Here is a 56,348-nt window from a genome sequence, read left to right on the forward strand (position 1 = left end):
GGTAGCTGGACTCATCGCAACCTGTTCCCGCCCGAAGGTGCGCTGACCTTCCGCGGGGTATTGGGCACGCAGGAGCAGGGGATCGGGGCAACGCTTCGCCGTTCGAACGCGGGCCGCCGAGATCGTACCATGGAGCTCGTCACCGAGGTCACGCGCAGCAACTATGATGCGTTCAACGCAATCACGGGCCGCGTCGGCGTGCGCGTCAGCTATGATTCGACGCCGATCTGGCAGAAGAAATTTACCTATGCCTATGGTGCCGAACTGATCGCAACACGCGAGGATGATTATGATTTCAACCAGGGTGCGCGGTCGTATGATTTCTACACGATCCTCGGCCTGACCGGGCAAGTCGGGATGGACCGGACCGACAGCCTGCTAAACCCGACCAAGGGCTTTCGTATTACATCGCTGATCCAGCCCGAAGGCTCGCTTGCGGGTCGCTTCTCGCCTTATGCGCGGCTGCGGACCGACGTCAGCGGCTATTATCCCGTGACCGACAGCATCGTCGTGGCCGGGCGCGTGCGCGTTGGCTCGATCCTCGGGGCTGCGCGCGAGCGGTTGGCGCCGTCGCGGCGCTTCTATGCCGGCGGCGGCGGGTCGGTGCGCGGATTCGGCTATCAGGAACTTGGGCCGAAGGATCCGAACAACGATCCGATCGGCGGCCGCAGCGTCGCCGAGGCGGCGTTCGAGACGCGCTATCGCTTTGGCAATTTCGGCGTTGTCGGCTTCGTCGACGCCGGGCAAGTTTATCGCTCGTCGGCGCCGACTTTCCAAAATCTGCGCTTCGGTGCCGGGATCGGTGCGCGCTATTACACGAACTTCGGTCCGATGCGCTTCGACGTCGCGACCCCGATCGGGCGCAAGCCCGGTGAAGCGCGGGTCAGCGTCTATGTTTCGATAGGGCAGGCCTTTTGATGGCTGACGACGCCGCCTTCGCCGAAGACGAAACCGTGCCCGCAAAGGCATCGCGTTCGTGGCCGCTCACTATATTGCGTTGGATCGGCCTGAGCCTGCTCGGGCTGGTGCTGCTGTCCGCGTTATTCCTTGTCGGGCTCAATAGCGATGCGGGGCGGCGTTTCGTTGTCACCCAGATCGAGAAATATGAATTCGAAAACGGGATGAAGATCGGCATCGGCCGGCTCGACGGGTCGCTTTATGGCCAGATGGTCATCCGCAATCTTACGCTGTCCGATCCGAAGGGCGTTTTCCTTGCGTCGCCCGAGGTCAAGGTCGACTGGCGGCCGATCCGCTATCTCGCGAACCATGTCGACATTCGCTCGGCAACCGCGGCGACGATGACGATGCGCAAGCTGCCCGAGTTCAAAGTCGTTCCCGACACCGGCGAACCGTTGCTGCCCGACCTCGACATCGACGTCGGGCTGTTGCGCGTCGACCGCTTCATCTTTGAGCCCCTCGTTGCGGGTGAGCGGCAGGTTGCCAAATTGAACGGCAAGATCGCGATCGCCGACCGCCGCGCGCAGGTCACGGCCAATGCCGAGACGATTGCCGGTGGGGGCGGGGAGGGCGATGCGTTGAAACTTGTACTCGACGCGGTGCCCGAGGCGAACCGGCTTGCGGTGACGCTCGACATGACGGCGCCCAAGGGCGGCGTGCTCGCGGCAATGGGTGGGTTCAAGGAAACGCTCACCGCGAAGCTCGACGGCCGCGGTGATTGGAAAGCCTGGAACGGCAATCTGACCGCGAACCTCGGCGCTGCGCCGCTCGCGCGCGTCGCGCTGACGGGGCGCGATGGCACTTTTACGGCAAAGGGGAAGGCGCAAGCATCGCGCCTGATGGCCGCAGGGCCGGTCGTTGAGTTGCTGGGGAGCGAAACGGCGATCGATCTTACGGCACGCCTCAACGACCGTAAGGCCGCGATAGACGGGCGGCTGTCGTCCGACGCGGCACAACTCGGCATCAGCGGCGGAATCGACCTTGGCACCAGTCGCTACGAGGGTCTGAAACTCGCCGCCAATATTCTCCGCCCGAGCGCGATTGCGCCAGCGGTGCGAGCCAATGGACTACGGGCTACAGCGACGCTCGATGGCGCCTTCGCGCATCCGACGGTCGATTATCAGGCGAATGCCAACAGTCTCGCGGTGAATGACATCATCGTCGAGGGGATCGTGCTTGCTGGCAAGGCGCGCGTCGATGCCGACCAGATCGTCATTCCGGTAGCGGGACGCGCCGCGCGCATCCGCGGCCTCGATACGGTTGCGGGCGGGACGTTGGTCCAGGTGCGGCTCGACGGCGACCTCGCGTACAGCAATGGCCGCATCCTCAGCGACAATCTGCGTCTGCGCTCGCCGCGCATCGACGCCAAGGCAATCATCATCGCCGATCTCAACAAAGGCTTTTACACCGGCGCGATCGACGGGCGGATTAACGATTATCGGATCGAAAGCGTCGGCATCTTCGACATCGATACCGACGCTGATCTTAAGACCGCGCCGCGCGGCGGGTTCGAGATCGTCGGAAACGTTCGCGCCCGCTCGACCCGGCTGTTCAATTCGGGCGTGCGCGATTTCCTCGGCGGCAGTGCGACGGCTTCTAGCGCGGTGCGTTATGGCACCGACGGCATTATCCGCTTCTCGGGCCTCCGCCTGTCGGCGCCGCGGCTGCGGGTAACGGGCGGGCAGGGGAGTTATGCGCCGAACGGCCAGATACGCCTGACCGCACAGGCCCATTCAACCGACTATGGTCCTGTCGGGGTTCAGCTTGCGGGGACGATCACCGACCCGCGCGCGGTTGTAACGGCTGCACGTCCCGGCCTTGGGATCGGGCTCGCCAATCTGGTGGCCAAGATCAACGGCGCACCGAACGGCTACCGGCTCGCGGCGACCGGTGAAACCGATTATGGCCCACTGTCCGCTGACGTCGTGCTGCTGACAGCCAAGGGGCCGCTGACGATCGATGTCGAGCGCGGCGACCTGTCGGGGATCGGCTTCAACGGCAGACTGGTAAAAAGCGATGCGGGGCCCTTCGTCGGTCAGCTCAACGCTTCGGGGCAGGGGCTTGGCGGCCTCGTCCGGCTGACCGCCGCCGGAAAATATCAGGCGGCTGCGATCAACGTCCGCGCGAACGACGTCGTGCTCCCCGGCGCAGCGAAGCTCGCGGTCGGGTCGGCGATCGTCGATGCCGACGTTACCCTTTACGACACGCCGCATGTGGTCGCCGACATCCAGATCGCCGACACGCAGATTCGCGAATATGACATTGCCGTCGGGCGCGTGAAGATCGACTATCGCGACGGCGCGGGGCGCGCGCAGGCGCTGGTCGAAGGAACGAGCGGTGTCCCGTTCCGCATCGCAGCGAACGCCGACCTTCAACCCAAACTCTGGCGCGCGTCCGTGCAGGGCCGGGCGACAGGGATCAATTTCCGGACCACGTCGCCCGCACGCATTATTCCGGGCCCCGACGGTTATGAATTGCTACCAACGAACGTCAGTCTGGGGCGCGGCAGCAGCGCGCGTGTCGCCGGCCGCTTCGGCGATGGGATCATGATTCAGAGCCGCCTCGAACGCGTCAATATGGCCATCCTCAATGCCGTCTATCCCGACATGGGGCTGGGCGGCCGCGCAACGGGCAGCCTCGATTTCGAACAGGCGAATTCCGACAGCTTCCCGCGTGCCGACGCGCGACTGACGATCACCGATTTCACGCGTACGACCGCGGCGTCGGTCAGCCAGCCGGTCGATGTCAATTTCGCAGGCAAGCTCCTCGTCGACGGTGGCGAAGCGCGCGCGGTGATGCGCAAGCGCGGCAGCGTGATCGGGCGTCTGCAGGCGTCGCTGCGTCCACTGGGTGCCGGTGCGGGGACCTGGACCGAACGTTTGATGGCAGCGCCGCTCGGCGGGGGCATCCGCTACAACGGACCCGCCGACACGCTCTATTCCTTCTTTGGCCCGGCGACGCAGCATGTGTCGGGACCGATTGCGGTCGCCGCTGATTTTAGCTGTAGCGTTTCCGATCCATGCCTGGAGGGCGTCGTTCGCGGCAAGGATATGGTCTATGAAAACCAGACCTATGGCACACGGTTGACCAATATGGTCGTGAACGGCCGCTTCACGGGCAACCGGCTCGAGATCGAGCAGCTTACCGCGACGGCTGGCGACGGCACGGTGCAGGCGAAAGGCTTTATCAGCCTCGCGTCGGCCGACGGCTATCCGATGAATATTTCGGCGACGCTCGATAATGCGCGGTTGGCCAAGAGCGAGAATATCGCCGCACGTGCGACGGGTAATCTGACGCTTGAGAAGGTCGCGGGACAGACAGCGCTGCTGTCGGGCAGCCTGCGCCTTCCTGAAACACGCTATCGCATCATTCGTGAGGGCGCGGCGCAGGTTCCAGTGCTCACCGGGGTTCGGCGCAAGCCGCCTGCGGGCCGCCAGCGGATCAGCGGCGATGGGCTCGCGGCGGTCGGCGGCAGCCTGTTCGACCTCATCCGCCTCGATATTGCATTGAAAGCCCCTGACGAAATTTATGTCAGCGGCATGGGGCTCGAATCCGAGTGGAAGGCCGATGTGGTGCTGCGCGGTACGACGCAGGATCCACGCGTTACGGGTGAGATCGAACTGGTGCGCGGTACGCTGGGTTTCGCGGGCCGCTCGTTCGAATTGCAGGAAGGTCGGGTGACCTTCCCGACGGGCGAAGCCTTCGATCCCGCGATCCGCCTGCTCGCCAGCGACACGATTGAAACCGTGACGATCAGCATCAGCGTCACTGGGCGCGCGAGCAATCCGCAGATCGCCTTCTCGAGCGTCCCGGGCTTGCCGCAGGACGAGATCGTCTCGCGCATCCTGTTTGGCGATTCGATCACCACCCTGTCGCCGCTGCAGGCGGTGCAACTCGCATCGTCGCTCAACACGCTCAGCGGCACGGGTGGCGGATTGAGCCCGCTTGGATCGCTTCAATCGGCCACGGGGATCGATCGACTGCGCGTGCTCGGCCCCGACGATACCGTCGGGCGCGGTGCGGCGTTGGCCGCCGGCCAATATATCACCAAAGATATCTATCTGGAGGTGATCACCGACGCGCGCGGCTATACCGCGACGCAGCTCGAGGTTAGCCTGACTCCGGCGCTGTCGCTGCTCAGCCAAGCGGGCGGATCGGGCCAGTCGAACCTCAGCATCCGTTATCGCAAGGATTATTGATGCGCGCCGCCGCCCTGCTTGTTCCGCTGTTGCTGCTCGCGGCATGCAAGGACGAGCCGCGTTTCGAGGAACGATACGACAAGGCGGCGAAAGAGATTGAGGCGCGCGCAAAGGCGATGGATGCCGACATCGCCAAGTCCGACACTGCCGCACGGGCCGCATCGGAAAACTTGCAACCAGCGGCCAAGCCGTCTAACGCGCCCACGTCATCTGGGGAGTAGCCAGCCGTCCTTCGGGGCGGGCCACCGTGTCAACATACTCGGCCGAGAGGTCGTGGTGCGGTGGAAGCGGGAGACCGCTTGGGCGAGACCAATGGCATCGACCTTCGTCCGGGCCGGGCGGCGGGTTTGATGTCTATTGGAATCGCGAAGCCGCTCGGCCCCGGAGTTTGTTCATGGAAGCCCTGTTAACCTCGACCGCTGTCGTCGCGCTCGCCGAAATCGGCGACAAGACGCAGTTGCTTGCGATCCTGCTCGCGACGCGGTTCAACCGCCCGGTGCCGATCATCTTCGGCATATTGGTCGCGACGCTCGCCAATCATGCGCTCGCGGCGCTGCTGGGCGCATCGGCCGCGGCCTTCCTCGACAGTCCGGTCTTCCGCTACGCCATCGGGCTTTCCTTTGTCGCGATGGCGGCGTGGACGCTGATCCCCGACAAGTTCGAGGACGATGAGGCACCGAAGCCGCGCTTCGGGGCGTTCCTGACGACGCTCGTCGCCTTCTTCCTCGTCGAGATGGGCGACAAGACGCAGGTCGCGACGATCGCGCTCGGCGCGCAATATCACAACGTTCTTCTGGTTACCGCGGGCACCACGCTCGGCATGATGATCGCCAACGTCCCCGCAATCTTCCTCGGCCACGAACTGCTCAAGCGCGTCGATTTGGCCAAGGTTCGCATGGTCGCCGCGACGCTGTTCCTCGTTATCGGCCTTTGGGTGCTGGTGCAGACTGCGGGTTTGCTCGGTTAGCCGGCATTTCGCGTCGCGAGCATTCGCTCGAAACGCCAGCTCGATGAACACATTGCGTCGAGGTCGCGGTTCGCGCTCCAGCCCAGTTCGCGCGCGGCGCGATCGGGGCTGGCAAAGCAGCTCGCGACATCGCCGTCGCGGCGCGGCGCGATGCGATAGGGGATGCTGACCCCGTTCACGCGCTCGAACGCTTCGACCATGTCGAGCACCGAATAGCCCTGTCCGGTGCCGAGGTTCCAGATCGACAGCGGCTGGTCGACCTTGCCGATCGCATCGAGCGCGGCGACGTGTCCGTCGGCGAGGTCCACGACATGGATATAGTCGCGTACGCCGGTGCCGTCGGGCGTGTCGTAATCATTGCCGAACACCGACAGTTCGGCGAGCCGCCCGGCCGCGACGCGGCTGACGAATGGCATCAGATTGTTGGGGGTGCCGTTCGGATTCTCGCCGATCAGCCCGCTGTCGTGCGCGCCGACCGGATTGAAATAGCGCAGGATCGCGATCCGCCACTCGGGATCGGCGGCGGCGACATCGGCCAGCATTTCCTCGATCATCAGCTTGGTGCGGCCATAAGGATTGGTCGCAGAGGTCGGATGATTTTCGTCGAGCGGCAGATATTGCGGCTGGCCGTAGACAGTGGCGCTCGATGAGAAGACGAGCGTCTTCGTGCCGCCGTCGGCCATCGCTTCCAGCAGCGACAATGTGCCGCGAACATTGTTGTCGTAATATTTCATCGGCTCGGTGACCGATTCGCCGACCGCTTTGAGCCCGGCGAAATGGATCACCGCCTCGATCGCGTGATCGCGGATGACCTTGCGCAGCGCGTCGCCGTCGCGAATGTCGCCGGTAACGAGCGGGACCGTCTGGCCGGTGATCGCTTCGAGCCGCTCCATGACCGAGGGATCGCTGTTCGACAGATTGTCAAAGCATACCACATGATGGCCGGCCGCCACGAGCGGCGCCGCAACATGGCTGCCGATATATCCCGCGCCACCGGTCAGTAGAATATTCATCGCTCGATCATCTCCATTCGCGGTTGGGGCCGTCGCCGCCGGATATTCTATCCGGGGCATCCTGCCAAATCATTGCCTGTCGGTCCTGTGCCGCTTTTCGTGTAACCTTCGCGGCGATATCGGCGAACAGGTCTTCAAACGCCGTCATCCGCGTCCGGATAGGGTCGTTGTTGCAATAGCTTCACGCCCGTTCCGCCGTTTTGGTCAGGACAAATGCAATGAGCATCGACGAACCTTCGCTGGCGCGCCTTATGGCGGCATCGCAGCGGGGGGATCGTGCGGCCTATCGGGCGTTGCTCGGCGATAGCCGCAAATGGCTCACCCGCTATTTCGCGCGACGGATCGCGCCGCATCACATCGACGACCTGGTCCAGGAGACGCTGGTTTCGATGCACCACAAGCTTGCGACATGGGACAGCGGACGAGCCTTCCTGCCGTGGCTTGCGGCAATCGCGCGTTATCGCTGGATCGACATGCTGCGCCGCCAACGCGACGAGGCCGAACTGGGTGACAACGATGCGGCGGTCAGCGCCGAGGACGAGGCGGTACATGCCAAGCTGAGTATCGACCACCTGTTGACCTTGCTGCCGCCGGGACAGGCGCAGGCAATCACCCTGGTAAAGATCGAAGGCGCCTCGATCGCCGAGGCGTCGCAAATTTCCGGCCAGAGCGAGTCGCTGGTCAAGGTGAACATCCATCGCGGGCTAAAGAAGCTCGCCGAATTGATTGAAAGCGAATGACGATGAAGGACGCATCGATCGACGATCTGATCGACGGGCTGGCTGACGATCTGACTCCCGTGCGGCCGCGGCGCGTGATGGGCGGATCGCTATGGGTCGCGGCGGGCTGGCTTGGTGCGGGAGCTGTGCTCGTCTGGCTGTTCGGGATGCGGCCCGACCTCGCAGGGGGCGTGATGCCGCCGTTGTCGATGCTTGCGTTCTGGCTCGTCGCAGCGACCGGGGTGGCTGCGGCGTGGAGTGCGCTGCGCATGGGGCTGCCGGGCGTCGGGCGCGACTATGGCGGCTGGCGCTGGGCCGTCGGCGCGTTGTTGGCACTACCGCTCGCCGCGCTCTTCGTATTCTTTGGTGATGCCCATGCGCATACGGAAGCGGCACGGCGCGGCTTCGATGTGCACTGCCTATTGCAGGGTATCGTATCGGGGCTGGGCGTCGGTGCCGCACTATTCCTTTGGCTTCGGGCCGGCGCGCCGACCTCGCCGACGCGTGCTGGGTGGGTCATCGGAGTTGCGGCGGGCGCTGCAGGTGCGTCGATCATCGCCTTGCTATGTTCGAGCGACGATCTCGTTCATATCACGCTGTGGCACGCGTCGGCGGTTCCGGTTTCGGCGATCGCCGGCCGGTTGATCCTGCCTCGCTTCCTACGCTGGTGAGCGGCACCGATTTTCAAACATCAGTCTCGCTGAGCGTCTTCAGATAAATTCCATAGTCGTTCTTGGCAAAATCTTGGGCACGCATCGCCAGCTTTTCCTGATCGATCCAACCCATATTATACGCGACTTCATCCGGTGAGCCGACCTGTTGACCCTGGCGCTCCGTCAGCGTGCGGACGAAATTTCCCGCGTCGAGCAGCGATGCATGGGTGCCGGTGTCGAGCCATGCATAGCCACGACCCATCCGCTTGATCGCGAGCGTTTCGTCGCGAAGATAGCTTTCGAGAAGTGTCGTGATTTCAAGCTCCCCCCGGGCAGACGGCGTAACCGAGCGCGCGCGTTCTGGCGCAGTTCCGTCGACGAAATACAGTCCGGCGATGGCATAGTTGGAAGGCGGCACAGCTGGTTTTTCTACAATTGCGCGAACGTTGCCCTGCTCGTCGAAATCGACCACGCCATAGCGTTGTGGGTCGGCCACATGATAACCGAAGATCGTTGCGCCAACCGGACTTGCGTCAGCTTCCTGCAGAAGGTCGGGTAAGCCGTGGCCGAAGAAGATGTTGTCGCCCAAGACCATCGCGGAAGGGGCGCCGTTCAGAAACTCTTCGGCTAGGATGAACGCCTGTGCAAGGCCGTCGGGGCTGGGCTGGGTCTTATAGCTGATTGCGATGCCCCATTGGCTTCCGTCGCCCAGGGTACGCTGAAACTGCTCCTGATCCTGCGGTGTGGTGATGATCAGGATATCCCGAATGCCCGCCAGCATCAGCGCGGTCAGTGGATAATAGATCATCGGCTTGTCGTAGATCGGGAGCAGCTGCTTGGAGACGCTGACCGTAATGGGATACAGCCGGGTCCCCGAACCGCCCGCGAGGATGATGCCTTTGCGCGCGGTCATGTTCTTTCTTCCAATTCTTCCAGTACCGATTCCAGCGCAACTCGCCAGTCGGGACGAGCCAGGCCGAAAGTGGCTTTGGTCGTACTGCAATCGAGGCGAGAGTTCGGCGGTCGTTCGGCGGTCGCCGAATAGGCGCTTGCGGGAATGGGCCTGAGTTCCGACGCGCTGCCCGCCATCGAAAGAATCTCTGACGCGAAATCATACCAGCTCACGTCCGGCGTGCCGCTGTAATGATAGGTTCCGGATTTCGCGGCGTCGGTCGCCAGTTGTCCTGCGATCGAGAGGCAAGCCGCCGCGATCCCCGACGCGGCGGTTGGTCCGCCTGTCTGATCCTCGACTACGCTTATTACGTCGCGGGTTTTGGATAATCGCAACATGGTTTTCAGGAAGTTCGAGCCATGCGCGGAAAAGACCCAGGAAGTACGAAGGATCGCGTAACGGCCTCCCGCCGTTCTTATCGCTTCCTCACCCCAAAGCTTCGTTCTCCCATAAGCGTTTATGGGGCGGGTCGCGTCTTCGGGGGCGGAGGCTTCCGTGCTGGCGCCGTCGAAGACATAGTCCGTCGAAATATGGACGAAGGGAATGTCCATCTCGGCGCATATGCGAGCCATTGCGGCGGGGGCATCCGCATTTATTACCCGGGCCAGCGCCTCTTCTTCTTCGGCTTGGTCAACCGACGTGTAAGCTGCGGCATTGATTACGGCTGCGGGTGCATGGCTGCGAATGGCGGCCGCGCAGGCCGCGGGGTCCGCAAGGTCCGCCTCGGCTCTCCCCAAAGCCGTGATGCCGGCATATTTTCGAAGCTCGGTGCCAACTTGGCCGGTTCGTCCGAAAACGAGGATATTCACGCCGCCCTCCGCCCGGTTCCGAGACGTTTACCCAGGCCTTGACGTTCGAGCATCGGACGCCACCAGCTCTCATTGTCGAGATACCAGCCTATCGTTGTCCTCAGCCCTTCTTCGACGGTGACTGACGGGCGCCAGCCAAGCTCGTCGCGCGCCCGCGATGCGTCGATCGCATAGCGGGCGTCGTGACCGGGGCGGTCGGCGACATAGGTAATGAGATCGGCATAGGGCTTCCCGTTCGCGCGCGGGCGAATATCGTCCAGGATCGCGCATATGGCTTGGACGATATCCAGATTCGAACGTTCATTGTCGCCGCCGATGTTATAGCTGCGCCCGACACGGCCCGCTTCGACCACCCGGAGCAAAGCCTCGGCGTGATCGAGAACAAACAGCCAGTCGCGGACGTTCGATCCATTGCCGTAGATCGGGATCGGACACTCCGAAACGGCGTTAAGGATCACGACCGGGATCAGCTTTTCGGGAAACTGATTGGGGCCATAGTTGTTCGAGCAATTTGTGAGAACGACCGGCAAGCCATAGGTTTCGTGCCACGCCCTTACCAAATGGTCGGAACTGGCTTTCGACGCGGAATAGGGGCTGCGCGGACTATAGGGGGTTTCTTCATGGAAACGGTCGGCGGGATCCGCTGACAGTGAGCCAAAGACTTCATCCGTGCTGATGTGATGAAAGCGGAATTTGTCGGGTTTGCCCGCATCCGACCAATATTTCCGGGCCGCCTCGAGAATATTGAAGGTCCCCACGATATTCGTCTGGATGAAATCGTCCGGACCATCGATGGAACGATCGACATGCGATTCCGCTGCCAGATGCATGACCGCATCCGGACGATGTCGGGTGAAAATTTCGGTGAGCGCCGCGCGATCACGGATGTCCGCATGCTCGAAACTATATAGCGGGCTGTCAGCGACCGTCGCAAGATTTTCGAGGCATGCCGCATAGGTTAGCGCATCGAGGTTCACCACCTCGTAGCCGCGCGATATCGCCAGCCGAACCACTGCTGAACCGATGAACCCCGCTCCGCCTGTGACGAGTATCTTCATGCGCGGCCCTGCCACAAAAAGGGGCTGTCCAGACTGGCGAGCGGACCGGCTTCTGCGTCACGGCCGCTAAGTATGGGAGTGCCGGACAGCGGCCACTCGATCCCAATCTCCGGGTCGTCCCAACGTATCGTTCCTTCGGCCTCTGGAGCGTAATAGTCCGAGCATTTGTATGAAATTTCCGTATCGGCCTCGCGGGTCATAAACCCATGAAGAAAGCCTGCCGGGACAAGGAGTTGTCTGGCGTTCTCGAAGCTGAGTTCGATCCCGAACCATTTGCCGAAAGTCGGGGAGCCTTTGCGGATATCCACCGCGACATCGAATAGTCGTCCGCGACCGCAGCGAACCAGTTTGGCCTGCGCGTGAGGGGGCGATTGATAATGGAGACCGCGCACCGTCCCGGCCTGCGCCGAGAATGAGATATTGTCCTGAACAAAGGCAATATCGACCCCGAGCTCGCTAAAGCCCCTTTGATTCCAGACCTCGCTAAAGAAACCCCGGTGATCGCCATGGCGATCCGGAGTGATGACCTTAAGTCCGGGGATGGGTTCGTGGATTTCCATTGTGGTCCATTTGATAATTGGGATTATTGGGTTCCGCGGCCGGAATGAGTTGTTCTTCGCAATTTTCTCACGTTGGCAAACAGGAGCGCGCGCACGCAGAGGAATGCTCGCCACGACGGCTATCGGTCGCGCTGCTGGATCGGGCGGACGGCGCAATTATAGTATGGCGATTACAAATCATGAAATGGCTCCGGTGCCAAATTCTACGCGAGCCATTGACACATTCCTACCGTCAAAAACTAGGCCGGTATCTGCCTCGATGATTTGCGGTCGTGATTCTTCACCAAGGGAGAAAGGGGGGATAAAAATCGACACGCAATCCGAGCGTCGCACTCCTCTGTAGTGGTCCAAATAGATGAAAGACACACGCTGGTTGACTGCACCGACAAGTGAAATGGACGGCGGCTTTCGCCATCCTGACATGACACCCTGATTTTCCTCCAACTGTGATTAGAGTCCGGCCTTGAAGGAAGGACTGGCAGATGAATCGTACGAGGTTTTCGGAAGAGCAGCTCATCGACGTGTTGAAGAATGCGGAGGCGGGCACGAAGCCGGGCGAGCTGGCGTGGCGTCACGGGGGTCGGAAACGATGATTTACAACTGGAAGACGAAGTCTGGTGGTGTTGAGGTGTCGGAGGCGAAGCGGCTGCGCTCGCTCGAGGACGAGGAGCTGAAGTGGTTGCTTGCGGACGCGATACTGGACAATGCGGCGCTGACGAATTTTCTTACAGAAAATGGTGTCGCCCGCCGTTGAGAGGGAAGCTCGCCCGGATCTAGGCTTGCCATGGGATGAGCGAGCCGCGAGCGTGCGCTACCAGTCGCAGCGTGGCGACAATAGCGATGTTCGGGAAAAGCTGTGCGGGCTGGAGCAGCAGCGTTGCCAGTTAGGTTATCGGCGCCTGCATATCCTGCAGCGTCGGGAGGGCGTGACAATCAATAGGAAGTATGCTCAGCGCCTGTATCGGGAGGAACAACTGACGGTCTGGCTAACACTTGACGGGCGTCGGGCGATCGGTGCGCGGGCGCCCGCGCTTGCGCTGCGAACCAGCGCTGGAGTCTCCACTTCGTGCATGATCAGATCGCTTCAGGCGGGCGGTTCCTAATGCTCAACATGACGGAAAACGAGAAGGCCGCGTTCCACTGGCGCAGCCTTTTTGCCGTCTACGGAAAGCGCTCATTGTGGGATTTGCGGCGATGCCGGCGGTGGCGCTCATCGCTCAGTTTCTGCGAATTGTAACGTAGATGTACGATGAGCGCGACGGCGCCGAAAGTGAGCAGCGCGATAATAACGTAGGCTGCAACTGTTCTGGGTTCGATGATGATTACTCCGGCTCGAATAAATCGAGACCCCGGCTTGATACGCGCACCTGCAGTATAGGTTCCGCTACAGTTGTCGTGCGAAATGCAGTGTCATCCGATCAACATGGGCTGCGAACCAAAATGTTGAAAGCGCGCTCGTCGGCGGATTGATGTTTTGCTGCGTCCGCTTGCCACTCCATATCCCACGTAGGTCCGCGAGCAGCGTGAACGTCCGCAAGGCGGAGGGACGGACTTACGCCGGTTTGAAGCTTAAACTGGGAATCGAAATCGACGAAATAGAGGCTTTTTTTCAAGATTAGGTGCTAGGTGTTCAGTCCCGGCATCTGGTGGATCGGATTGATGATGAATCGATCTGGTTCTGTAGTCCAGATTTTGCATATGTATTCGTAAGGGGTGAGGCCGCTGAGGGTCTTGAGTCTACGAGCGAAGTTATAGGCGTCCATGAAGTCGTTGAGGTGCGTGCGCAGCTGCTCGTGGCTGTCGTAATGGAAGCGTTTGACGGTGGCGTCTTTAATCGTACCGTTCATCCGTTCGACTGCCCGTTCGTCCAGGGATGGTTGGGCTTGGTGAGCCGATGCTCGATGGTGTTGGCCTCGCAGATCATGTCGAAGCGCATCTGGCGCGACCAGGCGGTGTTCCGGTTGCGAGGCTGATCGGCGAACTGGATGCCATTGTCGGTCAGGATCGTGTGGATACGATAAGGCACGGCTTTCAGCAGGTGTTCGAGGAACTCCCACGCTGTGCGCCTGTCCGCCTTTTCCACGAGCTGGGTGACGGCGAACTTGCTGGTGCGGTCGATAGCCACGAACAAATACAGCTTGCCTTCAGCGGTCTGCACTTCGGCGATATCGATGTGGAAGAAGCCGATCGGATAGCGCTTGAAGCTCTGTCGCTTCGGCTTGTCACCCTCGATGTCCGGCAGACGAGAGATGCCATGCCGCTGAAGGCATCGGTGTAGCGCTGAACGGCTCGGGTGTGGGATCGACGGCTGCAGCGCATAGAGGCAGTCATCAGTGGCAGCAACGTGTGGCGCCGGAACGCAACGATCGCTGCCTCTTCGGCTTCGGTGAGTTCGTAGAATGAGGGGCCTTCGGCCCGGTCTTCAGATCCTCGACCGTTGCTCTCTTGCGCCACTTCGCCACCGTCTTCGGGTTGATCCCCAGCTCCCGGCTCAGCGCCGTGAGCGAAGCTTGCGATCGCTGTATTGCTGCTCGGACGGCGTGCGTGGTCGTGGCGCTCCCGTGACGCATCTGGCGCATAATGCTTCCTTCCAATCCAACGAAAGGATCGCACCATCAAACCGTGGGATCAAACACCTAGGTTGGAGTGACCACTTCGAATATATCGCCGTCACCATCAAGAATGAGCAGCCGTCCATCCAACGTGACGAGAAAGCTGGTGATCGCATTGATGGTTCCGGCGTCGGGTGCGAAATCCAGGTTGCGCCCGGCAAGCGCCGTCGCATCCAACGTCACTATGGTGTCGAATATCCGGTTGGCGTCGATTGTCCATATGTCGCCCGTCTCGCCGTCGCCCATGATCAGCTGGCCGTTGAGCGAAGCGATCGGGCCGCTGTACACAGGCCCCAGGATCAGTTGGAGAGAATTTCTTGGCAATGCGGGATTGCGTGGTCCGTGAGGCATGAACAGCGCGGGCTCGACAAGGCCAGCCGGCGTGGTTCCGAAGATGTCCCTCGTACCTTCCCGATATGGAAAGCCGAAATTGCTTGTGGGTGTGTTGATATCAAGACGGTTGATTTCACCCGCGACCCTGCCTCCCTGATCGCCCACCAATAATCTATTTCCGACGAATGTCGCTGTGGCCGGTCTCGCTAAGCCCTTCGCGACGATCTCGAAGGAATAGTCGGGCGCTGTTCCGGCCGGCTTACGGCGAACCCGGAAGATCTTGCCAATGAAGGTAGCATCGGTACCCGCTTGCTCGTCCCTGCTCTCCGCTCCACTGCCCATGTAAAGGTCGCCGTCGGGGCCAAAACTCATCCATATGGTGTCACGGGCTCGGCCATCGAAAGCCGCAACGCGCGTCGTGTTGAAGGGCAACCCGGCCTCGACCTTGGTTCGTTCCACTACACTCAGTCTGAATGAGCTGGATGGATTGTCACCGATGGTCGTTACGTACAGCAACCCGTCGCTTGCATAGTTGGGCGACGCGGCGATGCCCATTGTACGCGTCACTATATCGGAGTTTGCCTCGCGTATTCTGGTGTAGAGCGTCCGCGCTCCGGTCGCTGGATCGAAATAATAGATAAAGCCGTCCTCGTGGGCGATAAAGATTCGCGTATCCCCCGGGATTACCGTCATTGCGATCGGTCGCGTCAATCCCGAAATGATCCGGCGCACCGCGATCCCTTCGCGGCTGTTGGTCACCGTGACGGTGAGCGGTAGCGACGCGGTCGTCCGGCCATCGCTCACTGACAGCGTAACCCGATAGACATTATCGCTGTCGGCATCAGTGGGCGCATCGAAATCTGCCGGGGCAACAAAGTTGAGAAGGCCTTTGGAGCTGATCGAAAAACGTGCCGTGTCTTCCCCGCCGCTGATAGAAAAAGTAAGCGGATTGCCTTCCGGATCGGTCGCTGTCGCCTGATACAGCAACGCGGCGTTTTCGACCACAGCCACCGAAGCCGACGACGTGAATTGCGGTGCATCATTCGGGGGGAGGGTGATTGGATCGCCTCCGCCGCATCCCGAAAGAAATAAAGCCGAGGGTGCAAGAAACGCCGAAAGGGCGGTTTTTCTATTCATTACGGAGGCTTATCTCGTGCCACGCCTTGGGTCAACTTATCGTATGATTAGCCTTATACTCGCTTGACAGGTGCCGAGACTTCGGCAGTGCGATCACGTCTCCCACGGGCGCGCTCACTTGTTGGATGCGCGCAGCAAGCATCCGCTTTCCATCTGTGCCGCCACCGTTGTTCCTGCGGGTCAATCGTTCAACGGCACGCCCATGGCCGTCTGGGATGGCGACGGTCCGATCTGGTGCGCAGAGGGCCCCCATGTTCGCCTGTCGGGCATCGCAGCTCGCGAGATGGATGGAACGTGCCGTCCAGGGCATCCGTGCCCGCCTGCCGATCCGAAGTCATCTCGTGACCATCTCGCCGGATTGGTAGGCACGCCGACCGGCAAGCTGCCCACGCCCGACAAGGCCCGCGAGAGGGCGGCCGAGCTGCGGCGCCTCGTCGACACCGGCGTCGATCCCTTCGAGGCCGACGAGGCGGCTCACAAGGGCAGGGAGCGCGAGCGGGTCGCTACCCTCGAACGGGCGTTCGATATCGTCGCCGACAAGTGGCTGAAGTCGTATAAGCTGGATCGTCATGGAAAGCCGCGGCGCCAGTCGAGCGTCAACATTGCGACGACGGTCGCGCGCCACCTGAAAGCGCAATTCGGGTCGCGACGGATCGACGAACTTGGCCGTGCGGATATCATTGCCGCACTCGACGCCATCGCGCCGGGCAAGGTCGCCATGCGGTCGAGTGTCTTTTCCTATGGCCGGATCCTGTGGAAGTGGGCTTTTGCCCGCGAACTGGTCGACGCCATTCCCTTCGCGGCCTTGAGCGCGCCAGCGAAGCCCGCGAGCCGCGACGTCATCCTGTCCGATGCCGAACTGGCGATCGTCTGGCGCGCGAGCCGCAAGGTCGAATATCCGTTCGGCCCCGCGTTCCGGCTGCTGCTGCTCACCGGGCAGCGCCGCAGTAAGGTTTTCGGGATGAAGTGGGAGGAACTGGACAAGAAGGCCGCGACGTGGACGGTCCCGGCCGATCGTGCGAAGAATAATCAGGCTCACGTCGTGCCGCTCACCGACATGGCGATCGTCGAGCTAACCGCCATGCTAGCGCAGCCGGGCCAGAAGGCGCCGACGGAGTGGCCAAAGCGCGGGCTCGTTTTCACGACGAACAACAAGACTGCGGCCAGCGGGATATCGAAGGCCAAGCTGCGCCTCGACGCTGCGGCGCAAGAAATTGCGGGCAAGGGCGGGGCGAGCGTTCCGGCTTGGCGCCTTCACGATCTCCGCCGCACGTTTGCGACCGGCCTGCAAAAGCTCGGCGTCCGCATGGAAGTGACCGAGGCAGTGCTGAACCATATCAGCGGGAGCAAGGCCGGCATCGTCGGCATTTACCAGCGGCACGATTGGGCGGACGAAAAGCGAGCGGCGCTGAATCTCTGGGCAGTGCATGTTGCCGAGTTGATCGCGCCAAAGGCTGTAGAAGCGCATACCGGCTGACGCTGGCCTTTCGCAACCCGCAAGCACGTCACGCGTTACGCCGATCGCGTCCTGACCCTCCTGTTCTCGATGGGCGCACGGCAACCACACTTACCCCGCCAGCTTCGGTTGGCGGGGTTTTTATATCCTCGACTCCCGCGCGGATAAGCCTCGGCTCTTTCGGCAAAGGCTCTCAACGGCGACCCTCGTGAGAGCCGATGGTCCTTCTCTTGCGTAGCCATACCAAGAGGACGGGAGGGCCGCGCTCCACCAGTGCGGCCCTTTTGACCTAATCCTTTCTTCACCCCGATCGATTATCCCAACCCCGCTTCTGACCCAGGAGCCGGAACCCCGTCACGCGGCCCTCGTGTGGCGGGGTTTTCGCGTGTGCGACTCGATAACGGGCGGGCGGGTAGTTCTCGAGCTCTCGCCCTATGGTCGTGGCGTCTCAATTCGCCCGGCCGACCAGCCGCAAGAGTTCTTGCGCGGTTTGATTGCGGGCGCAATTTGAGATTACCCCGATTTGGCTACGATTGTCAGTTGTCAATGAAGAGACGCACGAACGGCACCATTGCAGTGAGAAAGAGCAATGCGACCGGCGCTACATCGAATCCCCAAAACCAGCGGATTTCGCTTCGATATAGACCCTGATGAAACCGCATGAGTCGAGCAACCGAGCGGGTCATTTCGTTTTCTTCGTCGTGAGCCTGCACAACGCGCTTATCGGTGATTGCGACAATCCGGGCTGCCATGTCGTCTCTGGTGGCGTCAATCAGACTTTCGAGTTCTCCCAACTTTGCGTTGGCTTCAATCGACTTCTGTTCCCGAGCACCAATCAGACCGATCACATCATTGGCTACGCGACGAGCCACTTCCGTAGGCATGGTCCCCGCATTTGACACGTCAAAGCGATCAAGGATGGCTTTGATTTCCGTTCCTTTGCTTTCGACTTCAAGCAAAGTCCTAACACGGTCGATCGCCTCCCTAATCTTTTCAGGTTCCAGCGCCTCTGTCGCGACTGCGGGCAGGTTGTTGTTGATGTTCGTGACATGTTGCACGGTTGCTTTGGCGCTGAGACGAAGTTGCTGGAAAACGCGTTCGACGTCGGTTTCCCCCGCGAAGAGCTGATTGGCGTGCAGCTTGATGCGCTGAAATGCCTGATAGAATCCAATGGCCATGAAGATCGCGACAAGGCCGGCGACCCACACAATCACGCTCTTGCTGTACGTCAGAGAAAAGCCCAGATGCCCGAACGTGCTTTCACCCCCGACAACCGGCGGCGATCCCATCGCCGCAACCAGAGTGATGCCTGACCAGAGAAGGCTGTTGCGCTTCGCTTTTCGAAAATCATCTGTGTATGGGAAGGCCAGATTTTCATCGCTCATTTCGCACCCCGCCGACAACGCACCGCATTGTCATATAGCAAAGGGGCGTCGGATCGAAACCCGACGCCCCCAATCCGGATCTATTTGATAGCAGGCAGCTAAGGCCCGCCGTCGGCGACGGGACAGCCGGGGCCGTGTCCGCGAAGTCGATCCCGCGCAGGATCGCAATCATCCTCGCCGCCGCTATGATCCTGCTCATCGCCATTGGGCTCAAGATCGGTGTCACCGTCCAGCTCGTCGAGCCTGTCGATCATCCTTGCCACCATGCGCGCCAGAAGCGGGCGGGGCAGCGAGGGGATGATGTCCAGCGCAAGATCGAGGGGGAGGCTCGACGCGGCGCCCTTGGCCATGATCGGCCGCAGCACACTCACCGCAGCACTTGTTTCGCCAAGTCGGCCAGCGCGAAGCCGAAAGCAACGAAAGCGATGCAGGTGAAGGCGATTGCCACCTCCCACGCCCGCGCGGGGTTGCGGGGCGGGGTCACGTTGCCGCTTCCCGAGTAGGGTCGATAAGGCGCTCTGCATCGATTGCGAGCAAGGCAATGGCCTCTTTGGCGCACCACCAACCGTCCTCGATCTCGGCTTCGCGCATGACGTCGATCTTCAGCCGAATATCGGCCAGCGTCTCCGCGGGCGTGAACAAGATCGCATCAACCGATGCCGAGTAAGCCACCGTGGCATTTTCGGCCGATTGTTCGCTGGGGTAGATCCTCGTCGCATTGCGTCGACAGATAGGCCTTGCTCGGATTAAGGATGTCGTCGAGCGATGTCGAAGTGCGGCCTGCCCGATGATCTAAACCACTGATCGATGCCGGCCGATTGCATCCGCTCAAGGAGCGTCGGCTTTTTCGTCATTCTGCTTCCCCCCTTCGATCACCCCGAGCCGCGGCTTGCCGTCGGGATCGTCCAGATTGAGCGCAGCGAGCCGCAGAGCATGCGCCCATTCGTCCCATGCCTCATTGTCGGGATCGTCTTTCGCGCCCTCACGCTCGACCGCGCGGGCCGCATCGACCAGATCATCAGGCTGGATCGCACCCGACCGCATCAGGGCGCGCGCAAGGTGATATAGTGCGCTCTGGGCAGGGGCGGCGTCGTCGGACATGGACATCGGTGTAGGCAACCGTTCCCGAATTGGAAATAGTTCGCGACCGCGCTCACGGTCCTGACCATTTGCTTATTTTTAGAAATTCTGATCTTTTTGCGCCGCTCGCTTGGTGTCAAAAAACGGCGGAAAAGCTATGGTGAGCCCTGCTGGGTTCGAACCAGCGACCTACTGATTAAAAGTCAGTTGCTCTACCGACTGAGCTAAGGGCCCATCGCGCTGCCGCCGAAGCGGGCTTGCGAAGTGAGCCGCCGCCCTAGTGCGCCGATGCGGCCCGGTCAACCGGCTTTGGACGCGAAAGGCGCGCGGCAAGTTGACGGACGCTGCGACCGTGCAGGGGATGCTGCCATTTAGGGACGATCGCGCGCAGCGGGCCAAGGACGAAAGCACGCTGTTCGATCGCGGGATGGGGGATCGTCAGCCTTCCGTCAGCCCAGGCGCCGCCCGACCAGAGCAGGATATCGAGATCGAGCGTTCGCGCGCCCCAGCGCTGGCCCATACGGCGGCCGAAGCTCGCTTCGATCGTTTGTAGCCGCTCGAGCATTTCGGGCGGGCTCAGCGGCGAGGCGACGAGCGCGACGGCGTTGGCATAGCGGCGGCGCGACGGGCCGATGGGATCGCTTGCGATGATCGGGCTGGCGTCGACCGCCTCGATATCGTCGCTCTCCAGCGCCGCGAGAGCGGCCAGCAACACTGCGCGCGGGTCGCCGAACCGCACGTGGCGCCGGTTCGAGCCGAGACCGATTGCATAAAGGGGAAGCGGCATTGCGTTGCTCATAAACGTGCGCCTATCGCAGATATGTGGAGATTGACAGCCCATTGCCCGGAACCGAGCCGCCGCGCGATTGCCCGCGCTGCCCGCGCCTCGTCGCATTGCGGCGCGAATGCCAGGCTGAGTATCCCGATTGGTGGAACGCGCCAGTTTATGCATTCGGCGATCCTGACGCGTGGCTCGCGTTTGCGGGACTTGCACCGGGCAAGCATGGCGCGAACCGGACGGGCCGGCCATTCACGGGCGATTATGCTGGCGATCTGTTGTTTGCGACGCTCGCCGAATTCGGGTTGAGCAAGGGATGCTACGATGCGCGGATCGACGACGGGTTGATGCTCGACGGCGCAATTATCGTCAACAGCGTCAAATGCCTGCCGCCGCAAAACAAGCCAACGCCAGCGGAAATCGCAAGCTGTCGCCCCTTTTTCGAGACGCAACTGGCGGCCCTGCCGAAGGCTCGTGTAATTATCGCGCTGGGGCGCATCGCACATGATGCTACGCTACGGGCCGTGGGAGCACGGCTTTCAGCCTTTCCCTTCGACCATGGCGCGGTCCACGCGCTCCCCGATGGACGATATCTGGTCGATAGCTATCACTGCTCGCGCTACAACACGAACACCGGTCGGCTGACGCCAGAAATGTTCTCCGACGTCTTCCGTACCGCGCTGTTCCTCAAGGGTCAGACGAGGGGGCCGAATTCCTCCACCAGCCCCCGGTAAAGCGCGCGCTTGAACGGCACGATCAATTTTTCGATCTCGTTTAGTTGGGCCCATTTCCACGCACGAAATTCCTGATGCTTTGTATGGATATTTACGTCGCTGTCCTCGCCCATGAAGCGCATCAGGAACCAGTGCTGGCGCTGGCCGCGATATTTGCCGCCCCACATCTTGCCGATGAGATGATCAGGCAGGTCATAGAAATATTCCTCGCGGCTGCGCGAGATGATTTCGACCAATCCGCCATGAATGCCGGTTTCCTCGCCGAGTTCGCGGATCGCCGCTTGCTCGGCATCCTCGCCGTCGTCGATCCCGCCCTGCGGCATCTGCCAGGCTTCGCTCGACGTATCGAGCCGCTGACCCACGAAGACGCGGCCGTCGCGATTGGCGAGCATGACGCCCGCGCAGGGGCGGTAGGGGAGTTTGCTATGATCGATCATGCCGCCCCGGTAGCTTCGGCGACGATCGCTTTCAATACGGTCAATGCCCCGCGAATATCCTCCTTCGCGCTCGGAATGCCCTGCGACAGATTGATATAGCCGTGGATCGTGCCCTTCGCCTCGCGGTAGGTGGTGGGCACGCCGGCCTCGATCAGCTTTGCGGCATAGGCGCGGCCCTGATCGCGCAGCGGGTCGAGCCCGGCGGTGATCAGCAGCGTGGGCGGCAGGCCCTCGGCGGGGAAATCGAGCGGCGAGGCGCGATAATCGGCGGGGTCGGCGGCATAATGATTGCCGAACCAAGTCATGCTGCCCGTGGTCAGCAGATGGCCTTCGCCGAAATCGCGATAGCTCTGCCAGTCGTCATGCGTCGTGACTGCTGGATAGATCGGATGAATTGCGATCACGGGTTTCGACGCAGGCTTGTCGCGAAGCGCGAGCGCGGTGGCGATCGTCAGATTGCCCCCGGCGCTTTCGCCCGAAAGGACCAGTCCGGTGCAGGGGATGTTGTCGGCAACCCAGCGTGTCGCGGCCTCGCAGTCGACCGGCGCGGCAGGGAAGGGGTGTTCGGGCGCAAGGCGATAATCGACCGCGATTACCGGTATGTCGAGTAGCCGCGCCGCCTCGGCACAATAGGGATCGTGGGTGTCGAGATCGCCGATCACCCAGCCGCCGCCATGATAAAAGACCATGACGGGGCCAGCTTCGCGGTCGGGCCGACTATCATAAATGCGGATCGCGATGTCGCCAGCAGGCCCAGGAATGCTCTTGTCCTCGACCTTTGCGATGTCGCCGCGCGGCATGTCGGCAAGCTGCCCCATCATCCGGAACATTTCGCGAGCGCCCTCCGGCGGCATTTCTTCCATCTTCGGACCTTCCTGCGCGTTCAGGAAGGCGAGGAAGGCCGCCACATCGGGGCGCGTAAAATGGGTGGTGCCGTCGGTCATCTGCGTCTCTCCCTGATCGCCATTTTCGTCATGCTATTCGGTATCGGCGGGGCAAATTCAATCCCGAAATGAAACTCACCTATGCTTCACCCTTTGCGGCGCACAATTTTTTCTCAATTGCGGCTTGGCGCGCAGGGGCCTAGGCCAATGTCATAGGTTCGCAAGATTAAGGCAGAAGAGACGATGGCGACAGCGGTAGTGGACCAGGCCGACAAACGGCAGTCCCCCCTTTCGGATGCAGTGGTGGTACGATTTGCCGGCGATAGCGGCGACGGGATGCAGTTGACCGGTGGTCAGTTTACCTTGTCGTCAGCGCTCGCGGGCAACGACTTTGCGACCTTCCCGGATTTTCCCGCCGAAATCCGTGCGCCGCAGGGCACGCTGTTCGGCGTCTCCGCCTTCCAGATCAATTTCGGATCGTCGGCGATCGACACCGCGGGCGACGCACCCGACGTGCTCGTTGCGATGAACCCCGCGGCGCTCAAGACCAATGTCCCGCAACTGAAGCCGGGCGGCCTGATAATCGCAGACGAGGGCGAGTTCAACGATCGCAACCTCGCCAAAGCGAAATATGAGGCGAACCCGCTCGACGACGGCAGTCTCGCAAAGTGGCAGCTTCTCAAGCTCAATATCAGCCAGTTGACGATGGACGCCGTGAAGCCCTTTGGCCTTGGCAACAAGGAAGCCTTGCGCTGCAAGAATATGTGGACGTTGGGGCTTGCGCTCTGGATGTTCGATCGCGATCGGCAGCCGCTAATCGACTGGCTCAACGCGAAATTCGCGAAGGCACCCGATCTAGCTGCCGCTAACGTCGCCGCGCTTAACGCAGGCCACGCCTATGGTGAAACCGCCGAACTCGCAGGGCCGCTTAAGCAGCATCATGTCGACCCCGCGCCGGTCGCGCCCGGCCTCTACCGCACGCTGACCGGCGCCGAGGGCATCGCGCTCGGCCTTGTCGCGGGTGCGCAGCTTGCCGAACTGCCGATGTTTTTCGGCGGCTATCCTATCACGCCCGCCTCGGCGATCCTGCATCATCTGTCGCGGCTCAAGGAATATGACGTCACGACCTTTCAGGCCGAGGACGAAATCGCGGCCATCTGTTCGGCGATCGGCGCGAGCTATGCGGGTTCGCTTGGCGTCACCAGCTCTTCGGGACCCGGCATCGCACTGAAGGGCGAGGCGATGGGCCTGGCGATCATGACCGAGCTGCCGCTCGTCATCGTCAATTCGCAGCGCGGCGGCCCCTCGACGGGCCTACCGACCAAGACCGAGCAGTCGGATCTCTATCAAGCGGTCTATGGCCGCAACGGCGATGCGCCGATGCCCGTCATTGCTGCGCGGTCGCCTGGCGATGCGTTCGAATGCGCGATCGAAGCGGTGCGCATCGCGGTGAAATATATGACCCCGGTGATGCTGCTGACCGACGGCTATATTGCCAATGCGGCCGAGCCTTGGGCCGTTCCCGATCTCACGACTTATGAGGCCTTCCCAGTCGAATTCCTGACCGAGGCGCCCGAGGACGGTTTCAAGCCCTATGGGCGCGACGAAAATCTGAAGCGCCCGTGGGTGAAGCCCGGCACGCCGGGCCTCCTGCACCGTATCGGCGGGATCGAGAAGGAACTCGACACCGGGCACATCAACTATGCCCCCGAAAACCATCAGGCGATGACCGATATCCGCAAGGACAAGATCGACGGGATCAAGGTTCCCGACCAGATCGTCGAACTTGGTGCCGAGGGCGGCAAGCTCGCGGTCGTAGGCTGGGGCTCGACTTTCGGGCCGATCCATCAGGCGGTGCGCCGCAAGCGCGCCGAGGGGCTCGACGTCAGCCACGTCCATATCCGCCATATCTGGCCGCTGCCTGCCAATCTCGGCGAGCTGCTCAAGAGCTTTGACCGTGTGATCGTACCCGAAATGAACACCGGCCAGCTCAAGACGGTACTGCGCGACCAATATCTGGTCGACGCCAAGCCCGTGAACAAGGTGTCGGGCCAACCCTTCACCATCGCCGAAATCGAAGCCGCTATCGAAGGAGCGCTCGCATGAACGAGATGACCACCATCGCGCGCCCGACGACGCTCAAGGATTGGGAAACCGATCAGGAAGTCCGCTGGTGCCCCGGCTGCGGCGACTATGCGATTCTGAAGGCGGTGCAGCGCACGATGCCCGAAATCGGCACCGCGCCCGAAAATACCGTGTTCATCAGCGGCATCGGATGCTCGTCGCGCTTTCCCTATTATATGGAAACCTATGGCTTCCACACGATCCATGGGCGTGCGCCGGCGTTCGCGACGGGGCTGAAACTCGCCAATCCGAACCTCGACGTGTGGATCGTCACCGGCGACGGCGACGGTCTGTCGATCGGTGGCAATCACACGATGCACCTGATCCGCCGCAATCTCGATTGCCAGATCATGCTGTTCAACAACGAGATTTACGGCCTGACCAAGGGGCAGTATTCACCGACAAGCCGCGTTGGCACGACCAGCCCGTCGACGCCCTATGGCTCGGTCGACCGCCCGGCGCAGCCCGCAGCCTTCGCTCTCGGAGCTGGCGCGCGTTTCGTCGCGCGCGGTTTCGACGTGTCGAAGGAATTGCCGAATGTGCTAAAGGCGGCGCATGCGCACAAGGGCGCCGCTTTTATCGAGATTTTTCAGAATTGTATCGTCTATAACAAAGACGTGTTCGAGGATTTCGCGGCGCCAAAGGGTGCCGAGGACCGCCAACTTTGGCTCAAGCAGGGCGAACCGATGCTCTATGCCAAGGGCACCAAGGGTATCGCGCTAGACGCCGAGGCGCTGCACCTCAAGACCGTCGATGTCGTCGATGGCGACTGGCAGGCAGCGGGCGTGATCGTGCATGACGTCACCAACCGCAGCGTCGCGCATATGCTCGTCGAAATGCGCTTCGGCGAATTTCCGATGGCTTTGGGCGTCCTCTATGACGACCCGCGCCCGACCTTCGAGGCCGATGTCGTCCGTCAGAACAAGGCGGCTGCCGAGGGTAAGACTGCCGATCTCCAGAGCCTGCTGAAGAAGGGCCAGACCTGGACGGTGACCGAAGGTGGGCCCGAACTCTGATTTTCCGCCGTCATGGATAATCTGACGCATAGCCTCGTCGGCGCGGTTCTGGGCCAGATGGGGCTCAAGCGAAAAACCGGCCTGGCGATGCCGACGTTGATCATTGCGGCGAATCTGCCCGATATCGATGCGGGATGTGCCATTTATGGCATCGAATCGCTCTCGATGCGGCGCGGGGTCACGCACGGCCCGATCGCGCTCCTGCTGCTGCCGATCCTGCTTTGGGCGCTGATGATCGCGTTCGACCGCTGGCAGGAGCGACGCGGCAAGCGGCCGGCGGGGCGTCTGCCGATCGACAAGGGCTGGTTACTCGCGCTCGCCTATATCGGCTGCTTCAGCCATCCTGCGCTCGACTGGCTCAACAATTACGGTATCCGTCTGCTCGAACCGTTCAGCCACCGCTGGTTCTATGGCGACAGCATCTTCATCATCGATCTTTGGATATGGATTGCGCTCGGCGTCTCGGTCTGGCTGTCCCTGCGTGAAGAACGCCGTGGCGCGGCCAACTGGCAGCGCCCGGCTTGGATCGGCTTCACGGCCGTCTGCGCCTATATTCTCGCGAACGGCGCAATCACGGGTGCTGCCGAGCGCATGACCTCGCGCGCGCTGGAGGCTGGGGGACGGAAGGATGCGCTCGTCGTCGCGAGCCCGCCGCCGCTCGCCTTCTGGAAACGCGACATTTTCTGGCGGACCGCCGACCGCTACGGCACCGCGAGCTTTGTTCCCGGCGTCGGCGGTCACGTCGATCTGACCGGCGCGCCGACCGGAATGGACGATCCGCGTCTCGCGACGTGGGTCAAGGCCGATCCCGCGGCGCGCGCCTTTCTTTTCTGGTCGCGCATGCCGGTGGCGCAAAGGCAAGGCGATGCGATTTTACTTCGCGACCAGCGTTTCATGCATCCGCTTGCGCAGGACCGCTTTCAGGTCCGGCTGACTGCGCCCGACACCGCGAGTTATCCCGAATGACGGCTGCGCGTGACGTCATAGCGTCACGTGTTTCAACCGATTGTCAGCGGCATGCGTTTGAGGCAGGAAGGTGTCAATGAACACGCATGTCAGCCCGCGCCGCGGTAAGGAACTGCTCCGCGCCGACCGTGCCTATCGCTCAGGCGGCGGCATGGCGCGGCTGCTCGCGCTGGCCCCGGGGGCGCTTTTTCACCGAATGCTCGACCGGATCGACGCGGGCCTCGCGCTGGGCACGATCGAGGGCCATCTGCCCGACGGCAGCGTGCGCCTGCTCGGCGGCCGCGGCAAGGGGCCGACGGCGGTGGTCCATCTCCATAGCTGGGCGGCACTGGCGCGGCTCGCGCTTTCGGGTTCGGTGGGCTGGTACCGCGCGTGGGAAGCCGACGAATGGTCGTCGCCGGATCCGGTGCCGCTGTTCGACCTTTTCATGCGCAACGGCGAAACTCTGGGCAACGTAGGGCGAGCGCATGGGCCATGGCGTTGGCTCAACAAGACCATCCACGCTCTCCACCGCAACGACCGGCGCGGGGCAAAGCGGAATATCCATGCCCATTATGATTTGGGCAATGATTTCTACCGCTTGTGGCTCGACCCGAGTATGAACTATTCGAGTGCGCTGTTCACCGATCCCGCTCAGTCGCTGGAGGAAGCGCAGGCGGCGAAGGTCGACGCGATCCTCGACCGGCTCGACCTCAGATCGGGAAGCCGGCTGCTAGAGATTGGCTGCGGCTGGGGTGCGCTTGCCGAACGTGCGGTCGAACGTCACGATGTGCTCTACACCGGCATCACCCTTTCGCCAGCGCAAGCCGAAATCGCTGACGCGCGGCTTGCGATGGTCGACCTGTCGGATCGCTCGCGTATCGAGATCTGCGACTATCGCGACGTGCAGGGCCCCTATGACGCGATCGCCAGCGTCGAGATGGTCGAAGCCGTTGGCGAGGCCTATTGGCCCGCCTATCTCGACACGATCGCGCGACTGCTGCGTCCCGGCGGAAAGGCCGCGATCCAGTATATATTGATCAATGATGCGCTGTTCGAACGCTATGCGGCCAGCAGCGACTTTATTCAGGCCTATATCTTCCCGGGCGGTTGCTTGATTTCGGAAAGCCGCTTTCGGGCGCTCGCCGAGGCGCGTGGACTTGCCTGGCGCGATGTTCGCCGGTTCGGCGGCGATTATGCCGAGACGCTGCGCCAGTGGCGCGAGCGTTTCGACGCAGCGGTCGCGGCGGACCAGCTTCCGTCGGGTTTCGACGCCCGCTTTGTCCGGCTTTGGCGTTACTATTTGCAATATTGCGAAGGGGGCTTTCGCGGGGGCGGCATCGACGTCGCGCAAGTCACACTCGAAAAGACAGCCTGAAAAACAGGGGAGGAAACCACATGCGAAGATTTTTGGCGGCGGTGCTGCTGTGCACTGCGGCGGCCGGGTGCAGCGCGCCCACGGCACCTGAGAAAACCAATCAACTGCCAAAGGATCTGAATGTGCTGTTCTGGACCCAGGATCAACGCGACGCCGCTTTCCGTACGATGGAGACGGTTCCCAAGGTGGTGGTCAATACGGTCAAGGCGGGTGGCCCGGTCTATCCGCTACCGCAGGGCGCGCCGCTCGATCTCGGGACCGATGTCGACGCCTATATGGCGAAACAGCGCAATGCGGGCCTGATTATCGTGCAGGACGGCAAAGTCCGGTTCGAGAAATATGCCCTCGGCTATGGCGCCGCTGGGCGCTGGACGAGCTTCTCGGTCGCCAAAAGCTTTACGTCGACGCTCGTCGGCGCCGCGGTGAAGGACGGCTATATCAAGAGCCTCGACGACAAGGTCACCGCCTATATCCCCGGCCTCAAAGGGTCGGCCTATGACGATGTATCGGTGAAGCAGTTGCTCACCATGACCTCCGGGGTCAAATGGAATGAGGATTATACCGACCCCAAGTCGGATGTGGCGCTATTCAACTTGCAGAAGCCGGTTGCGGGGGAGGATATAACTGTCAGCTATATGAAGACCTTGCCGCGCGAAGCACCCGCGGGGTCGAAGTGGGTTTACAAGACCGGAGAGACCAATTTGATCGGCGTGCTCGTATCGAGCGCTACGGGCAAAACGCTGTCGGAATATCTTTCCGAAAAGGTCTGGAAGCCCTTCGGCATGGAGCAGGATGCAGTGTGGATGCTGGGCGCGACGGGGCATGAGATCAGCGGCTGCTGCATGTCGGCGAGCCTCAAGGATTATGCGCGCTTTGGTCAGTTCATACTGAATGGCGGCGTTGCGGGCGGAAAGAAGGTGCTACCCGACGACTGGCTGCCCGCCGCGACGACCAAGCAAGCCGGCATCGACCTGCCAGGACGCGGTTATGGCTATCAATGGTGGACCAACGACGACGGCAGCTTCGCCGCGCAGGGCATCTTCGGGCAGGGCATTTTCATCGATCCGAAGCGAAAGCTTGTGATTGCTTCGAATGGGAATTGGCCGACGGCGACCGATCCCGAGGGCGTCGGCGCAGCACGCGAGGCTTTTTACAAGAGCGTGCAGGCGGCTGTGGACAAAGAAACCAGATAGTCGTCGCCCCCGCGAAGGCGGGGGCTGTTATCGGCGTTGTGCAAGGTTGTCGTCGCCCCAGCGTCCGCGGGGGCGACGGACGTTAGTCGACGACAGTTGCCGTCGCGCGTTGGGCCAGCCACACCGCGACAAGCGGGACGGCGACGCCCAGCGCCATGATCCACCAGGTGTCTGCGAGCGTGACAGCGCGATAAAGCGCGGCGCCGATCACGGAGCCCGCGACAATCCAGCCTGGGCCGGTGCCCGCCGAAATGCGCATCGCGAACCAGCCGCCACCAAAAGTGCCGATAAACCAGCCGACGATCAGCGCGATCGTCGATCCGATCGGAATCAGCACTTCGCCGCTATTGGGGTCATAGACATCGGGCGAAATCTCGCTGCCGGCATATTGGGCGAGCCAGATCAGCCCGAACGCGACGACGATGCCGATCACCGCGGCAATCGCCGACCGCAAAATAGTCTTGGTCATTAATGCGCCCTCGCAAACCCTCTTATGCGAGTGTCTTAGCGCAGGAAAACGAAGATGGCGTTAAGCTTTTTCCATGACCTTGGGCAGCGCGTGGAAGGCGGTGCTTTCGAACCCTTCGACCATCATCCTGGCGACAAATTCGCCGACCGCTGCGGGATCCTTGATGCTTTGCGGATCTTCGCCAGGATAAGCGCGCGCGCGCATCTGCGTCCGCGTGCCGCCGGGATCGAGGATCGCGGTGCGCACGGTCGAGATGTTGCGCATTTCGGCACCATAGCTCGACACCAGGACCTCGAATGCCGCCTTGGACGCGGCATAGGCGCCCCAATAGGCGCGCGGTTCGCGTGCGACGCTGCTCGACAGCGCGATCAGGCGGCCGCTGGCCGCGCGGCGCAGCAGCGGATCGAAATTGGCGATCAGCGCCTGCTGCGCGATCAGGTTCAGCGTCAGCAGCTTGTTGAATTCCTTGCCGTCGATCGCGGCGACGGGGGTAAGCGTGCCGAGCATTGCCGCGTTGAGCACGAGCATGTCGAGCTGCTGCCAGCGCTCGGCGATCGCGCTCGCGAGGCGCGCGATGCTGTCGCCGTCGGTCAGGTCCAGCGGGGCGATCGTCGCGCTGCCGCCGGCTTCGTGGATGCGGTCTTCGAGTTCTTCGAGTCCGCCAGCGGTACGCGCGGTGATTACGACATGCGCCCCGCGCGCGGCGAGCGATTCCGCGATCGCTTCGCCGATGCCGCGGCTCGCCCCAGTGACGAGCGCAACTTGGCCCGCCAGTTCCTTAGACGTCGTATTCATTGTGTCAGACAACCCGTTCGGCAAGCAGGGAAAATTGATCTTCCAGCCCATGCTCATCGAAATCGGTCAGCGTGGTCGGATAGTCGCCGGTAAAGCAGGCGTCGCAATATTGCGGAGCGTCGTCGCTGCGCTTCACTTCGCCCAGCGCCCGGTAAAGGCCGTCGATCGAGATAAATGACAGGCTGTCGGCGTTAATGAAATTCGCCATCTGGCCGACACTCATCTGCGCTGCGAGCAATTTGGCGCGCTCAGGGGTGTCGACGCCATAGAAGCAGCTATGCTGCGTCGGCGGGCTTGCGATGCGCATATGCACTTCGGTCGCGCCCGCGTCGCGCATCATCTGCACGATCTTGAGGCTGGTCGTGCCGCGCACAATCGAATCGTCGATCAACACGATACGCTTCCCCGCGATCAGCGCGCGGTTGGCGTTGTGCTTCAACTTCACGCCCAAGTGGCGGACCTTGTCGCCCGGCTGGATGAAGGTGCGTCCGACATAGTGCGAGCGGATGATGCCGAGTTCGAACGGGATACCCGATTCCTGCGCATAACCGATCGCTGCGGGCGTGCCCGAATCGGGGACCGGGATGACGAGATCTGCTTCGACCGGGTTTTCGCGCGCCAGTTCGGCGCCGATTGCCTTGCGCACCGAATAGACGCTGGTGCCGTCGACGATCGAATCGGGGCGCGAGAAATAGACATATTCGAAGATGCAGGGCCGCGCCGGATGGTCGGCAAAGGGGCGATGCGAGGTTAACTGGCCATCGCGAATGATAACGAGTTCGCCAGGCTCGACCGAACGCACGAATTCGGCGCCGACGACGTCGAGCGCCACGGTTTCCGAGGCAAGGATATGCGCATCGCCAAGCTTTCCGATGACGAGCGGGCGGATGCCAAGCGGGTCGCGGCAGCCGATCATGCCCTCTGCGGTCAGGCAGATCAGCGAATAGGCGCCTTCGACCTGCTTCAGCGCATCGATGAACCGATCGAGCAAAGAGCGATAGTTGGACGTCGCGACGAGGTGGATGATGACCTCTGTATCGCTGGTCGACTGAAAGATCGAACCCCGGCGGACGAGTACTTTGCGTAGCGCTGCCGCGTTCGAAATGTTGCCATTGTGAGCCACCGCAAAGCCGCCCGTCGCGAGATCGGCGAACAGTGGCTGGACGTTCCGCAGCGCGGTTTCGCCAGTGGTCGAATAGCGGACATGGCCGACCGATGACCCGCCTTGCAACTGGCGCATGATGTCGTCGCGGTCGAAATTGCCCGCGACATGGCCCATCGCGCGGTGGGTGTGGAATTCCTTGCCGTCGAAGGCGGTTATGCCTGCGGCTTCCTGTCCGCGGTGTTGCAAGGCGTGGAGGCCCAGCGCGACTACCGCAGCGGCGCTATCGGCGCCATGAATACCAAATACGCCGCACTCCTCGCGGAGCTTGTCGTCGTCAAAAGGATGGGTCGTCAGCATGTCGTTCCAGGGGCAGGGGGGCAGTGACTGCGGCGCATATAGGGACGGCAATCGCAAATGTCGCCCCCCTAATCACGCATTTGTCACATGGCGGGCGAAGCATGGGGTGACAGCGCCGCCAAACCTGCTCTAAAGCGCCATTTATGGATGATCAGCGCGACACGACCGACCGATTTTCTCCGCGCTTCGACGCCGCTGGGCTGGTGACGGCGATCGTCACCGACGCCGATACGCATATTCTGCTGATGGTCGCGCACATGAATGCCGAAGCGATCGAGCAGACCCGCGCGACGGGGCAGGCGCATTTCTGGTCGCGGTCGCGGCAGGCTTTGTGGCGGAAGGGCGAAACGTCGGGTAACGGCCTGACCATGGTCGAGATGCGCGTCGATTGCGATCAGGATGCGTTGCTACTCCGCGTGAAGCCGGCGGGCCCCGCCTGTCACACCGGCCGTCGATCGTGCTTTTATCGCCGTGTCGAGGCCGATGGCGGCCTGACCTTTCTGTCCGACGATGCGCAGGGTTAGCGCTGCGCTCACGTTGGTGGCGCTGTTCCTCACAGGCTGCAATCGGCCAGCGCCGGAGGACGGCGCGAAAGGCGTCGATGCGAACAATCCGCTTGAAGTCGCGGCGCGCCAGCGCGGTGTCGTGCATTCGGACGCCGTCAGCCCGGTCGGAGTGTTCGAGCGCACCCACGATTTGGGCCGCGATGCGATGTGCGTCGTCGCCGACGGCGCGGGAAGCTGGCGCTTTGCGGTCACCGCGGCATTCGGTCCCAGCGTCTCGTGCACCGCGTCCGGAACGATGACGCGCGAGGGCGATGGCTGGCGGATGCGTTTTGCCGGTGTCGACGGCTGCGATGCGCTTGTCCATGAGGAAGAGGACGAATTGCGATTGCCGGGAAGCCTGCCGGCGCAATGCGCGCGCCTGTGCCCCGATCGCGCCTCGCTGTCGGGTTTGCGGCTGCCGCGGGCGAGCTGGTCGGCGGACGATGCGGGGGACTTGCGGATCGCCGACCGGCGCGGCAATATGCAGCGTCCTTGCGGAGGCGGAACTGCCTCGAAATGACCCGCGCTGCCGGTATTGACGTTCACGTCAACGGAAACTAGTTTCACCGGCATGACCGAACAATATGGCCACGCCCATATCGATACGCCCGACCATCTGGGGCGCGAACAATTCAGCATCACCGACTTGTCGACCGAGTTCGGGGTCACCGCCCGCGCGCTGCGTTTCTATGAGGACGAAGGGCTGATCAGCCCTTCGCGCAAAGGTTTGTCGCGCATCTATTCGAAGCGCGATCGCGCGCGGTTGGCGTGGATCCTGCGTGCGAAGCGCACGGGGTTCAGCCTTGCCGACATTCGCGAAATGATCGACCTTTACGACGTCGGCGACGGTCGCAAGACGCAGCGCCAGGTGACGATCGAGAAATGCGAACAGCGTATCGGCTTGCTGCAACGTCAGCGTGACGACATCGACAGCGCTGTCGAGGAATTGTCGCGGTTCATCGATATGGTGAAAAAAGTCGACGCCGGTCAAAAGGTCGACTGAAGCCTCTCCCCAGGCAAGTGTGACATCGCTACCTGCTTTTCAGAAGGATACCCCATGCCCGTCTATCGCGCTCCCGTGCAGGACACGCTCTTCCTCCTCAACGACGTGCTCGGGATCGAGCGCTATGCGAACCTGCCCGGTTTCGCCAATGCAACCCCCGACATGATCGAGGCAGTGCTAACCGAAGCAGGCAAATTCTGCGAGGAAGTGCTGTTCCCGATCAACCAGTCGGGCGACCTCGAAGGATGCACGCGCCACGACGATGGGTCGGTAACGACGCCCAAGGGTTTCAAGCAAGCCTATAAGGCCTATTCGGAAGCGGGCTGGGGATTGTTGACCGCGCCTGAGGAATTCGGCGGCCAGGGTCTGCCGCACGTCATCGGCTTTCCGGTCGAGGAATATCGCAACGCCGCCAACCAGGCCTTCGCCATGTATCCGGGGCTGACGCAGGGTGCGACCGCGGCGATCCTCGTCAAGGGTTCGGACGAGCAGAAGGCGACCTATGTCCCCAAGATGATCGCGGGCGAATGGGGCGGGACGATGAACCTGACCGAACCGCATTGCGGGACCGATCTCGGGCTCATCCGCACGCGCGCCGTCCCGAACGGTGACGGCAGCTATGCCGTCACGGGCACGAAAATCTTTATCTCGTCGGGCGAGCATGACCTCACCGACAATATCATTCACCTCGTCCTGGCGAAGACGCCCGACGCGCCCGACAGCGTTAAGGGTATCTCGCTGTTCATCGTACCGAAGTTCATCGTGAATGAAGACGGTTCGCTGGGCGATCGTAACACCCTGTCGTGCGGATCGATCGAGCATAAGATGGGTATCCATGCCAATTCGACCTGCGTCATGAATTATGACGGGGCAAAAGGCTGGATGGTCGGCGAGGAGAATAAGGGCCTGGCCGCGATGTTCGTGATGATGAACGCCGCGCGCCTCGGCGTCGGTATTCAGGGGCTCGGCCAGGCCGACGTCGCGTACCAGAATGCGGTCCAGTACGCGAAAGACCGCCGTCAGGGCCGTGCGCTCACTGGCCCGCAGGATCCGCAGGAAAAGGCCGACCCGCTGTTCGTTCATCCCGACGTCCGCCGCATGCTGATGGACGGCAAGGCGACGGTCGAGGGGCTGCGCGCGCTGTGCACCTGGGGTGCGCTGCAGGTCGATCTGGCGCATGTCGCCGAGAGCGAGGAAGAGCGCCAGCGCGCCGACGACCTCGTCAGCCTGCTGACGCCCGTGATCAAGGGCTTTGGCACCGACAAGGGCTATGAGGTCGCGACCAATGCGCAGCAGGTGTTCGGCGGCCACGGCTACATCGAAGAGCAGGGCATGAGCCAATATGTCCGCGATGCGCGCATCACGATGATCTACGAAGGCGCGAACGGCGTGCAGGCGATGGACCTTGTCGGTCGCAAGCTCGCGCAGAATGGCGGCCGTGCGATTCAGGCCTTCTTTGCCGTCGTCGACGAGGAATGCGGCCGCGCCAAGCGCAATGAAGCGCTCGCCGACTTCGCGACGCGCCTTGAAAAGGCCAATGGCGAACTCAAAGCCGCGACGATGTGGTTCATGCAGAACGGCATGACGAACCCGAACAATATCGGTGCTGGCGCCCATCATTATATGCACATCATGGGGATCGTCGCGCTGGGTTCGATGTGGCTGATGATGGCCGAGGCGGCGCAGAAGGCGCTGGCCGAAGGTCGCGGCAACAAGGATTTCCTTGAGGCCAAGCTCGTCACCGCGCGCTATTTCGGCGAACGTTTCCTGCCCGATGCCGGGTCGCTCCGCCGCAAGATCGAGGCGGGAAGCGAGGCGATGATGGCGCTCACTCCCGAACAGTTCGCCGCAGCCTGATATGCCGCGTTGCAACCATCGCTGCCGTCATGCGTGTCGGCGGCGATGAGCAACCGGGACCACCAGCCGATCGTCGTCGAAGGGCGTAATTGCTGGCGGATCGAACGCGCCGACAAGGCGCGGATGATCGTCGACGCCGCCGACTATTTTGCGCTGCTGGAACGGCTGATGGCCGATGCGCGGCAGCGTATCCTGCTTATCGGCTGGGACTTTGATCCGCGGATTGCGCTGAAGCCCGACAAGGACGGCAAGGGCGAACCGCTTGGCGATTATCTTTTGCGGCTCGCGCATGAAAAGCCCGATCGCGACATCGACATCCTGCGTTGGAATTTCGGCGGGCTGAAGCAATTCGCGATGCCGCGTATCCTGTCGATGGTGGCGCGCTGGAAACTGACGCGCTCGATAAGCTTCCGCCTCGACAGTGCGCATCCCGTCGGATGCAGCCATCACCAGAAGGTCGCGGTGTTCGACGATCATCTGGCGGTGTGCGGTGGCATCGACGTCGGATCGCGTCGCTGGGATACGCGCGAGCATAAGGACGGCGACCCTCACCGCACCGCGCCCGACGGCAAAGCCTATATGCCGTGGCATGACAGCACCATGATCCTCGCCGGACCCGTTGGCAACGCGCTCGCCGACCTGGGTAACGAGCGCTGGCAACGCGCGACCAAAAAGCCGCTGCGCGATCTAAAGGGGGAGGGCGAAAATTGGCCCGACGACCTGGAACCCGATTTCGAAGGCGTCGATGTTGCGATCTCGCGTACCCGCGCCGAATATGACGATGTCGAGGAAATCCGCGAGATCGAGCAGCTTTATCTGGACATGATCGCTGCGGCCGACCGCTTCATCTATTTCGAGAATCAATATTTTACCTCCGGCAAGATCGCCGCCGCGATCGCCGAGCGGTTGAACGAAGACGATCCGCCCGAATTCGTGATGGTGATGCCGAAAACCGCTGACGGCTGGCTGGAGCAGATGGCGATGGATGCCGCGCGCGTGCAACTGGTACGGGAGATTGCCAAGGCGAAGCATGGCGACCGGCTGAAAGTCTATTATCCGCGCACGAAGCGCGGCGAACCGATCTACGTCCACGCAAAGACCGCGATCGTCGACGACCGGATGATCCGCGTCGGATCGGCCAATATGAACAATCGCTCGATGGGTCTGGACAGCGAGTGCGACGTAACGATCGACGCGGCGCTCCCGGCGAACAAGGGCGTCGAGCCCACAATCGCGCGCCTGCGCACGTCGTTGATCGCCGAGCATCTCGATGTGTCGGAAGAGGAGGTGGCGGCGACCTTCAAGCGCGTCGGATCGCTGATCGACACGGTCGAGGCGCTGCGCGGCAAGGGGCGTTCGCTCGAACTTCTCGACCTTGTGCCCCCGGGGCCGATGGACGAATTCATCGCCGACAATGAACTGCTTGATCCGACGAGCCCCGACGCGATGTTCGAAGGCCTGGCCGAACGCGGCCTCAGGAAAAGCTGGCATCGCGGCCGGAACTGGATGAAGCACCACCGGCCATTTGGGCGGAAGAGCCGCTAGCCGATTTATTTTGGGAAAGAGCGGCGGCGCGTTAATCCGCCAGCGAAAGGATGTGCTTCGCCTGTTTCAGGTGGGGCGCGTCGACCATCTTGCCATCAACCTGCAACACGCCTGCGCCGGGATTGGCGGCGAAGGCGTCGACTATCGCTTGCGCGCGCGCCGCTTCGTCGGCTGAAGGCGTGAAAGCGGCGTTGATCGGTTCGACCTGCGACGGGTGGATCGCCATCATGCCTGTGAAACCGTCGCGGCGGGCACGCACGGCATAAGCGGTAAGGCCGGCCACGTCCTTGATAGCCGGAAATACCGTATCGATTGCCGCCGCCCCCGCGGCGTGCGCCGCGAACAGTGTCATCGCGCGCGCGACCTCATAGGGTGAGGTGTAGCTGCCATCGGCTTCGCGGCTCGTCGCCGCGCCGATTGCCGCGGGCAGATCCTCTGCGCCCCAGGTCAGACCAAGCAGGCGGTCCTTCACCTCACGGTAGCTGCCGAGCGTGAAGATCGCCGCAGGGGTTTCGGTCGCGATCGGCAGGATCGGCGGCAGCGAGGCGTTGCGTGCGGATTCGCTGCGCAGGATCGTGTCGAGCTGCGCAATGCTCGGCGCGCCTTCGGCCTTTGGCAGCATGATCGCGTCGGGACGCGCAGCGGCGATGGCTGCGACGTCGGCGGCGGTAATATGGCCGTCGAGCGGATTGACGCGAACGAGCGTCACGACCTCGCGCTCACCCGCCAGATAGTCGGCGATTGCAGCGCGGGCTGCCTCCTTGTTCGCGGGCGACACCGAATCCTCAAGGTCGAGGATGATTGCGTCGGCGCCCGACGCCGCCGCCTTGGCAAAGCGCTCGGGCCGGTCGCCGGGAACGAAAAGGAGGGAGCGGAGGCGCATCAGGCGGCTTTCTTCTTGAGCAGGGCGGAGCGTTCGCACTGGCAGACGATCTCATCGCGCTGGTTGATCGCGCGATGCAGGAAAGTCACGATACCCGCATTCGGCCGCGATTTGGACTCCTTGAGACCAACGACCTCGGATTCGGCGCGAAGCGTGTCGCCGATGAACACCGGTTTCGGCATCACCAGCTTGTCGTAACCGAGGTTCGCGACGAGCGTGCCGAGCGTCGTGTCGCCGACCGACAGCCCGACCATCAGGCTGAAGGTGAAGGTGCCGTTGACAAGGATCTGGCCGAATTCCGACGCCTTCGCGGCCTCGATATCGAGATGCAGCGGCTGCGGATTGTGGGTCATCGTGGTGAAGAGGAGATTGTCGGTCTCGGTCACCGTGCGGCGGATGTCATGGGTCAGCGTGTCGCCGATCGCCCATTCGTCGAAATATTTGCCTGCCATTATGCGTCGTCCTTTTCGATCCGCGCGAGCAATGCCTCGACCTGCACCTGCGCACCGGCGGTCGCGTTGAGTTCGGCCACGACGCCGTCGAACGGCGCGGTCAGGCTATGCTCCATCTTCATCGCTTCGAGCGTGAGCAGTTTCTGCCCCTTGGTTACCTTGTCGCCCGCAGCAACCTCGACCGCGATGACCTTGCCGGGCATCGGCGACAGGATCGCTCCGTCGCCGGCAGCACCGCCAGCGCTGCCTTCGGCCCGCCAAGGGGTCAGTTGCCACACCGATCCGCCCTCGGCGACGAGCATCGCGGGCGACGGCTCCTCCGCACCCGGCCCGTGGAGTTCGACCTCGACGCGCTTGCCGTCGAGCAGGAAGGGGGCGCTGCGGACGTCGGGCGCGTTGAGGCGGAAGCCCGATTGAAGCGCACGCGGTACCATCGCCATCGCGGCGTTGGTCAGCGCCTGTGCCGTCGGGACCGGCTCCTCGGTCATCGCGTCGCCGTCGCGGCCGATCAGCCCGGTATCGACCGTGCCCGCAACGAAATCGGGGTGATCGAGCGCGTTGATGAGGAAGGCCGAATTGGTCTTTACGGGCCAGATCGCGCTGTCCTCCAGCATCTCCGACAGCAATTCGCGAGCTTCCTCGCGGTCCTCGCCCCAGGCGATGACCTTGCCGATCATGGGGTCGTAGAAGGGCGAGACTTCGGCGCCTTCATAGACGCCGGTATCGACGCGGCCGATATGCTCGGGAAGCTGGAACAGTTCGAGCGTGCCGATCGACGGTAGGAAGCCCTTGGCGGGGTCTTCCGCGTAAAGCCGCGCTTCCATGGCCCAGCCGTTGATCGCGAGCTCGTTCTGCGCCAGCGGGATCGGCTCGCCCGATGCAACGCGAAGCTGCCATTCGACGAGATCGACGCCCGTAATTTCCTCGGTCACCGGATGCTCGACCTGCAGGCGCGTGTTCATTTCCATGAACCAGATGCGGTCGGCGCGCAGGCCCTCCGACGCGTCGGCGATAAACTCGATCGTCCCCGCGCCGACATAATCGACGGCCTTCGCCGCGCGCACGGCGGCGGCGCACAGCGCTTCGCGAGTTGTTTCGTCCATGCCGGGGGCGGGGGCTTCCTCGATCACCTTCTGGTGGCGGCGCTGCAGCGAGCAGTCGCGCTCGAACAGATGGACGACATTGCCGTGGCTGTCGCCGAACACCTGCACTTCGATATGGCGCGGGGTCAGGATATATTTCTCGATCAGCACATGGTCGTTGCCGAAAGATGCGGCGGCTTCGCGCTGGCACGAGGCGAGCGCGTCGAGGAAATCGGCTGCGGCATCGACCTTGCGCATCCCTTTGCCGCCGCCGCCCGCGACTGCCTTGATCAGTACCGGATAGCCGATCTGTGCCGCCTGTTCGGCGAGGAAGTCCGGGTCCTGATTCTCGCCCATATAGCCGGGCGTCACCGGCACGCCGGCATCGGCCATCAGCTTTTTGGCGGCATCCTTAAGGCCCATCGCGGTGATCGACGAAGGCTTCGGCCCCACCCAGATGAGCCCGGCATCGGCGACCGCCTGCGCAAATTCGGCGTTTTCGGAGAGGAAGCCGTATCCTGGATGGATCGCCTCGGCACCCGTGGCTTTTGCGGCGGCGATGATCTTGTCGCCGATCAGATAGGATTCACGTGCCGGGGACGGGCCGATATGCACGGCCTCGTCGGCCTCGCGCACATGCAGCGCGTTGGCGTCGGCGTCCGAATAGACGGCGACGGTGCGGATGCCCATCTCGCGCGCGGTGCGGATGATGCGGCAGGCGATTTCGCCGCGATTGGCGATAAGGAGGGACTGGATCATGGATGAGGTTCCGGAAAGCCGTGACGGGTATGGAGCGCTTCAAGCAGCGGCTTGATGTCGTTCACGAACCCGCCATCGGAAAAGACAAGGGCAGGGAGGTTCTGGTTCGCTTCGCCCATCGCCTCGACGACGAGCGGACGCGGGCGCGGCCATGGCACGCGGATGACCTCGAGATGGGTGGTACGCTCGGGAAACATCGCGAGCAGCCCTTCGACGAGGATGCAATCGCGGCAATAAAAGCTCGACCCCGGAAACGCGGGATCGTCGAACTCGCGATCGAGGATGAACAGGCGGTCGGGTGCGTCGCTCATCGTCGTCACATCCGGAACACGCCGAAGCCGCGGTCCTCGACCGGGGCGTTCAGCGTGGCGGCGAAGGCGAGGCCGAGTACGTCGCGCGTCTGCGCGGGGTCGATGATGCCATCGTCCCACAGGCGCGCGGTCGCGTGATAGGGGTTGCCCTCATCCTCATATTTCTGGCGGATCGGCGCCTTGAAGGCTTCGGCTTCCTCTGGCGTCCATTTGTCGGCGTCGCGGTGGACGGTCGCCAGCACCGACGCCGCCTGCTCGCCGCCCATCACGCTGATCCGGCTGTTGGGCCAGCTAAACAGGAAACGCGGGGAGTAGGCGCGTCCGCACATGCCGTAATTGCCGGCGCCAAAGCTGCCGCCGATCAACACGGTGATCTTGGGGACCGTCGCCGTGGCCACCGCCGTAACCAGCTTTGCGCCATGCTTGGCGATGCCTTCGGCCTCATATTTACCGCCGACCATGAAGCCGCTGATGTTCTGGAGGAAGAGCAGCGGGATGCGCCGTTGCTGCGCCAGTTCGATGAAATGCGCGCCCTTGACCGCGCTTTCGCTGAACAGCACGCCATTGTTCGCGAGGATCGCGACCGGGATGCCCCAGATATGCGCGAAGCCGCAGATGAGCGTGCTGCCGTAGTTCGCCTTGAACTCATGAAACTCGCTGCCGTCGACGATGCGCGCGATGACTTCGTGCACGTCATATGGCGCGCGCACGTCGTCGGGCACGACGCCATAGATCTCCTCGCCCGCATATTTGGGCGGGCGCGGGGCCTTCATCGGCACCTCGAACCCCTTGTCTTCGCCAAGATGGCTGACGATGTCACGGACGATGGTCAGCGCATGCTCGTCATTCTCGGCGAGATGGTCGACGACCCCGGATTTCTTGGCGTGCAGATCGCCGCCGCCCAGATCCTCGGCGCTGATTTCTTCGCCCGTTGCGGCCTTTACCAGCGGCGGGCCGGCGAGGAAGATCGTGCCCTGATTGCGCACGATGACGGTCTCGTCCGACATCGCTGGGACATAGGCACCGCCAGCGGTACAGCTTCCCATCACGCAGGCAATCTGCGGGATGCGCTTCGCCGACATATTCGCCTGATTGAAGAAGATGCGCCCGAAATGATCGCGATCAGGAAACACCTGATCCTGATGCGACAGGTTCGCGCCGCCGCTGTCGACGAGGTAGATGCAGGGCAGGCGGTTCGCCTCGGCAATCTCCTGCGCGCGCAGATGCTTCTTGACCGTCATCGGATAATAGGTGCCGCCTTTGACCGTCGCATCGTTGCAAACGATCATGCACTGCCGCCCCGACACGCGTCCGATGCCGCAGATCAGGCCCGCGCCCGGAACTTCGCCTTCATAAAGGTCGTTCGCCGCAAGCTGGCCGATTTCAAGGAAGGGCGAGCCGGGATCGAGCAGTCGCTCGACACGCTCGCGAGGGAGCAGCTTGCCGCGGCTCGTGTGGCGTTCGCGCGACTTTTCGTTGCCGCCGAGCGCGGCCTCCGCGACCGCGTCGCGCAACGCGTCGGCGAGCGCGCGATTGTGCGTGCTGCGGGTGCGATATTCTTCGCTGTCCGCATTGATGTTGGTGCCAAGAACCGGTGCGCTCACTGTAACATCTCTCCTGGAAGTCGGTTCGGAACTAACCCGTCGCTCGTCGATTGAAAAGCGCAGCAGGCCGAAAATGGTTGGTATTGAAACCGGATTTTCCCACGCCTTGGCCGCCTGCCTGTCCGTGACAAAATAAGGTCATTTCTATGAAAAAAGCTGTCTTTGCCGTTCTTCTGTCCTCCGCCGCGATTCTTGCCGGCCCCGTCGCCTGCAGCAGCGGCAAAGACAGTTCCGCCGCTTACACCGTCGGCACCGATATCGGGATCAGCAAGGCAGCGATGGATACGGGCGTGAAGCCCGGCGACGACTTCTACGCCTATGCCAACGGCAATTGGGACAAGGCGAACGAGATTCCCGCCGACCGCTCTTCCATCGGCGCCTTTTACGTCGCGCAGCTCGAAACCGAAAAGCGCAACCGCGAACTGGTCGATGCGATCGTCAAGGGCGATGCGGCGCCCGACACCAATGAGGGCCGGATCGCCGCCTTCTATAAGGCCTTTACCAATGTGAAGGCCATCGATGCCGCTGGCATGAAACCCGTCGCCGCCGACCTGGCGCGCTTCGCCGCGATCACCGACAAGGCTGCGCTGTCGAAGGTGCTGGGCGAACAGCTTCGCGCCGACGTCGATCCACTCAATGCGACCAACTTCCAGACCGAAAATCTCTTCGGCGTCTTTGTGACGCAAGGGCTCGCGACTCCGGGCGAGGTCATTCCCTATCTGCTGCAAGGCGGCCTCGGCATGCCCGAGCGTGAATATTATCTGTCGGCCGACCCCAAGATGGCGACCATCCGCACCGCCTACCAGGCCTATATCGCCAAGCTGCTCACCGCTGCCGGCCAGAGCGACGCCGCCGCCAAGGCGAAGCGCATCTATGACCTTGAGGTCAATATCGCGAAAGCGCATGCGACGCGCGAACAGAGTGAGGATTTCACCAAGTCCGCCGACGTCTGGGCCAAGGGCGATTTCGCGAAGAAGGCGCCGGGTATCGACTGGCCGGCTTTCTTTGCCGCCGCCAAGCTGGATGGTGCGGGCAAGTTCGGCGCCTATCATGCGGGTGCGATCACCGGACTGTCGGCGCTTGTCGCGTCCGAACCGCTCGATGCGTGGAAAGACTGGCTCGCCTTTCACCAGATCAACAGCCACAGCGACGTGCTGCCGAGCGCGATCGATAGCGCACATTTCGCCTTTTACGGCACGACGATGGCAGGCACGCCGCAGCAGCGCGGCCGCGAAAAGCGCGCGCTCGACGCGCTCGACTTCTATCTCGGCGATGCGGTGGGCAAGGCTTATGCCGACAAATATTTCCCCGCCTCGGCCAAGGCCGAAGTCGGCGACATGGTGAAGAACATCAAGGCCGCCTTTGCCACGCGGGTGAACACGATCGACTGGATGGCGCCCGAAACGAAGAAAGAAGCAATCAAGAAGGTTGAAACCATTGCCGTGGGCGTGGGCTATCCCGACACGTGGCGCGACTATGGCAGCTACACCGTCGGCGCCGACGCCTATGCGAACGAGGTCGCCGGGCAGAAAGCCGAATATGTGCACCAACTCGCCAAGATCGGCAAACCCATGGACAAGGGCGAATGGTGGATGGTCCCGCAGACCGTCAACGCAGTGAACCTGCCGGTGCAGAATGCGCTGAACTTCCCCGCCGCGATCCTGCAGCCGCCCTTCTTCAATGCCAAGGCCGACCCCGCGTATAATTATGGCGCGATCGGCGCGGTGATCGGGCATGAGATCAGCCACAGCTTCGACAACAACGGCGCTGCCTTCGATTCCACGGGCGCGCTGCGCAACTGGTGGACTGCGGCGGATCTGGCGAAGTTCAACGCTGCGGGCGACGCGCTGGCGGCGCAGTTCGACACCTATAAGCCGTTCCCCGACCTTGCGATCAACGGTAAGCTGACGCTGGGCGAAAATATCGCCGACGTCGCGGGGCTTCAGGCGGCCTATGACGCCTATCGCGCGTCGCTCGGCGGCAAGGAAGCGCCGGTGATCGACGGCTTCAGCGGCGATCAGCGCTTCTTCATCGCCTTTGCGCAGACCTGGGCGACCAAGATGCGTGCCGAGGCGCTGCGCGCGCGCGTCGCGACCGACGGCCATGCGCCGGGCATGTACCGCGCGCTGACGGTTCGCAACCTCGACGCATGGTACAAGGCGTTCGACGTCAAGGAAGGCGACAAGCTTTACCTCGCGCCCGACAAGCGCGTCCGCGTCTGGGGATAGAGCATTGGGGCGGGGCGTCATGCTCCGCCCTCATTCTTTGCGGCGGGCTTCTTGCGGATCAGATGGCTGTAGACGCCGACCAGATTGATGCCGAGCAGGGCGACATTCTGCCACCCGATGCCTTCGCGGTCGGGCTGGAGAAAGCCCCATGCGATCAGCGCCAGGCTGCTCGTCACGAAGATCACGAAGGCCCAGCCGTTCCACCGCTCGCCTAGGTTGAGCGACACGAGCAGCGCCGCGAGCGTCGCGGCGGCGGCGCCATAATATTGCAGGGCGGTGAGCAATGTGTCGCTCACGGTCCAGTCGCCCCGAACACAAACTCTAGCTTCAATCCATCGGGATCGGCAAAGAAGACGGCGTAATAGGTCGGTCCATAACGCGGATAATCCGCGGGCGGATCGAGGACCTCCGCACCGATGCTGCGCAACAAATCATGAAGCGCGTCGACGTCGTCGCGGCTGTCGGCGGTCCATGCGAGATGGTGGAGCCCCGGCGAATAACGATCGTGCGTGCGGTTTGCGCCATCGCCGCGCGCTTCGATAATGCCGATCGAGTGAAAGGGCTCGCCCGCGTGGTCCCAGTCGCTGCCATGATCATAATCGGCCGAACGGCGGTAGCCGAGGAAGCCGAGCACCGCGCCGTAGAAGACCCGCGAGCGGCTCTTGTCCGTGACGGTCAGGTCGATGTGATGGACAAGTCCGCGCATGTTCAGGCCAACGCGCCGATCAGCGCGAAGATGCCGGCGCCGCAGAGGGCCGGCCAGGCAATGTGCCGACCCCTGGTGTAAACGGCGTTGGCCAGCCCCGTCGCCAGCCAGCCGCTGCCGATGGCTATCAGCAAGCCGTTGGGTGTTCCCGGCCATGCGACCGCCGCCGCCGAAATCAGCATCAGCACGGACGTGGCATGCCAGGCAAAGCGGATGATGCGTCGCGTCAGCGGATCGGCAAGCGGCCCAGCGCGCAGCAACGGCACGATCAGGCGCCGATAGCCCAGCACCGAATGAACCCCGGCCGTCGTCACCATGAAGGCGGCCGACAGCCAGAGCCAGATCACGCGCCGGCGCCGATCAGTTCGCGGCCGATTAGCATACGGCGGATTTCGTTGGTGCCAGCGCCGATGTCGAGCAGCTTGGCGTCGCGCCAATAGCGTTCGACCGGCCAGTCCTTGGTATAGCCCGCGCCGCCCAGCGCCTGGATCGCTTCGCCCGCGACCTTCACCGCATTCTCGCTGGCGAGCAGGATCGCGCCCGCGGCGTCGAAGCGCGTCGTCTGCCCGGCGTCGCATGCCTTGGCGACGTTATAGACGTACGAACGCGCCGACTGGAGCATGACATACATGTCCGCGACCTTCGCCTGCATGAGCTGGAACGAACCGATGGGCTTCCCGAACTGCTTCCGCTCGCGGACATAGGGAATGACCGTGTCGAGGCACGCCTGCATGATGCCGAGCTGGAGCCCGGCGAGCACGACGCGTTCATAATCGAGCCCCGACATCAGCACGCCGACGCCGCCATTCTCTGGGCCCATCACCTGTTCCTCGGACACTTCGCAATCGGTGAAGACCAGTTCCGCCGTCGGCGATCCGCGCATGCCGACCTTGTCGATCTTTTGCCCGATGCTGAACCCCGGCATGTCCTTTTCGATCAGGAAAGCGGTAATCCCGCGCGACCCCGCCTCGGGGCTGGTCTTTGCATAGACGACCAGCGTGTCCGCGTGCGTTGCGTTGGTGATCCAGAATTTGGTGCCATTGAGAATATAGCCGCTGCCTTTGCGCTCGGCCTTCAGCTTCATCGACACGACGTCGCTGCCCGCGCCCGCCTCGGACATGGCGAGGCTGCCGACATGCTCGCCGCTGATCAGCTTGGGCAGATATTTCGCCTTCTGCTCGGCATTGCCCCAGCGGCGGATCTGGTTGACGCAAAGGTTCGAGTGCGCGCCATAGGAGAGGCCGATGGCCCCCGATGCGCGCGACACTTCCTCGACCGCGATGACATGTTCGAGATAGCCGAGGCCGAGGCCGCCATATTCTTCCTCGACGGTGATGCCGTGCAGGCCAAGCTCGCCCATCTGCGTCCACAATTCGTCGCGCGGGAACCAATCTTCGGCGTCGGCCTTGGCCGCGAGCGGCGCGATCTGTTCGTCGGCGAAGCGGGCAGTGGTTTCGCGGATCATGTCGGCGGTTTCGCCGAGTGCGAAGTCGAAATCGGGGGTGGCGCGCATGGATTACCTATCGATCTGGGCGGGACAGGGGCGCGATAGTGCATCAAAATATGTTCATAGGGAAATTGAAACGATCACAGATTTAGCATAAGTAAAATCTATGATTAAGCGCACCCATATCCGCCAGTTTCTCGCCGTCGTCGATGCGGGCAGCTTCACGCAGGCGGCGCTGCGCATCCGCGTCACCCAGCCGGCGCTCTCGACCGGCATCGCCGAACTTGAAAAGCTGGTCGGCACGTCATTGTTCATCCGTAATCGCCGCCAGATCAGATTGACCGAGGCCGGGGGGCGCTTCCTGCCGATCGCGCGCGATCTCGAACGCGGCTTTCGGACTGCCGACAGCTTCGGGCGCGAGAGCGACGGCCAGGCGAGCGAGCTCAAGCTCGGGGTGATCCGCTCTGCCCCCGCCGAACTGCTACAGGCAATCGCGACAGCGTTGCGCCCGGGTTTTGCGATCGAGCTGATCGAGAATAGCGACTCCGAACTCCGCGCTGCGCTTGGCAGCGGCCGCGTCAACATGGTGCTTGTGCCGCTGCGGGCGGGCGAGCGCGGCGACCATGTGCTGCCGCTCTATGAAGAGCCGCTGGCGATGTTCATCGCGTCGGATCACCCGCTCGCGGGACGCATCGAAGTCGGGCCCGAGGAGCTCGCAGCCGAAACGATGATTGCGCGCCGGTCGTGCGAATTCCTCGACGCGACGAGCCGCTTCTTTACGCGGCACGGGGTTCGCCCGCGCTTCGCGTTGCGTAGCGAAAGCGACGAGCGTTGCCTGCGTATGGTTGCGGCGGGGATCGGGATCACCACCGCGCCCGTTTCGCTCGCGATCGACGGCATCGTTCCCTTGAAGGTCGCGGGTTATGATTTTCGCCGCGAACTCGGCCTGATCACCGATCCGGCCTGGCGTACGCTCCCGGAAATCGCACCGCGGCTGGCGCACGCGCTCGAAACGATCGGCGCGATCGCGGCCGAGTGGCGGCAGATGAAAGTCGATATCGCTGCATGATCGGAGGCCTCACAAGTCTGGCTTGCCCCCTCAAAAGGCCATACAGTTTGCGCGCCGCCAATGGGGGAGGCAAGGGCGAGGCATGACCGATACGCTGACCCATCTCGACCGGCTCGAGGCCGAGAGCATTCATATCATGCGCGAAGTGATGGCCGACGCCGCGAAGCCCGTAATGCTGTATAGCGTGGGCAAGGATAGCGCCGTGATGCTGCACCTCGCGCGCAAAGCCTTTTATCCTTCGCCGCCGCCGTTCCCGCTACTTCATGTCGACACGACATGGAAATTCCGGGCGATGTACGAACTGCGCGATCGCATGGCCGCTGAAAGCGGCATGGAACTGATCGTCTATCAGAACCCCGAAGCCAAGGAACGGGGGATCAATCCCTTCGATCACGGCCCGCTCCACACCGACATGTGGAAGACCGAAGGCCTCAAACAGGCGCTCGACCTCCATGGCTTCGACGTCGCTTTCGGCGGCGCGCGGCGCGACGAGGAAAAGAGCCGCGCGAAGGAACGCATCTTTTCCTTCCGTACCGCCAGCCATGGCTGGGATCCGAAGAAGCAGCGTCCCGAGCTCTGGAACCTCTACAATGCGCGCAAGGCGAAGGGCGAAAGCATCCGCGTCTTCCCGATCTCGAACTGGACCGAACTCGACATCTGGCAGTATATTGCGCGCGAGAATATTCCGATCGTGCCGCTCTATTTCGCCGCGCCGCGTCCGACCGTGACACGCGACGGCCTGCTGCTGATGGTCGACGACGATCGCTTTCCGTTGCTGCCCGGCGAAACGCCCGTGGAGCGTTCGGTGCGTTTCCGCACGCTCGGCTGCTACCCGCTGACCGGCGCGGTCGAGAGCGAAGCGAAAACACTCTCGGAAGTTATCCAGGAAATGCTGCTGACGACGACCAGCGAACGGCAAGGTCGCATCATCGACAAGGATGGCGGCGATGCGTCGATGGAGAAGAAGAAGCAGGAGGGGTATTTCTGATGACCGATCCTGTTTACGTCACCGACGCGCTGATCGCCGAGGATATCGACGCCTATCTGGCGGGTCACGAGAAGAAGTCGCTGCTGCGCTTCATCACCTGTGGCTCGGTCGATGACGGGAAATCGACGCTGATCGGCCGCCTGCTCTATGACTCGAAGATGATATTCGAGGATCAACTCGCCGCGCTGGAAGCCGATAGCAAGCGCGTCGGTACACAGGGGCAGGAGATCGACTTCGCGTTGCTTGTCGACGGCCTCGCCGCCGAGCGCGAGCAGGGGATTACGATCGACGTCGCCTATCGCTTTTTCACGACCGAGAAGCGCAAGTTCATCGTCGCCGACACGCCGGGGCACGAGCAATATACGCGCAACATGGTCACCGGCGCCTCGACCGCCGACCTTGCCGTCATCCTGATCGACGCACGCAAGGGTGTGCTGACCCAGACGCGCCGGCACAGCTTCCTGGCGCATCTGATCGGCATCAAGCATATCGTGCTGGCGGTGAACAAGATGGATCTTGTCGGTTACGACAAGGCCGTGTTCGACCGGATCACGCTGGCGTACCGGGCGTTCGCGAGCGAGATCGGCATCACCAATTTCACCGCGATCCCGATCTCGGGGTTCAAGGGCGATAATATTACCGCGCTGTCGGAAAACACCCCTTGGTTCAAGGGCCCGGCGCTGATCGAACATCTCGAAACTGTCGAGATCGGCGCAGCCGCCGACGAGGCAAAGCCGTTCCGTTTGCCGGTACAATGGGTCAACCGCCCGAACCTCGATTTCCGCGGTTTCTCGGGCCAGCTTGCGAGTGGCAAGGTTAAGCCGGGGGATGCTGTGCGCATCTTGCCCAGCGGCAAGACAACGACCGTCGACCGCATCGTCACGCTGGACGGCGACCTGGACAAGGCCGTCGCGGGGCAGTCGGTCACGCTGACGCTCGCCGACGAGGTCGACTGCTCGCGCGGCGATGTCATCGCGGCTGCCGACAATCCCCCCGAGGCGGCCGATCAGTTCGAGGCGACGCTCGTCTGGATGGCGGACGAGGCGATGATTCCGGGCCGCGCCTATTGGCTGAAGCTCGCGACGCAGAGCGTTTCGGCGACCATCCAGGCGCCGAAATATGAGATCAACGTCAACACGCTCGATCATCTTGCGGCAAAGACGCTCGAACTCAATGGTATCGGCGTCGTCGAACTTTCGACCGACAAGCCGATCACTTTCGAGGCCTATTCGGACAATCGGACGCTTGGCGGCTTCATCCTGATCGACAAGCTGACCAATGCGACCGTGGCCGCGGGAATGCTGCACTTCAGCCTGCGCCGTGCGCAGAATGTGCATTGGCAGGCGACCGATATCGACCGTGACATGCGCGCGAACCTCAAGAATCAGCGCCCGGCGCTGCTGTGGTTCACCGGATTGTCGGGCTCGGGCAAATCGACGATCGCCAACCTGGTCGAAAAGAAGCTGCACCGGATGAACCGGCACAGCTTCCTGCTCGACGGGGACAATGTCCGCCACGGGCTCAACCGCGATCTCGGCTTTACCGAGGCCGACCGGATCGAGAATATCCGCCGCGTCGGCGAGGTCGCGAAACTGATGAGCGACGCGGGGCTTATCGTCATCACCGCCTTCATCTCGCCCTTCCGCGCCGAACGCGAAATGGTGCGCGGCATGCTGCCTGAGGGCGAGTTCATCGAAGTGTTCATCGATACCCCGCTCGCCGAGGCGGAGAAGCGCGACGTGAAGGGCCTCTATAAAAAGGCGCGCGCCGGGCAGCTCAAGAATTTCACCGGCATCGATAGCCCCTATGAAGCGCCCGAGACGCCCGAAATTCGTATCGACACGACCGCGATGACGCCCGAAGAGGCGGCGGACCTTATCATCGATCGTTTGTTGGGATAGATATGGCTGCGGGGGAAACGGACGAACAACTGGCCGAACGGCTCGCAACCGCCGCGGGGGAGATCCTGATGGATTTGCGTGCGCATGGCGGCCTTGAAGGCAAGGCGTTGGGGAAGGCCGGTGACGAGCAGGCCAACGCGATGCTGTGCCGCGAGATTCGCGCAGCCCGGCCGGCCGACGCGCTCCTCTCCGAAGAAGAGAAGGACAATATCGCGCGCTGCGGGCAGAGCCGCGTCTGGATCGTCGACCCGCTCGATGGCACGCGCGAATATGGCGAGGGCAGGGACGATTGGGCGGTGCATGTCGCGCTCGCGGTCGATGGCGTCGCGACGGTCGGCGCGGTTGCGCTGCCGGGGCTGGGCATCACATTGACGTCTGGAACACCGGCACCGCTCCAGCCAGCGAACCAGCCGCTCCGGATGCTCGTCAGCCGCACGCGCCCCGCCGCCGAAGCCGTCTTCGTTGCCGAGAAGCTGTGCGCCGAACTGGTCGCGATGGGGTCGGCCGGGGCCAAGGCGATGGCGGTAGTGCGAGGGGAGGCGGATATCTATCTTCACACCGGCGGCCAATATGAATGGGACAATTGCGCCCCGGTCGCGGTGGCGCAGGCGGCGGGTCTGCACGTGAGCCGCGTCGACGGATCGCCGATCCGATACAATAATCCCGACACCTATCTGCCCGACCTGCTGATCTGCCGGAAGGAACTGGCGGGCGAGGCGCTGCGGTATGCTGCGGAATACCGGCGCGCTTAACCGTGTTCGACCGATTGCGGACCTATCTTTCTTCGTCACCCCGGACTTGATCCTCGGTCCCACTTGATGCCGAAGTCAGTGAGTGCGCCAAAAAGAAGCGGGATCCCGGGTGAAGCCCGGGAAGACGGAAGGCAGGGAGCGACGGGGAGCGGACAATCCGATCTATGCGGAGCCGCTTGCGATTTCGCGTTTAGCTGCGGCAGCTGCCATCAAGATGCGTTCCACGATAGCGTCAAACTCGTCCTTGCCGATCGGATCGAGAGAATCGTAGTTGGAGACGCTTTCCGGCCACCAGCCGTGTTCCTCTCCGGACAGATGCAGTTGCCGTGCGGCTGCTTCCACCTCCTGGTCGGTGGGCCGATCACTATCTGTAACGCGAGGCGAAGGCATTACCGAGGTCTATCAAATCTGACGTCCGCTTCCCACCCTGATTGCGTCATTGTTCGCCGATCTGGGTGCTACATCAGGAAATATCGACCGATTGCGGACTCTGCGGTGATCGTGCAGACGTTGTTCTATAGCACCCGAATTTAGGTCGTAGGCGTGGATATCCGAAGGATCATAAGAAAGTGGGCTGATAAGGAGGAAACGTCCCTCCGGCATCAATTTCATGGAAAGACAGTAGGGGATCGCTTTCGCGGTCTACGCCGTTCCGAGCGCAACGAAGTAAAGCTTTTTCTTTTGGCGGCGCTGCCGGCATGTCTGATTGGACCATTCATCGGGAAGTGGTCCGATGCGTCGACCGGGGGAAAGGTAATGTTAGCCGCGACGGCGCTTTGGATGCTTGGCGTTATATTCGTTGGGAGCTATTTACTGTTTCGAGCCATCTTTAGAGCCTCACGACAACCGTTCGATTGAGGATCGACGTCCGTTCACCACGCCAAATTTGACATCGGCAACGAGACGCGGCGGATGGTTAGTGATTGCCAGCCGCCTTTGTGCCGCCTAATTCGTTGCATCGAAAAACCGAAAAGCGACGGGAGATGCGCGATGACCGACCTGCCTGAAACCAACCTTACCATGTTGACGCTCGTGAAGCCCGAAGGGCAGCTCGAGGTGTCGCTCGAGCGCCGCCCGATGCCGACTCCGAAGCCCCATGAGGTGCTGGTGAAGGTGCTTGCCGCGCCGATCAATCCGTCGGACCTTGGCCTGCTGTTCGGCGGCGCCGACATGTCGACCGCGCGCGCTTCGACCAAGGACGGCCAGCCGCTGATCACCGCAGATGTTCCTCCCGCCGGTATGCGCGCGATGAGCGGGCGTGTCGGCGACGCACTCGCGATCGGCAACGAGGGCTGCGGCACTGTCGTTGCGGCGGGGGACACGCCCGAAGCGCAGGCGCTGCTTGGCAAGACCGTCGCGCTGCTCGGCGGGGAAATGTACGCCGAATATCGCTGCCTGCCGGTGCAGATGGTGATGCCGCTGCCCGACGGCACCGATCCCGCCGATGGCGCATCCTGCTTCGTCAATCCGCTCACCAGCCTCGCGTTCACCGAAACGATGCGGATGGAGAATCACAGCGCGATCGTCCACACCGCTGCGGCGTCGAACCTTGGCCAGATGCTCGTCAAGATTTGCGCGAAGGATAATATTCCGCTCGTCAACATCGTGCGCAGCGACGCGCAGGTTGAGATACTGAAGGGTATCGGCGCGAAATATATCGTCAACAGCAGCGCCGACGATTTCATGGAGCGGCTGGTCGATGCGATTGTCGAGACTGGCGCGACGCTGGGCTTCGATGCGACCGGCGGTGGCAAGCTTGCGGGGCAGGTCCTGACCGCGATGGAGGCTGCTGCGGTCAAGCGGATGACGACCTATAGCCGTTATGGTTCGGACACGTTCAAGCAGGTCTATATCTATGGCGCGCTCGACCTGTCGCCGACGACCTTCTCTGCGCGCAGTTTCGGCCTGACCTGGGCGCTCGGGGGCTTTCTGCTGACGCCGTTCATGGCGAAGGCGGGGATGGAGACCGTGGGGCGGATGCGCAAGCGCGTCGTCGACGAACTGACGACGACCTTCAAGAGCCATTACAGCCATGAAATTTCGCTGACCGAGGCGCTGAATGTCGATACGGCGCAGGCATATAATGCGAAGCGGACCGGCGAGAAATATCTGATCAAGCCGCACGGCTGATACGAGGTCCGGTAAGGGCCGATTACGGACCCATCCTTCTTCGTCACCCCGGACTTGATCCGGGGTCCCGCTTGCGGTCCAGGCCGGTCGATGCGACAGAAAAGCGGGATCCCGGGTCAAGCCCGGGATGACGAGGGTGGGGGACTGAGCGTCCGCTCCTCACCCCAAAGCTGTCGCGCATGACCTCGATCAGCGCTTCATGCACTGGCGCACATCGTCGCGTTTATATTCGCTGCAATTCCAAAGCGCCTTTTCGAACCCCGCCTTGTCGTCGCGGAGGTATGAGAAGGTCATTGCCGCACGCTGTGTATCGCTCATCGCGTCGCTGTCGGGTTTCAGGGTCGGGTTGGTCCAGCCCATGAACTTGCAATAGGGCTTGTCGCCGCAGAGCCGCAGCGCCGTCGTGACGAAACTTTCGGGCGCTGCCTTGCGGTCGAGCTGGGTGTAGATGGTGTCGCGGCCCGCGCTTTCGCCCGCGCCAGCGACGACGCGTGCTTCGCCGACGGCGGCATTGGCATCGACGCCGGTTGCCATATCGGTCGGCAACCCCAGCGCGATCGCGTGCAGCGGCGAAATCGCCGCGAGCTTCGCGACCGGCCCGTCGCTACCCGATACCGCACCGCGGAACGCGCCCGGCGTGCCCCAGAACCCCGGCCAGCGGAAAAACAGGTGTGTGTCGACGATCGCGATCTTTTCGAGGCTATCGCTCCAATAGGGGCGCACCCAGTCGGTATGATAATGGGTGGCAAGGCCGACGGGCGGATACGTCCCACCCGACAGCATCATGTCGGCATTGTTCCGCGCGCGTTGCCATGCGGCGTCCGAATAACGGCGGTTCAATGCTCCGTCGCAGGTGAAGGTAAACTGACACCCCGTCGTGCGTTCCGACCCCTGGAAAACGACGCCGCAGATCGACTTGGGGAACGCCGGATGGCGTGCGCGATTGATGACGACCTGGCCGACCGCCTGCTGTCCCTTCGCGTCGTCGCCCGCCTCGTACAGCATCGCTGCGGCAAGGCAGTCGCGGGCTCGCGCTTTCGCGTCGCCGCCGCCCGCATAGACGAAGGGGCGCGCCGCGACGAAGCCCTTGGTGATCAACGCAACCTCGGCATTCTGTGCCCGCGCGTCGTCTTCGGTAACCGGCGCGAGTTCCATGGGCTGGACTTCGGGCACGATGTCGGCGGGCGGTGCGACGGGTTGCCGATGTGCGGCATGTCTCGCGGGCCCGGATGAATGACTCGCAACAAGCACCGCTATCACCGCCGCGACCGCGATCAGGACGAACAGCCAGCCCGTCCAGTCGCGCCGCAAGGGCAACGCCGGTTGATCGTCCTGCAGGTGCACGGGCTGTCCTCAGATCTCCGGAAGGAAATCAGGAACCGACAGATAGCGCTCGCCCGTGTCATAGTTAAAGCCGAGCACGCGGCTGCCCGGCGGCAGTTCGGCAAGCTTCTGTGCGATGGCGGCGAGGGTGGCGCCCGACGAGATGCCGACGAGCATGCCCTCTTCGGTCGCTGCGCGCCGCGCGTAATCCTTTGCCGCGCCGGCATCGACCTTGATCACGCCGTCGAGCAGGTCGGTGTGGAGGTTGCGCGGGATAAAGCCGGCGCCGATGCCCTGGATCGGGTGCGGCGCGGGCTGGCCGCCCGAAATTACCGGCGAGGCTTCGGGTTCGACCGCATAGACTTTTAGGTTCGGCCAATGCTGTTTCAGAAACTGCGCGGTGCCGGTGATATGGCCGCCAGTGCCGACGCCCGTGATAAGCACGTCGATCGGGCTGTCCTTGAAGTCGGCCAGGATTTCGGGGCCCGTCGTGCGGACATGGACGTCGATATTGGCTTCATTCTCGAACTGCTGCGGCATCCATGCGCCGGGGGTCGTTTCGACCAGTTCGATGGCGCGCTCGATCGCGCCCTTCATGCCCTTTTCACGCGGCGTCAGGTCGAAGGTTGCGCCATAGGCCAGCATCAACCGGCGGCGTTCGACCGACATGCTTTCGGGCATAACGAGCACAAGCTTATAGCCCTTGACCGCGGCAGCCATCGCGAGGCCGATGCCGGTGTTACCCGACGTCGGCTCGACGATAGTGCCGCCGGCCTTCAGGCTGCCGTCCTTTTCGGCCGCCTCGATCATCGCAAGACCGATTCGATCCTTGATCGACCCACCGGGGTTGCTGCGTTCCGACTTTACCCAGACTTCGGCGTCGGGGAACAGTTTTGCCACGCGAATGTGCGGCGTATTCCCGATGGTATCGAGGATCGAATTGGCTTTCATGATCGGTGCGCTCTTTCTTTGAACTCGAAACGCGGGTCGCGGCGGACGCGATTTGGCCAGTCGCCGGCGCGGAGCCAGCGGGCCTCGTCCGCCAGCACCGGCGTCGGCTGAGGTTGTAACGAGGCGAGCAGATACTGTCCATAAGGCCAGTCCCCGATCCCCGAGTCTGCATTGATATGACCGAAGGGGCCTGCGTTGACGAACCGCGCATCCCAGTGCCGCGACAGGCGCCAGACATGTGCAGTCTTCGCATAGGGATCATCGTCGCTGGCAACGACGATCATCGGCACCTGCGACGACAGCGCGGGCGAGTCGGTGAAGCTTTCGACCCGGCTATCGCGGCGGAGCTGTGATAGGTCGGGTGGTGCGACGAGCAACGCGCCGGCGATGCGGTCGCGGGCGACGCTGCTCGCGGCGGCAAACCAGTGCGCAAAGGCATGGCAGCCGAGGCTGTGCGCGGCAATGAGGACGGGCTCATGCTCGGCGTCGATCGCTTGGGCGATTCGGTCGACCCATTGGTCTTTCAGAGGTTCGTCCCAGCTTCCGAGCTCGACCCGTTCGCAATCGGCAAAGCTGCGTTCCCACAGGCTTTGCCAGTGCGTGGGGCCGCTGTTGTAGAGGCCCGGAATGGTCAGGATTTTATGGCGGATATTTGAATTCTGCATGGCGGTCACTCCGTCGGGGGAGAGAGGGGAACCGCGGTGACG

The 56,348-nt window shown here is 62.5% G+C and carries 53 protein-coding genes, 1 tRNA gene, 2 pseudogenes and 1 riboswitch (1 of these 57 cut by a window edge); of the genes and pseudogenes, 25 read left to right on the forward strand and 31 right to left on the reverse strand.

Annotated elements, in window-relative coordinates:
* The 4 genes from KEC45_RS07385 to KEC45_RS07400 all read left to right on the forward strand — a co-directional run.
* Positions 1-918, forward strand: partial view of an autotransporter assembly complex family protein gene (locus KEC45_RS07385; RefSeq protein WP_252171812.1) — the 3' portion only. Its footprint begins 1,452 nt before the window's first position; 918 of the gene's 2,370 nt are visible here — the last part of the coding sequence; its start codon lies beyond the left edge, outside the window; it ends in the stop codon at positions 916-918.
* Positions 918-5,156, forward strand: coding sequence for a translocation/assembly module TamB domain-containing protein (locus KEC45_RS07390; RefSeq protein ID WP_252171813.1), 4,239 nt, complete (start codon positions 918-920; stop codon positions 5,154-5,156). The genes KEC45_RS07385 and KEC45_RS07390 overlap by 1 nt, the downstream gene beginning before the upstream one ends.
* Positions 5,156-5,377 carry a hypothetical protein gene (locus tag KEC45_RS07395; RefSeq protein ID WP_252171814.1) on the forward strand — a complete coding sequence of 74 codons (222 nt, stop codon included), beginning with the start codon at positions 5,156-5,158 and terminating at the stop codon, positions 5,375-5,377. Before KEC45_RS07390 ends, KEC45_RS07395 begins: the two co-directional genes overlap by 1 nt.
* Positions 5,356-5,532: riboswitch (yybP-ykoY riboswitch) on the forward strand. Its footprint overlaps the gene before it by 22 nt.
* Before the next feature lie 18 nt (positions 5,533-5,550).
* On the forward strand, positions 5,551-6,123 hold the full coding sequence (locus tag KEC45_RS07400; protein WP_252171815.1) for a TMEM165/GDT1 family protein: 573 nt from the start codon (positions 5,551-5,553) through the stop codon (positions 6,121-6,123).
* Here the strand turns inward: KEC45_RS07400 and galE are convergent.
* The gene (gene galE / locus KEC45_RS07405) at positions 6,120-7,136 is read right to left on the reverse strand and encodes a UDP-glucose 4-epimerase GalE (protein WP_252171816.1); all 1,017 of its coding nucleotides are present in this window, start codon (positions 7,134-7,136) and stop codon (positions 6,120-6,122) included. The genes KEC45_RS07400 and galE overlap by 4 nt on opposite strands.
* Before the next feature lie 218 nt (positions 7,137-7,354).
* On the opposite strand from galE, the gene KEC45_RS07410 reads away from it, so the two are divergent.
* Positions 7,355-7,876 carry a sigma-70 family RNA polymerase sigma factor gene (locus tag KEC45_RS07410; RefSeq protein ID WP_252171817.1) on the forward strand — a complete coding sequence of 174 codons (522 nt, stop codon included), beginning with the start codon at positions 7,355-7,357 and terminating at the stop codon, positions 7,874-7,876.
* Positions 7,877-7,878: 2 nt separating this feature from the next.
* Positions 7,879-8,526: an NrsF family protein gene (locus KEC45_RS07415; RefSeq protein ID WP_252171818.1), complete on the forward strand. Its 648-nt coding sequence runs from the start codon at positions 7,879-7,881 to the stop codon at positions 8,524-8,526.
* Between the two features lie 13 nt (positions 8,527-8,539).
* Here KEC45_RS07415 and rfbA read toward each other — a convergent pair whose 3' ends face one another.
* The 4 genes from rfbA to rfbC are packed head-to-tail and all read right to left on the reverse strand — an operon-like array spanning position 8,540 to position 11,887.
* Entirely contained in the window at positions 8,540-9,421 is an 882-nt protein-coding gene (gene rfbA, locus KEC45_RS07420; protein WP_252171819.1) for a glucose-1-phosphate thymidylyltransferase RfbA, read from the reverse strand.
* Positions 9,418-10,269 (reverse strand): dTDP-4-dehydrorhamnose reductase, encoded by an 852-nt coding sequence (gene rfbD, locus KEC45_RS07425; RefSeq protein WP_252171820.1) that lies wholly within the window; start codon positions 10,267-10,269, stop codon positions 9,418-9,420. Before rfbD ends, rfbA begins: the two co-directional genes overlap by 4 nt.
* The gene (gene rfbB / locus KEC45_RS07430) at positions 10,266-11,327 is read right to left on the reverse strand and encodes a dTDP-glucose 4,6-dehydratase (protein ID WP_252171821.1); all 1,062 of its coding nucleotides are present in this window, start codon (positions 11,325-11,327) and stop codon (positions 10,266-10,268) included. The genes rfbD and rfbB overlap by 4 nt, the downstream gene beginning before the upstream one ends.
* Positions 11,324-11,887 (reverse strand): dTDP-4-dehydrorhamnose 3,5-epimerase, encoded by a 564-nt coding sequence (gene rfbC / locus KEC45_RS07435; protein WP_252171822.1) that lies wholly within the window; start codon positions 11,885-11,887, stop codon positions 11,324-11,326. The genes rfbB and rfbC overlap by 4 nt, the downstream gene beginning before the upstream one ends.
* 482 nt (positions 11,888-12,369) lie before the next feature.
* Between rfbC and KEC45_RS07440 the strand changes: the two are divergent.
* A pseudogene (locus KEC45_RS07440) lies at positions 12,370-13,010 on the forward strand (transposase); the annotation flags it as partial.
* A 499-nt stretch (positions 13,011-13,509) separates the two neighbouring features.
* On the opposite strand, the pseudogene KEC45_RS07445 reads toward KEC45_RS07440, so the two are convergent.
* Together KEC45_RS07445 and KEC45_RS07450 are read right to left on the reverse strand one after the other, a co-directional pair.
* Positions 13,510-14,466: pseudogene (locus KEC45_RS07445) on the reverse strand (IS481 family transposase).
* Positions 14,467-14,523: 57 nt separating this feature from the next.
* Complete coding sequence (locus tag KEC45_RS07450) at positions 14,524-15,969, reverse strand: PQQ-dependent sugar dehydrogenase (RefSeq protein ID WP_252171823.1); 1,446 nt, start codon at positions 15,967-15,969, stop codon at positions 14,524-14,526.
* Positions 15,970-16,171: 202 nt separating this feature from the next.
* Between KEC45_RS07450 and KEC45_RS07455 the strand changes: the two genes are divergently transcribed.
* Entirely contained in the window at positions 16,172-17,446 is a 1,275-nt protein-coding gene (locus KEC45_RS07455) for a site-specific integrase (RefSeq protein WP_252171824.1), read from the forward strand.
* Between the two features lie 515 nt (positions 17,447-17,961).
* On the opposite strand, the gene KEC45_RS07460 is transcribed toward KEC45_RS07455, so the two are convergent.
* The 6 genes from KEC45_RS07460 to folK form a co-directional block, all read right to left on the reverse strand.
* Positions 17,962-18,810: a hypothetical protein gene (locus KEC45_RS07460; RefSeq protein ID WP_252171825.1), complete on the reverse strand. Its 849-nt coding sequence runs from the start codon at positions 18,808-18,810 to the stop codon at positions 17,962-17,964.
* 98 nt (positions 18,811-18,908) lie between these two features.
* On the reverse strand, positions 18,909-19,181 hold the full coding sequence (locus KEC45_RS07465) for a hypothetical protein (protein WP_252171826.1): 273 nt from the start codon (positions 19,179-19,181) through the stop codon (positions 18,909-18,911).
* A 109-nt stretch (positions 19,182-19,290) separates the two neighbouring features.
* Positions 19,291-19,482, reverse strand: a complete 192-nt coding sequence (locus KEC45_RS07470; RefSeq protein WP_252171827.1) for a hypothetical protein — start codon at positions 19,480-19,482, stop codon at positions 19,291-19,293.
* A gap of 156 nt (positions 19,483-19,638) precedes the next feature.
* A complete protein-coding gene (locus KEC45_RS07475) occupies positions 19,639-19,911 on the reverse strand; it encodes a hypothetical protein (RefSeq protein ID WP_252171828.1) in 273 nt (90 codons plus the stop codon).
* A gap of 137 nt (positions 19,912-20,048) precedes the next feature.
* Positions 20,049-20,124, reverse strand: a tRNA-Lys gene (locus KEC45_RS07480).
* 43 nt (positions 20,125-20,167) lie between these two features.
* Positions 20,168-20,689 carry a 2-amino-4-hydroxy-6-hydroxymethyldihydropteridine diphosphokinase gene (folK, locus tag KEC45_RS07485; RefSeq protein WP_252171829.1) on the reverse strand — a complete coding sequence of 174 codons (522 nt, stop codon included), beginning with the start codon at positions 20,687-20,689 and terminating at the stop codon, positions 20,168-20,170.
* Between the two features lie 23 nt (positions 20,690-20,712).
* Here folK and KEC45_RS07490 point away from each other — a divergent pair, with 23 nt between their 5' ends.
* Positions 20,713-21,402 (forward strand): uracil-DNA glycosylase, encoded by a 690-nt coding sequence (locus KEC45_RS07490; protein ID WP_252171830.1) that lies wholly within the window; start codon positions 20,713-20,715, stop codon positions 21,400-21,402.
* Here KEC45_RS07490 and KEC45_RS07495 read toward each other — a convergent pair.
* Together KEC45_RS07495 and KEC45_RS07500 are read right to left on the reverse strand one after the other, a co-directional pair.
* Positions 21,363-21,839, reverse strand: coding sequence for an RNA pyrophosphohydrolase (locus KEC45_RS07495; protein ID WP_252171831.1), 477 nt, complete (start codon positions 21,837-21,839; stop codon positions 21,363-21,365). The two genes, KEC45_RS07490 and KEC45_RS07495, sit on opposite strands and share 40 nt — an antisense overlap.
* Positions 21,836-22,783: an alpha/beta hydrolase gene (locus KEC45_RS07500; protein ID WP_252171832.1), complete on the reverse strand. Its 948-nt coding sequence runs from the start codon at positions 22,781-22,783 to the stop codon at positions 21,836-21,838. The genes KEC45_RS07495 and KEC45_RS07500 overlap by 4 nt, the downstream gene beginning before the upstream one ends.
* Positions 22,784-22,966: 183 nt before the next feature.
* Between KEC45_RS07500 and KEC45_RS07505 the strand changes: the two genes are divergently transcribed.
* The 5 genes from KEC45_RS07505 to KEC45_RS07525 all read left to right on the forward strand — a co-directional run bounded on the left by KEC45_RS07505 (position 22,967) and on the right by KEC45_RS07525 (position 29,379).
* Positions 22,967-24,829 (forward strand): 2-oxoacid:acceptor oxidoreductase subunit alpha, encoded by a 1,863-nt coding sequence (locus KEC45_RS07505; RefSeq protein ID WP_062181245.1) that lies wholly within the window; start codon positions 22,967-22,969, stop codon positions 24,827-24,829.
* Entirely contained in the window at positions 24,826-25,863 is a 1,038-nt protein-coding gene (locus tag KEC45_RS07510) for a 2-oxoacid:ferredoxin oxidoreductase subunit beta (RefSeq protein WP_252171833.1), read from the forward strand. Before KEC45_RS07505 ends, KEC45_RS07510 begins: the two co-directional genes overlap by 4 nt.
* Before the next feature lie 12 nt (positions 25,864-25,875).
* Complete coding sequence (locus KEC45_RS07515; protein WP_252171834.1) at positions 25,876-26,829, forward strand: metal-dependent hydrolase; 954 nt, start codon at positions 25,876-25,878, stop codon at positions 26,827-26,829.
* Positions 26,830-26,905: 76 nt separating this feature from the next.
* On the forward strand, positions 26,906-28,186 hold the full coding sequence (locus KEC45_RS07520; RefSeq protein WP_062181236.1) for a cyclopropane-fatty-acyl-phospholipid synthase family protein: 1,281 nt from the start codon (positions 26,906-26,908) through the stop codon (positions 28,184-28,186).
* A 20-nt stretch (positions 28,187-28,206) separates the two neighbouring features.
* On the forward strand, positions 28,207-29,379 hold the full coding sequence (locus KEC45_RS07525) for a serine hydrolase (RefSeq protein ID WP_252171835.1): 1,173 nt from the start codon (positions 28,207-28,209) through the stop codon (positions 29,377-29,379).
* An 82-nt stretch (positions 29,380-29,461) separates the two neighbouring features.
* On the opposite strand, the gene KEC45_RS07530 is transcribed toward KEC45_RS07525, so the two are convergent.
* The 3 genes from KEC45_RS07530 to purF are packed head-to-tail and all read right to left on the reverse strand — an operon-like array spanning position 29,462 to position 32,105.
* On the reverse strand, positions 29,462-29,848 hold the full coding sequence (locus tag KEC45_RS07530) for a hypothetical protein (protein WP_062181231.1): 387 nt from the start codon (positions 29,846-29,848) through the stop codon (positions 29,462-29,464).
* A 60-nt stretch (positions 29,849-29,908) separates the two neighbouring features.
* On the reverse strand, positions 29,909-30,643 hold the full coding sequence (locus KEC45_RS07535) for an SDR family NAD(P)-dependent oxidoreductase (protein ID WP_252171836.1): 735 nt from the start codon (positions 30,641-30,643) through the stop codon (positions 29,909-29,911).
* A gap of 4 nt (positions 30,644-30,647) precedes the next feature.
* Entirely contained in the window at positions 30,648-32,105 is a 1,458-nt protein-coding gene (purF, locus tag KEC45_RS07540) for an amidophosphoribosyltransferase (RefSeq protein ID WP_252171837.1), read from the reverse strand.
* 143 nt (positions 32,106-32,248) lie between these two features.
* On the opposite strand from purF, the gene hisI reads away from it, so the two are divergent.
* The 5 genes from hisI to KEC45_RS07565 are packed head-to-tail and all read left to right on the forward strand — an operon-like array spanning position 32,249 to position 37,055.
* The gene (hisI, locus tag KEC45_RS07545) at positions 32,249-32,629 is read left to right on the forward strand and encodes a phosphoribosyl-AMP cyclohydrolase (protein WP_252171838.1); all 381 of its coding nucleotides are present in this window, start codon (positions 32,249-32,251) and stop codon (positions 32,627-32,629) included.
* A complete protein-coding gene (locus tag KEC45_RS07550; RefSeq protein WP_252171839.1) occupies positions 32,616-33,170 on the forward strand; it encodes a hypothetical protein in 555 nt (184 codons plus the stop codon). Before hisI ends, KEC45_RS07550 begins: the two co-directional genes overlap by 14 nt.
* A 51-nt stretch (positions 33,171-33,221) precedes the next feature.
* Complete coding sequence (locus KEC45_RS07555; RefSeq protein ID WP_252171840.1) at positions 33,222-33,653, forward strand: MerR family DNA-binding transcriptional regulator; 432 nt, start codon at positions 33,222-33,224, stop codon at positions 33,651-33,653.
* A 54-nt stretch (positions 33,654-33,707) separates the two neighbouring features.
* Positions 33,708-35,510, forward strand: coding sequence for an acyl-CoA dehydrogenase C-terminal domain-containing protein (locus KEC45_RS07560; protein ID WP_252171841.1), 1,803 nt, complete (start codon positions 33,708-33,710; stop codon positions 35,508-35,510).
* 45 nt (positions 35,511-35,555) lie between these two features.
* Positions 35,556-37,055 carry a phospholipase D-like domain-containing protein gene (locus tag KEC45_RS07565; RefSeq protein ID WP_252171842.1) on the forward strand — a complete coding sequence of 500 codons (1,500 nt, stop codon included), beginning with the start codon at positions 35,556-35,558 and terminating at the stop codon, positions 37,053-37,055.
* A gap of 31 nt (positions 37,056-37,086) precedes the next feature.
* Here the strand turns inward: KEC45_RS07565 and KEC45_RS07570 are convergent, their stop codons facing one another.
* Genes KEC45_RS07570 through KEC45_RS07590 form a run of 5 tightly spaced genes read right to left on the reverse strand, consistent with a single transcriptional unit; the run spans position 37,087 to position 42,146 of the window.
* The gene (locus tag KEC45_RS07570) at positions 37,087-37,938 is read right to left on the reverse strand and encodes a CoA ester lyase (protein WP_252171843.1); all 852 of its coding nucleotides are present in this window, start codon (positions 37,936-37,938) and stop codon (positions 37,087-37,089) included.
* Entirely contained in the window at positions 37,938-38,390 is a 453-nt protein-coding gene (locus KEC45_RS07575) for a MaoC family dehydratase (RefSeq protein WP_062181207.1), read from the reverse strand. The genes KEC45_RS07570 and KEC45_RS07575 overlap by 1 nt, the downstream gene beginning before the upstream one ends.
* The gene (locus KEC45_RS07580) at positions 38,390-40,231 is read right to left on the reverse strand and encodes an acetyl/propionyl/methylcrotonyl-CoA carboxylase subunit alpha (protein ID WP_252171844.1); all 1,842 of its coding nucleotides are present in this window, start codon (positions 40,229-40,231) and stop codon (positions 38,390-38,392) included. The genes KEC45_RS07575 and KEC45_RS07580 overlap by 1 nt, the downstream gene beginning before the upstream one ends.
* Positions 40,228-40,542, reverse strand: coding sequence for a DUF3088 family protein (locus KEC45_RS07585; protein WP_062183959.1), 315 nt, complete (start codon positions 40,540-40,542; stop codon positions 40,228-40,230). The genes KEC45_RS07580 and KEC45_RS07585 overlap by 4 nt, the downstream gene beginning before the upstream one ends.
* Before the next feature lie 5 nt (positions 40,543-40,547).
* Entirely contained in the window at positions 40,548-42,146 is a 1,599-nt protein-coding gene (locus KEC45_RS07590; RefSeq protein ID WP_252171845.1) for a carboxyl transferase domain-containing protein, read from the reverse strand.
* Positions 42,147-42,292: 146 nt separating this feature from the next.
* On the opposite strand from KEC45_RS07590, the gene KEC45_RS07595 reads away from it, so the two are divergent.
* Entirely contained in the window at positions 42,293-44,374 is a 2,082-nt protein-coding gene (locus KEC45_RS07595; protein ID WP_252171846.1) for a M13 family metallopeptidase, read from the forward strand.
* A gap of 17 nt (positions 44,375-44,391) precedes the next feature.
* Here the strand turns inward: KEC45_RS07595 and KEC45_RS07600 are convergent, their stop codons facing one another.
* The 4 genes from KEC45_RS07600 to KEC45_RS07615 are packed head-to-tail and all read right to left on the reverse strand — an operon-like array spanning position 44,392 to position 46,593.
* On the reverse strand, positions 44,392-44,670 hold the full coding sequence (locus tag KEC45_RS07600; protein ID WP_252171847.1) for a hypothetical protein: 279 nt from the start codon (positions 44,668-44,670) through the stop codon (positions 44,392-44,394).
* Positions 44,667-45,080 (reverse strand): VOC family protein, encoded by a 414-nt coding sequence (locus KEC45_RS07605; RefSeq protein ID WP_252171848.1) that lies wholly within the window; start codon positions 45,078-45,080, stop codon positions 44,667-44,669. The genes KEC45_RS07600 and KEC45_RS07605 overlap by 4 nt, the downstream gene beginning before the upstream one ends.
* Positions 45,081-45,082: 2 nt before the next feature.
* The gene (locus KEC45_RS07610; protein WP_252171849.1) at positions 45,083-45,427 is read right to left on the reverse strand and encodes a hypothetical protein; all 345 of its coding nucleotides are present in this window, start codon (positions 45,425-45,427) and stop codon (positions 45,083-45,085) included.
* Entirely contained in the window at positions 45,424-46,593 is a 1,170-nt protein-coding gene (locus KEC45_RS07615) for an isovaleryl-CoA dehydrogenase (RefSeq protein WP_252171850.1), read from the reverse strand. The genes KEC45_RS07610 and KEC45_RS07615 overlap by 4 nt, the downstream gene beginning before the upstream one ends.
* A gap of 100 nt (positions 46,594-46,693) precedes the next feature.
* Between KEC45_RS07615 and KEC45_RS07620 the strand changes: the two genes are divergently transcribed.
* From KEC45_RS07620 to KEC45_RS07635, 4 genes are all read left to right on the forward strand, one after another.
* Positions 46,694-47,596, forward strand: coding sequence for a LysR family transcriptional regulator (locus KEC45_RS07620; RefSeq protein WP_252171851.1), 903 nt, complete (start codon positions 46,694-46,696; stop codon positions 47,594-47,596).
* 82 nt (positions 47,597-47,678) lie between these two features.
* The gene (gene cysD / locus KEC45_RS07625) at positions 47,679-48,584 is read left to right on the forward strand and encodes a sulfate adenylyltransferase subunit CysD (protein ID WP_062181179.1); all 906 of its coding nucleotides are present in this window, start codon (positions 47,679-47,681) and stop codon (positions 48,582-48,584) included.
* Positions 48,584-50,485 carry a sulfate adenylyltransferase subunit CysN gene (gene cysN / locus KEC45_RS07630; protein WP_252171852.1) on the forward strand — a complete coding sequence of 634 codons (1,902 nt, stop codon included), beginning with the start codon at positions 48,584-48,586 and terminating at the stop codon, positions 50,483-50,485. Before cysD ends, cysN begins: the two co-directional genes overlap by 1 nt.
* 2 nt (positions 50,486-50,487) lie before the next feature.
* Positions 50,488-51,237, forward strand: coding sequence for a 3'(2'),5'-bisphosphate nucleotidase CysQ (locus KEC45_RS07635; protein WP_252171853.1), 750 nt, complete (start codon positions 50,488-50,490; stop codon positions 51,235-51,237).
* A gap of 162 nt (positions 51,238-51,399) precedes the next feature.
* On the opposite strand, the gene KEC45_RS07640 is transcribed toward KEC45_RS07635, so the two are convergent.
* Positions 51,400-51,579, reverse strand: coding sequence for a hypothetical protein (locus KEC45_RS07640; protein WP_252171854.1), 180 nt, complete (start codon positions 51,577-51,579; stop codon positions 51,400-51,402).
* A gap of 648 nt (positions 51,580-52,227) precedes the next feature.
* Here KEC45_RS07640 and KEC45_RS07645 point away from each other — a divergent pair.
* Positions 52,228-53,367, forward strand: coding sequence for a zinc-binding dehydrogenase (locus tag KEC45_RS07645; RefSeq protein WP_252171855.1), 1,140 nt, complete (start codon positions 52,228-52,230; stop codon positions 53,365-53,367).
* 189 nt (positions 53,368-53,556) lie between these two features.
* On the opposite strand, the gene KEC45_RS07650 is transcribed toward KEC45_RS07645, so the two are convergent.
* From KEC45_RS07650 to KEC45_RS07660, 3 genes are read right to left on the reverse strand one after another with little or no spacing between them, the layout of a single operon-like run.
* Positions 53,557-54,711, reverse strand: coding sequence for a cell wall hydrolase (locus tag KEC45_RS07650; RefSeq protein ID WP_252171856.1), 1,155 nt, complete (start codon positions 54,709-54,711; stop codon positions 53,557-53,559).
* A 9-nt stretch (positions 54,712-54,720) separates the two neighbouring features.
* A complete protein-coding gene (gene cysK, locus KEC45_RS07655) occupies positions 54,721-55,641 on the reverse strand; it encodes a cysteine synthase A (protein ID WP_062181163.1) in 921 nt (306 codons plus the stop codon).
* Positions 55,638-56,306: an alpha/beta hydrolase gene (locus KEC45_RS07660; RefSeq protein WP_252171857.1), complete on the reverse strand. Its 669-nt coding sequence runs from the start codon at positions 56,304-56,306 to the stop codon at positions 55,638-55,640. Before KEC45_RS07660 ends, cysK begins: the two co-directional genes overlap by 4 nt.
* Positions 56,307-56,348 lie beyond the last annotated feature (42 nt).

Origin of the sequence: Sphingopyxis sp. USTB-05, from assembly GCF_023822045.1 — a bacterium.
Classification (GTDB): Bacteria; Pseudomonadota; Alphaproteobacteria; order Sphingomonadales; family Sphingomonadaceae; genus Sphingopyxis.

Excerpts from the sequence above, each read along its gene's own strand:
- KEC45_RS07390 (WP_252171813.1), top strand. The coding sequence starts at position 918 with ATGGCTGACGACGCCGCCTTCGCCGAAGACGAAACCGTGCCCGCAAAG.
- KEC45_RS07395 (WP_252171814.1), top strand. The coding sequence starts at position 5,156 with ATGCGCGCCGCCGCCCTGCTTGTTCCGCTGTTGCTGCTCGCGGCATGC.
- KEC45_RS07400 (WP_252171815.1), top strand. The coding sequence starts at position 5,551 with ATGGAAGCCCTGTTAACCTCGACCGCTGTCGTCGCGCTCGCCGAAATC.
- galE (WP_252171816.1), bottom strand. The coding sequence starts at position 7,136 with ATGAATATTCTACTGACCGGTGGCGCGGGATATATCGGCAGCCATGTT.
- KEC45_RS07410 (WP_252171817.1), top strand. The coding sequence starts at position 7,355 with ATGAGCATCGACGAACCTTCGCTGGCGCGCCTTATGGCGGCATCGCAG.
- KEC45_RS07415 (WP_252171818.1), top strand. The coding sequence starts at position 7,879 with ATGAAGGACGCATCGATCGACGATCTGATCGACGGGCTGGCTGACGAT.
- rfbA (WP_252171819.1), bottom strand. The coding sequence starts at position 9,421 with ATGACCGCGCGCAAAGGCATCATCCTCGCGGGCGGTTCGGGGACCCGG.
- rfbB (WP_252171821.1), bottom strand. The coding sequence starts at position 11,327 with ATGAAGATACTCGTCACAGGCGGAGCGGGGTTCATCGGTTCAGCAGTG.
- rfbC (WP_252171822.1), bottom strand. The coding sequence starts at position 11,887 with ATGGAAATCCACGAACCCATCCCCGGACTTAAGGTCATCACTCCGGAT.
- KEC45_RS07450 (WP_252171823.1), bottom strand. The coding sequence starts at position 15,969 with ATGAATAGAAAAACCGCCCTTTCGGCGTTTCTTGCACCCTCGGCTTTA.
- KEC45_RS07455 (WP_252171824.1), top strand. The coding sequence starts at position 16,172 with ATGGCCGTCTGGGATGGCGACGGTCCGATCTGGTGCGCAGAGGGCCCC.
- KEC45_RS07460 (WP_252171825.1), bottom strand. The coding sequence starts at position 18,810 with ATGAGCGATGAAAATCTGGCCTTCCCATACACAGATGATTTTCGAAAA.
- KEC45_RS07475 (WP_252171828.1), bottom strand. The coding sequence starts at position 19,911 with ATGTCCGACGACGCCGCCCCTGCCCAGAGCGCACTATATCACCTTGCG.
- folK (WP_252171829.1), bottom strand. The coding sequence starts at position 20,689 with ATGAGCAACGCAATGCCGCTTCCCCTTTATGCAATCGGTCTCGGCTCG.
- KEC45_RS07495 (WP_252171831.1), bottom strand. The coding sequence starts at position 21,839 with ATGATCGATCATAGCAAACTCCCCTACCGCCCCTGCGCGGGCGTCATG.
- KEC45_RS07500 (WP_252171832.1), bottom strand. The coding sequence starts at position 22,783 with ATGACCGACGGCACCACCCATTTTACGCGCCCCGATGTGGCGGCCTTC.
- KEC45_RS07505 (WP_062181245.1), top strand. The coding sequence starts at position 22,967 with ATGGCGACAGCGGTAGTGGACCAGGCCGACAAACGGCAGTCCCCCCTT.
- KEC45_RS07510 (WP_252171833.1), top strand. The coding sequence starts at position 24,826 with ATGAACGAGATGACCACCATCGCGCGCCCGACGACGCTCAAGGATTGG.
- KEC45_RS07515 (WP_252171834.1), top strand. The coding sequence starts at position 25,876 with ATGGATAATCTGACGCATAGCCTCGTCGGCGCGGTTCTGGGCCAGATG.
- KEC45_RS07520 (WP_062181236.1), top strand. The coding sequence starts at position 26,906 with ATGAACACGCATGTCAGCCCGCGCCGCGGTAAGGAACTGCTCCGCGCC.
- KEC45_RS07525 (WP_252171835.1), top strand. The coding sequence starts at position 28,207 with ATGCGAAGATTTTTGGCGGCGGTGCTGCTGTGCACTGCGGCGGCCGGG.
- KEC45_RS07530 (WP_062181231.1), bottom strand. The coding sequence starts at position 29,848 with ATGACCAAGACTATTTTGCGGTCGGCGATTGCCGCGGTGATCGGCATC.
- KEC45_RS07535 (WP_252171836.1), bottom strand. The coding sequence starts at position 30,643 with ATGAATACGACGTCTAAGGAACTGGCGGGCCAAGTTGCGCTCGTCACT.
- purF (WP_252171837.1), bottom strand. The coding sequence starts at position 32,105 with ATGCTGACGACCCATCCTTTTGACGACGACAAGCTCCGCGAGGAGTGC.
- hisI (WP_252171838.1), top strand. The coding sequence starts at position 32,249 with ATGGATGATCAGCGCGACACGACCGACCGATTTTCTCCGCGCTTCGAC.
- KEC45_RS07550 (WP_252171839.1), top strand. The coding sequence starts at position 32,616 with ATGCGCAGGGTTAGCGCTGCGCTCACGTTGGTGGCGCTGTTCCTCACA.
- KEC45_RS07555 (WP_252171840.1), top strand. The coding sequence starts at position 33,222 with ATGACCGAACAATATGGCCACGCCCATATCGATACGCCCGACCATCTG.
- KEC45_RS07560 (WP_252171841.1), top strand. The coding sequence starts at position 33,708 with ATGCCCGTCTATCGCGCTCCCGTGCAGGACACGCTCTTCCTCCTCAAC.
- KEC45_RS07565 (WP_252171842.1), top strand. The coding sequence starts at position 35,556 with ATGAGCAACCGGGACCACCAGCCGATCGTCGTCGAAGGGCGTAATTGC.
- KEC45_RS07570 (WP_252171843.1), bottom strand. The coding sequence starts at position 37,938 with ATGCGCCTCCGCTCCCTCCTTTTCGTTCCCGGCGACCGGCCCGAGCGC.
- KEC45_RS07575 (WP_062181207.1), bottom strand. The coding sequence starts at position 38,390 with ATGGCAGGCAAATATTTCGACGAATGGGCGATCGGCGACACGCTGACC.
- KEC45_RS07580 (WP_252171844.1), bottom strand. The coding sequence starts at position 40,231 with ATGATCCAGTCCCTCCTTATCGCCAATCGCGGCGAAATCGCCTGCCGC.
- KEC45_RS07585 (WP_062183959.1), bottom strand. The coding sequence starts at position 40,542 with ATGAGCGACGCACCCGACCGCCTGTTCATCCTCGATCGCGAGTTCGAC.
- KEC45_RS07595 (WP_252171846.1), top strand. The coding sequence starts at position 42,293 with ATGAAAAAAGCTGTCTTTGCCGTTCTTCTGTCCTCCGCCGCGATTCTT.
- KEC45_RS07605 (WP_252171848.1), bottom strand. The coding sequence starts at position 45,080 with ATGCGCGGACTTGTCCATCACATCGACCTGACCGTCACGGACAAGAGC.
- KEC45_RS07615 (WP_252171850.1), bottom strand. The coding sequence starts at position 46,593 with ATGCGCGCCACCCCCGATTTCGACTTCGCACTCGGCGAAACCGCCGAC.
- KEC45_RS07620 (WP_252171851.1), top strand. The coding sequence starts at position 46,694 with ATGATTAAGCGCACCCATATCCGCCAGTTTCTCGCCGTCGTCGATGCG.
- cysD (WP_062181179.1), top strand. The coding sequence starts at position 47,679 with ATGACCGATACGCTGACCCATCTCGACCGGCTCGAGGCCGAGAGCATT.
- cysN (WP_252171852.1), top strand. The coding sequence starts at position 48,584 with ATGACCGATCCTGTTTACGTCACCGACGCGCTGATCGCCGAGGATATC.
- KEC45_RS07635 (WP_252171853.1), top strand. The coding sequence starts at position 50,488 with ATGGCTGCGGGGGAAACGGACGAACAACTGGCCGAACGGCTCGCAACC.
- KEC45_RS07645 (WP_252171855.1), top strand. The coding sequence starts at position 52,228 with ATGACCGACCTGCCTGAAACCAACCTTACCATGTTGACGCTCGTGAAG.
- cysK (WP_062181163.1), bottom strand. The coding sequence starts at position 55,641 with ATGAAAGCCAATTCGATCCTCGATACCATCGGGAATACGCCGCACATT.
- KEC45_RS07660 (WP_252171857.1), bottom strand. The coding sequence starts at position 56,306 with ATGCAGAATTCAAATATCCGCCATAAAATCCTGACCATTCCGGGCCTC.